Genomic DNA, 57671 nt, shown 5'->3' on the forward strand with positions numbered 1-57671 from the left:
AAATTCAGAGGTAAAAGATTAGTGTTTTTATTAATATTATCAACAATGATGATTCCTACAGAAATGCTTGTTATACCTTGGTATAAAATGGCTCAAAATCTAGGATGGATGGATACCTATTGGGGGATTGTTTTCCCTGGTTTAATGTCTGGGTTTGGAGTATTTTTAATGCGTCAATTTTTTAGTACAGTACCAGATGATTTAATAGATGCTGGACGAATTGATGGTTTAAATGAATTTAAAATATGGCATCAAGTAGCGATGCCTCTCGTAAAAGCAGCATTAGCAGCTCTTGCAATATTTAGTTTTGTTGGTAACTGGAATGCATTCTTATGGCCATTAATTGTTTCAAATGAAATATACAGATACACATTACCAGTAGGATTATCCTTCTTTAGTGGAGAATTTCAGACTGAATGGGAGATGGTTATGACTGGAGCTTCTGTAGCAACAATCCCAGTTTTAATTTTCTATTTAATATTCCAAAAACAAATTATCGCAGGAATAGCACTAACTGGAGTAAAAGGTTAATTAATTAATAAAATTTAGGAGGTTAATTATGATACAAGGAATACCAATTTTAGATTTTCATTGTCACTTTCCAGTAAAAGGAGATTATTTCCCTGATTATCCAAAAAGTGAAAAAGTAAATTTTAATAATAAAGAAATTAGAGACTATGGGGAGATTTGGAGAAAAGCTTTTAATTTCCCAATTCCAGAAGAATCAAAAGATGATTTAACTATGGCTAAATTATGGATTGACGATATGGACAAGAAAAATATAGAAAAGATATGTTGGGTAAGCGGAGGAGGAAACGAAAGATTATCCAAAGTAGTTTCTCTATACCCAGATAGATTTTATGGGATGGCTCATCATCATCCTGATTCACCAAATGCAGCTGAAGAATTAGAAAAATCATTCAAAGAATTCAATATGAAAGGATATAAACTATTAGGACCAAATGTTGAAACTTCCCTCTCTGATCCAAAATATTATCCACTTTGGGAAATCTGTCAAAAATACAATAAACCAGTGTTGATACATTTTGGACTACTCGGAGCATCAGGCGGACAACCTAATGGAATTAATATTTCTCCTATGAGTATTGCAGATGTTTCTAAAAAGTTTCCAAAAGTAAATTTTGTTGTTCCTCATTTTGGATGTACATATATGCAAGAATTATTACAACTATGTTGGACTAGAGATAATGTGTGGGTTGATACAAGTGGTTCAAATCAATGGATCAGATGGATGCCATATAAATTGTCACTAGAAGATGTAATGAGAAAATTCATTGAAACTGTTGGCCCAGAAAGAATTATCTTTGCAACTGATTCTAGCTGGATGCCAAGAGGTTTTGCCTATATATATTTGGAAGAACAACATAAAAATCTACGATTCTTAGGATTAAATGATTCTGATATACATAAAGTTCTTCATCTCAATGCCGAAAGATTACTAGAGGTTTAAAATGAATGATTGTCTTTGGATAGATAATATTATTAAACAAGAACTTTTTCCAACAATGGGATGTACTGACCCTGCAGCTATTGCCTTAGCAACTGCAGGGGCTACTGGGTTGGTAAAAATTGATAATCCAATTGATAGACTTAATAATATTGAATCAATACAAATTAAATTAGATTGTAATATTTATAAAAATGCTCATTCTGCAAGAATACCAAAATTAAAATTAGCTGGAATTAATTGGGCTATTTTATTAGGAGCTTATGTTTCAAATATAAATTATAGCTTAGAAATATTCGAAGAATTGAAAAATGAAGACATTAAAAAAGTTCAACCTTTTTATTACAAAGTCCCAATCACTATTGATATAAACTACAAGAAAAAAAATATTTTTATTAAACTTTTTATTCATTGGAAAGATGGTTCTACCACAGCAGCATTAATAGAAAATTATCATAATTCAATTAAAAAATTATGGAAAAATAATAGACTTGTCTTTAAGGATAATAAAGATATTCAAAAAGAAGAAAAGGATGATGAGAACTTTAGTATTACAAAAATATTAAAAAGTATTGATGATTTATCCACAGAAACTAAGCAATTACTTTCAAAAGCTATTGAGATAAATGAAAAAGCCGCTACTTTCATACCTGAAACAGATGAATTGGGTTTAGAAATCACAAAACATTTGGAAAGTACTGAGTTTAGTCAAGCAAAAATAAAAGTAATGAAAGGAACCTATAACCGTATGAAAGGTTATCCCATTGAAATTTATGCTTGTGGTGGTTCTGGAAATCATGGAATAACAATTGCAATTGGATTAAAAAATTCGTGGAATATTATAGAAAATGATAAATCATTATTACAAGGATTTGCTATAGCAATTGTCTTCTTACACTTTTTGAAAAAAGAAACGGGTGTATTAACACCAATTTGTGGTTGTGCCTTTTCATCAGCTCTTGCATTAGGATTTGCCTTAACCTGGGGCTGGGGAGGAAACAATAAAGAAATACTACAATGCTTAAATTTAATTTCTAATACAATTGGAGGAATAATTTGTGATGGTGCTAAACCTAGTTGTGCATATAAAACAGGACTAGGAGTAGAAATTGCTATAGAAAGTGCATATAGAGCTATTAAAGGGATAAGCATTCCTGAAGGGGATGGCATTGCATGTAATAACTTTGATGAGTTTTTTGATATGGCACATAAATTACATTTTGATGCAATGAAAAACTTTGATAGTGCACTAATACAATATATGAATAACAAATGAAAATTAATCATAACATCTTAGCTATAATAGCATGTCTTTTGTGGGGAAGTGCTTTTTATGCAGGCAAAATTTGTTTAGCATACTTGAACCCTATTTTTTTAGCAGTAATTCGCCTATTTTTTGCAAGTTTAATTTTATTATTTTTTATAAAATCTAATCCAATAAAAGTATTTTTAAGAGACCCAATAAATATCATAAAATTAAGCTTATTAAAAAGCACCCTAACCTTTTTATTATTCAATTTTGGATTAAACTTAGTTAATGGATCTACAGGTGCAATAATTATTGGATTATCCCCAGTTGTTTCCATGCTATTAGCTACAATATTCATCCCTGATGATAAATTATCTAGCAGGAAAATTTTTGGAATGATTTTAGGTATTTTAGCAATTGTTTTACTAACAATAAATACAAATTATGAAGAACAAGATGGCAAAAATCAAATATTTGGGGTATTATTATTAGTATTGAATATACTATGTGTGGGGTATGGTGACATTATAACAAAAAAAAGATTTAAATCATTTTATATGCCTGATATCAATTTCATACAAAACACAATTGGTTGCTTAATTTTATTTATAATAGCAGTTACTTTCAAAAAAACTGAATTTCATTTAGTCCTTGAAAGACCCACTATTTTAATTTGGATTTTATGGTTATCAATTATAACGTCAGTCTCAGTTAGTTTGTGGTTTGAAATTGTAAATAGAGAACATGTAAAACTTACGGATATTTCAATGTGGAAACTCTTGATTCCATTAGTCGGAGCTATTTCAAATTGGATTTTAGTAAAACAAGATAAACCGACTGTATTCTCAGTATTAGCTTTATTTGGTATCATGATATCCATATTAGTGTCCTTAAAATATGCTGAAGATGATAGGAGAAGTGTATGAAACGAAATTCAAACACAATTGATTTAAGAATAGAAAATACAAAGGCAATATATAATTTTTTAAGAATTAATGGAGATAGTACAAAATCTCAAATTGCAAACGGTGTTGGTTTAACTTTTGCTTCAGCATCTAACATCTGTGGAGTATTAGAAAACATGGGAGTTATTGGTAAAACAACAACTTCCTTTTCAACTGGTGGAAGAAAAGCTATATATTATAGATTTGTAAAAGATTATTCTTGTTCTTTTATCATTGATTTACATAATACTGAACACTGTCATTTAGGATTTGTTGACTTATTAAATAATATAATTATAAAAGATACATTTCAATTTGAAGAAAATGATAATCTTGAATCAATAATGGAAAAAATTAAAATATTCTATAATAAGTTAATTAAACAAATCTCTATTCCAGTATTAGGCATTTGTGTTGGAATTTCAGCTGTATATAAAAAAGATACAGGAACTAGTATATCTAGCTCAAATCCTGTTTTTGAAGGAATAAATATTTATGATACTTTCAAAGAAGCTTTCCCAAATAAACTTGTAGTTATTGAAAACGATGCAAACCTTGCTGCACTTTCACAATTAAATTATTATCAAGAAAGACATAATTCTCTGTTCATTTTTATTACAGAAGGCGTTGGTATGGGAATTATTATTAATGGGGAATTATTCTATGGAAATGATGGTTTTGCTGGAGAATTAGGGCATTTCAAAGTTTCAGAAGTAACTAAGAAATGTAAATGTGGTAGAATCGGTTGTTTACGATTAGTTGCTACATTAAAATCAATTGCTACAGACCTTGATGAACTTGATTTATTTAATAGTTTTTCCGAATCAATTGAATATGCAAAAATACTAGCAGATCGATATGAAGAAGGCGAAGAAAAAGTTTGTCAAAGAATTGATTTCCTAGCAAAAAAATTAGGAGAAGTTGTTGCAAGCTTAACTGATATTTTCAATCCTGACCAAATCCAAATTGGAGGCAATTTTGATAGATTATTCCCTCTAATTAACCCTATAATTCGACAAGAATTTAGAAAAATATCAAAACTCGCTAAAACCTCTACTACACGAATAGTTTGTATTAATAGTAGTGTTGGTGAATTGATGTTAAAAGGTGGTGGAGAAAGATTTTTCCATGCTTGGCTCAATAGTGGAGCAATGGATTTCAGTGAATAAAACACATTATTAAAATTATCTAAAAATAAATTATTAAAACTTTTATATTTATTGGAGTACTATCATGATTAACATTAGAATACATCATTTTTTTGATATAATTAGAGATTATGGCAGTGGTAAAATAATTCAACCTCACCCATATGGACATTCTTTGCATTTAATAAGTCAAAAAATTACTTCAGGAAAAATAAAAGAAATGCGTTTAGTTATTGAATGTGATGCTATTTGTGAAAATTGTAACAAATTAGTTGATAATCATTGTATTGATACTATATCACATAGAAAAGATTTCAAATCAAAAGAACAATTTAATAACTATCTTGATAATAGAATCATGGAAACTCTTGGATTAAAAAAAGGACAAACTATTACTTGTACTCAACTAATTAAATTATATAATCAATATCTAGATAACATTGATTATATTTATCTAGGAAATGATACAGAGCATACAAAAATTAGAGCAGCTAATGTTAAAAAAGGTATTAAGTTAATGCAATCAAAAAAGCTTTAATATTATAATATTTCGTAATTTTGAACCATTTTTTTTTGCATAATGCTCAACCATTTCAAACAATAGAATGATATATTATTAATTCATAACTCATTCAAAATAAACATACATTAGGGATAAAGAATAAACTATCAACAAATATAAAAAACGATAAACCATTATTCAATTATTAGAATATGATTTATCGCTAATTTAATTTACTACTTTTTATTTTAATTATTTATAGCATTTAACTTTATCTTCTGTATTAAATAGATCTATTTTGTGATACATAACTTCTTTCATTGCAGCAATACAAGGAGTATAAATATCTGCTGATTCTCTTAGAGATTCATTTTTTAATACTTCTCTACATTTTTTATAAAAAGCTGTTTTAATATCACTAGAAATATTAATTTTTTGTACGCCATTAGCAACAGCTTCTGCAATTTCTTTATCTGGATTATCACTACCACCATGTAAAACTAATGGAACATCTGTAATTAATCTGATTTCTTTTAATAAATCTATTCTTAGTTTTGGTTTCATATCTTTTGGATATAGTCCATGACCTGTTCCAATTGCTATAGCTAAAGTATCAACATCTGTTGCTTCAACAAATGCTTTTACATCTTCAGGTTTTGTATAAATAATATTATCTGTACTAGCTATACCATATTCACCAGTTCCACCAATTGTTCCAAGTTCTGCTTCAACACTTACATTTACTGCATGTGCTGCTTCAACAACTTTTTTAGTTACTTCAATGTTTTCTTCAAATGGTAATTCTGAAGAATCAATCATAACTGAAGTAAATCCAGCTCTAATAGCTCTCATAACCTGATTGAAAGATCCACCATGGTCTAGATGAATACAAACAGGGAAGGAAGCTTTTTGAGATTCATCAATAGCATATTTAATGAAACTATCTCCAACAAACTCTAATTCATCTGGATGAATAGCAATAATAACTGGAGCTTGTTTTTCTTCACAAGCTTCAATAATACCCTTTAAAATCATGCTACTGCTTGTATTAAAAGCAGGTACTGCAAATTTGTTTTCTTTTGCTACAGCTAAAAGATCTTTCATGTTCATTAACATAATATTTTCTCCTATATCCTAATTTTACTTTTTTAATAAAATCTATTTTAAATTTTGTTATCATAGATTTTTAACTATCATTAAATTTTTTACTTTTAGAAATTACATAAAGTTCTTAATCTATCTTCTACATAAGGTTGAAGTTTACTTTGAACAAATTCAGGCATATCTATTATTTTTACAGGGTCTTTATTTTCCCTATTTACTTCAATAAATTCTTCTACAGCCTTGAAATATAACTTTAAAAAATCTGTTCCAAGATTAAATTTGTTTATACCATTAGAAAATGCTATTTTTAATTGATCATCTGGAATTCCACTTCCACCATGTAATGCTAAAGCTGTTTCTGTAGCATTATTTATGGCAATCAATCTATCTATATCTAAATTTGGTGCAGTAACATACTCCCCATGCGCATTACCTATAGAAATTGCTAAACTATCAACTCCTGTTTCAGAACAAAATTTTACTGCCGATTCTACAGTCGTAAAATAATCTTCTAATTTGTTATCTGATGTACTAGCAGAACCTACATGACCAATTTCACCTTCAACACAAATACCTTTTGCATGAGCTACTTCAACAACTTTTTTTGTTAAAGCAATATTCTCTTCAATAGGTTTAATAGAACCATCAAACATAACTGAACCAAAACCAGCATCAATAGACTTCATTACAGATTCATAAGTAAAATCATGATCCATATGAACAGATATTGGTACTTCAACTTCATTTGCTAACTCTTTAACCATTTCAGCAAAAGTCTTTCTACCTGTAGTATGTTGAATTGTAATATGTTCTGGATATAACATAATCATAGCAGGTGTATTTGTTGCTTCTGCGGCATATACAACTGTCCTCGCCATTACGTAATCCATACAAATAAATCCAATTACTGCTGTATTTTTCTCTTTTGCTAGCTCTAATTGAGCTTTAACATTAACTAACATATTTTCCTCCAAAAATACTTTTATTTTTTAGGATTCTTAATTAAACCAATAAGTAATCCACCAGCAAAGAAATCACCCAACCCCACAATAGTTGGATTTTCTAAATAATCTAAATCAAAACTAGGAATACATCCCACTTTTCCATTTAAAGAACTTTCTAACTTATTACAAAATTTTGATGGTTCAATTTCTAACTTATGATTAAGAATTTCATCAAATTCTTTTTGTCCGAAATCATCACCATATTTGAATCTAGTAGAAGCCATTGCAATTCCATATTTTAAAGCAGGCTTTATAATATTTGAATTTTTACCATAAACTAAGGCCCAATATTTAGAGTGAACTATCAAATTATCAAAACCTGTTTTTTCGTAAACATATTTTATAGCGTCTGATACTTCTTCAACATTTAGAATATCTATTTTCTTATTGTAAACGTCTTGTAATTCCTCTTCATTCATACTTAACATATCTGCATATGGTTTTAATTCTTTATGAACAATTGCTTTAAAGTCATCTTTTACATAGTGACCATCTTCTAAAACAACCCAGGTTGAAGGCCTTATTTTTTCAGCATTAGTTTTAACTTTTTTTAAAACATTTTCTAATACTGATAATTCTAAAACTTCACTAAAACAAGACATCAATAGAGCTTCAGTATTATCAAGAGCTCCAGCTTGAATTGGTGGAATTTTCATATTTATGCTATCTAAATCATTTGAAATCATGATCCTATTTCTATTATTAGTGATAAACGAAATATCATTAACTTTAACTTCTAATCCTTTTGGATATTGTAAAATTACATGAGGATATACTTTTTCAGCACCAGAGGTTTCTAAATAATTACAAGTCACAAGATTTGGCATGCGTTCTTTAAAATATTTATTATAGTTACACATATATACACTATTTGGAATTTCTAATTTAGAAATAGCAATAGAAGCTCTAGTTGCTGTTCCTCCAATAGTAATCTCATAATCAAAATTATTGGCAAATTCATCACATAATGATGGATAACTTGGAATTACTTCTCCACCTCTTCCAATCTTCATGTAATATAAACAATTAATTATTAACTCTTTAATTGAAGATACAGAATTTATCAATTTAATATCTGAATCAATAATTTGATTCTTAATTATCAAGTTTTTAAAAATTTCATAATCCCAACTTAATTCATAATCTATACAAGTATGATATCCAGTTACAATTTTATTATGCATTAAATACATCTCCATTTTTTAGTTAATTAAATTTTTCAGCCTTCTTTTTAAAAGCTTGAAATATCAAGAAAATACCTAAAAGTACGATTCCAGGAACAAAACTAAAAATAAAAACTTCAAGTATCAAAGTATTTGACACTTCACCAATTTCACTAATATTTTGTAAAGCTAAGAAATAAAGCCCCACAATTACTGAATATAAAATAAATATTGAAGGTAAAATTATTCCAACATATTTGTTTTTTCTTGTGCAAAATAATATTTGTAAAAAAATCAACCAAATATAAAACAATGGATTAGATAAAACATATCTAATAATTTCACCAAAATTAAAATTCATCCTATATATCCTTTTTTACAAATCATTATTATTTTGCTCTTTAATTAACCCTTAACAGCTCCAGCAGAAACACCAGCGATAAAATATCTTTGGAAAAATACGAATAGAACTAATATTGGTAAACTTCCTAAGAAACTCATTGCCATCATTTGATTCCAGTCATAGCTGTGTTGTCCCATTAATAAGTTAATACCAACTGTTACAGTTCTCATCTCTATTGTTTTTGTAAGTACTAAAGCAAATAAATATTCGTTCCAAGATTTCATAAAAGTATACATACCAACAGATACTATTCCTGGTAATGATACTGGCACTAATATTCTCCAAAGAACTAACATTCTTGATCCACCATCAATCATGACAGCTTCATCTAATTCTTGAGGAATTGTGTTAAAATAACCTGTTAACAGCAAAATACAATATGGTAAAGTAAATACAAGATAAGTTAAAATAAGAGCCCAATATGTATTAAAGAGTTTCATTGTAACAATAAGACTAATATAAGGAATCATTAATACAATACCAGGTACTGCTTGTACACTTACAATAAATGTATTAAGAACTTCTTTACCTTTAAATTGGTATCTACTAAAAGCATATGCTGCCATTATTCCAACAACAAGAGTAACAATAACTACTACTATAGCAACAAAATAACTGTTAAAGAAAAATCTACTCTTTTCAGGATCACTTAAAACTTTTTGATAAGCATGAAAACTAAAACTCTCATCAATAAATTTTGGAGGCCACATAAACATATTTACATTTGACTTAAATGAAGAAAGTAGCATCCATAATACAGGAAATCCTGCGAAAAAAGCTCCTAAAAGAAGAAGAATTGATAATAATACTTTTGTTGATTTTTTTTTCTTTCCTATCATAATAACTATTACCTTTTCAAAGAATTTTGGTATCTTGCATATACAAATGCAACTACACTACATAGAATCAATACAATTACTGCAGCAGTGGAAGCTATTGCATATTCACTTCCATAGAATACCTTTTTGTAAATATAGACACTAAGAGTAGTAGTACTATTTACAGGACCACCTCCAGTTAACATCCATAAAACAGCAAAAACTTGTATTGTCCAAACAAAATCTAATAAAGCAATACTAATTAAGATTGGTTTTAATTGAGGAATTGTTATATGAACAAATAATCCCCATTTACCAGCTCCATCAATTGTAGCACTTTCAAATAACTCTCCAGGAATACCTTGAAGACCAGCTAGAATACTAATCATATAAAATGGATATCCTGACCAAATATTAATAACAGTAACTGTTAATAAAGCTCGACTTCTTAAACTAAGCCATTGAGTATCTTTAGTGGCGACATTAAGCATAGATAATAGATAATTTACGATTCCTTGAGGTTGGAGCATTAACTTCCACAATACAGCGACAACAGATGCTGTAAAAATCCAAGGCATGAAATAAATTACACGTACAATTGTTTTTGTTGTAGAATCAAAATAATCTGAGTTTATTAATAAAGCAAAACCCATCCCAATTACGAGGTGCCCTATAACACTTATGCTCACAAAAATAATAGTATGAACTATAGCATTCCAAAATTCGCTATCACTTAGAACTGTTACATAATTTTCAAGACCTACAAATTCTGGATTCCTAGTTACTACTGCATTATTCAAAAAAGAGTAACTAATTACCATTGCTATAGGGATTATCAATAAAACAGTTATTATGATTGCGGTTGGTGTTAAAAAAGCATAAGGTTCTATCTTTCTTTTCAATTGCTGATTTAAAATCAATTCAACCCTCCTAAACTTTTAACAAGTGCAAAATTTTATTCTGCACTTGTTAATTTAAAGTGATAATTAAAATTAATTATTATAAACGCTATCAATAGAATCTTGTACATCTTGTAAGTAATCTTCTACAGATACACTACCTTCCATGTAAGGAATTAAAGCATTAATAAAATCAACCATAATTACATTTGCTTTTTTCATTCCAGTAAATTCATTAATTGGGAATCCTTGTGCAAACATTCCATAAACATCTTGGAATACAGGGTCTGAAGCACTATAATCAGGATTTGCTAAAGAACTACCAGGGAAAGCTGATTGAGTTTCAGCTAGACCAGCATTAATTTCACTACCAAATAAGTATTCAACAAATGCTAAAGCTTCTTCTTTATGTTCACAAGATTCAGTGATACCTACAGCCCAACTAGCTACACACATACCACTCTTTCCAGTATAACCATCTCTTACAGGAACGCCTAAAGTTGCAATTTCCATATTAGGATTATCATCTCTCCAAGCTTGTAAAACAGCCATTGAGTTAATAATAAATGCTACTTCACCACTGATAAATTTAGAAGTCATATCTTGTTCTGTTAAAGCACTCATACCAGGAATTAAATAACCTCTTTCATATAATGCTTTATAGAATTCAGCAAATTCAATTAAATCTTTATTACCAGCAACTTTATATTCACCATTTTCATCTTTCATTGTAATATCTGATGCCCAAGCATAACCCATATATACATTTTGAATACCTGAAGGAGATGCTGTTGATAAATTTAGTGCAAATGGATAATAACCATGAGCAGCAATAGCATCACAAACATCTAAGAATTCAGACCATGTTTCAGGTAATTTATCTACACCAGAATCTTTTAATATATCCATATTAACAAACATAGGATATGCAAAGTTCAATACAGGTAGTGCATAAGCGCTTCCTTTAGCTCTCCATTGGTCTGTGAACAATGATTGATCAGTACCTTCGGCACTCATAAGGGTAGATAGATTAGTTAACACTCCTTGATCAGCAAAATCATATAACCAACTACCGTCAACACTAATAATGTCTGCAACTGTATTTGAAGAAATACCTGACATAATTGCTGTTTTTGTATCAGCAAATGGTGCACTTAAAAGTTTTACTCTAACACCAGTTTGTTCGTAGTATTCATCCACAATGTTTTGCATATATCCATCCGGAAGCTCAACAGCCCACCATTGTTGGAATTCAATAACTACTTCATCACTCTTTGATTCAGAAGAACCTGCAGCAAAAAGATTACTTGTTGCAAATAAAGAAACTAACAACACTACTAACACAGTTTTGAAAAATTTAAAATTTTTTTCCATTACTAAATCTCCTCTTTTGTTTATTTGTCTTAAGTTTACCTTACCTTTTCAATTTGTCAAGTTAAAAATGAAAATAAATGAATAATATTTATGTTCGTATTGTTTGTTATTTTTATTGACAGCTTAAGAACTTTAGCTTAATATATATATAGTTATTTGATAACTTAAATTAGGAGGGGCTCCTATGAGCGAAAAATATGCTAACCCACGACAAAAAGAAATATTGAAACTATTATTAACTAATAATAATATTCAAGTCGCTGAACTAGCCGACAAATTAAATGTGACTCAAGCGACGATAAGAAGAGATTTAACTAAGTTAGAATCATTAGGGAAACTATATAGAACTCATGGGGGAGCAATCCTAAAAGAACAAACTGTTTCATGGCTTTCAACAACACTTGAAGAAAGAATGAAATCAGATGTTAAAGAAAAAGAAGATATAGCTAAATCCATTTTACCTTATATAGAAGACTCTGAAACTATTATGATGGATGGTGGTAGCACAAATATGGCTATCGCGAAAGAATTAGCACAACATAAACAAAATTTATTAATTATTACTAATTGCCAAGCTATTGGTGATGTATTTATAAAAGATGAAGACTCAACAAACAATGTATATATTATTGGTGGAGAGTTATTATATGGTACTCAAAATACTGTAGGCCCAATAGCTGAAAGGAATCTAGACTTATTTAAAGCTGATAAATCAATAATTAGTATTACTGGAGTACTTATTGATGAAGGACTTTTTACAGCATCTCCACAAGAATCTGAAATCAAAAGGCTAATGATTAAAAACTCAAAAACTAACATCATTGTATTTGGGGTTTCAAAAATTGGTGTTCCAGCTTTAAGCAAATGCAATAATTTTGAAAATATTGATTTAATCATTACCAATAAAGATATAGAGCTAGAGCATCTAAATAAATTAAAAACTAAAGTTAACAAAATAAAACTTGCATAAAATAGTAATCATAAAAAATTATTATTTAAATTTTGATTATATTAAGGATTATATATAAACTATAAACAAATAAGGCGATTTAAATGTTAAGTTGTAAAGATAGACGAAAAGAAATAATAAATTTACTTAAAATAAATAATCAAATTTCAATTGATGAACTTGTTTCTCATTTTAATGTTACAGAACAAGCAATTTATAGAGATTTAAATTATTTAGAAAAAAACAATAAAATTAATAGAACCTCTAAAGGTGCAATTTCATCTCAATTAGATGAAATACAACGTTCATTAAATTTAAACTCTAAAGAAAGCCTTTTTATTAATGAAAAAGAATCTATTGCAAAATTCACATCAACATTAATCAATAATGGAGATAGTTTATATATTGCAGGAAGTAGCACAACCCTATTACTTGCAACAAATCTAATTGATAAAAAAAGATTAATTGTTTTAACAAATACTGATAGAATTGGTTCTATCATAAAAAAAGAAAAGAAAAACAGAGCTATACTAATTGGAGGACATTTATTAAAAAATACTCACACAACAGTCGGCAAATTAGCTGGATCTGTTATTTCTCAACATAAAGTTAATAAAACAATAATTGGCGTACATGCTATTGATATTAAAAATGGTAAATTTTATATAAATATAAAAGACGAAGTTCCTATTATGCAAGAAATGATAAAAGCTGGTAGCGAATTAATAATACTTGCTGATAGTTCTAAATTAAAGAATGATAAAAATTATTTTATTTGTGATTATACAATAAACAAAAAAATCACATTAGTTATTGACAATGGTATTTCTAAAGAAGACAAAACTATTTTAGAAAAATATAATATAAATGTGATAACGGTTTAATAAAAAAGTAATTAATAATTCAATACATACATATTTAAGACTTTTACTAAAAAACTCATATCATCTTTTGAATATCTTTGATCCAATTGAATAGAAAGAATATGTTCATAAATATATTTAGCATTTGGAAATTTGTTTATTGAATTTTTTAAAATTGGTGGTAAGGGCCAATAAGTTGTTGAATTAATCCCATTATTCAATAAATAACTTTTTAGCTTCTCTCTATTTTCAACATACAGGCTAAAATGACTCGGGCAATCATTTTCTTCTAAATCAAGATTAAAAACAGGTTTAAAATATGAAGAGTCATTTAAAGAAGAAGTTATTGTATTATAATTTTTAACTCTTTTATTTTTCATATTTTTAAAATCAAAATGATATAATAGGTTAATAGATAATTGATCGCTTATAAATTCACCAAAAGTTTTTCTAAATGAAAGCTCTGTATCCCAGAATGTTTTTAAAGCAATCTCATTATATTCTTCAGAACTTTCTAAAATAGCTTTTTTTCGATATTCCATAGCCTTTAATCTTCCATCTAGATGATTTTGATCAATACTTTTTAGATTCTTTTTAAAGTTGCCATTTCTTTTTAGAGCTATTCCACCAGAAGCAATTCCCATCCATTTTCTAAAACTACCTGCAACATAATCAGCATAAGGATTAATTGAATAAGGAGTAAATGTGGAATCTTGTAAAATTATAATGCCCCTATCCTTACATTTTTTTAAGAATTCTTGAGTCCTATGATGAAACCCATAATAACCACATATATTTACTAAGCCAATATGTTCTAAATCCTCATCTTTATAAATAGGTTGAAGATTTTCTTTATCAACATCATAAAACAGGCAATCCCAACCAGCTTTTAAATAACTTTCAACTACAGTCTCACAATTATATGCTGGTAAGTATGCCGTTTTATTTTTGATAGGAGATATGTCTAATAGGCAATAATAAATTGCACATCTTCCAGAAAGAAGAAATTTTAAATCACCTAAATAATTTTCTTTAAAAAAACTATTTTTCTTTTTTTCTTCCAATTCTTCTAATGGGAACATACCTCCGATTCGCATATTATCTCCTAGAAAGATTTTATCAAATCAAAATCTAATACTTTGATTATTTCTTTTACTAATTTAATTGCATTTCTATAATCACTATAGGATGAAATACCATAATGAGTATGAGCGTATCTAACAGGAATCCCAACAACAATACATGGTATTCCAGACTCTGATAGATGAATGCTTGCTCCATCTGTTCCTCCAGCTGATCTAACAGCTTCTTGAACAGGGATATTTAATTTTTCAGCTAAATCAAGTGAAAAACGTTGAAAACGAGGATTTGTGATCATTCTTGCATCAATATGTCTAAGCATAGGACCTTTATCCAATGCAGTTTGAATTTGATATGATTCTACAACTGTATCATCAGCAGGACAACCTTCAAAAGCAATAGCAATATCTGGCTTAACTCTTCTAGCAGTAACTACAGCCCCTCTTACACCCACTTCTTCTTGAGAAGCAATTGCTCCGATTAAATTAACATTTAAATCTTCATTTAATAATTCTTCAATTGTATCTACTACTGCAGAACAACCTAAACGATTATCAAAAGCTTTACCAATAATTCGATCATGTTTTTCATCATATATACATTCAACAGCTGGGATAACAGGAGCAGCAATTTTAATTCCATAATCTTCAATTACTTCTTCTTTGCTTGAAGCTCCAATATCTATAGCTAATTGAGAAACTTCTAAAGGTTTAGCTCTTTCTTCAGCACTTAAAAAATGTGGAGGTTTATTAGCAATAATACCATCAATATATTTTCCATCTTTATTTAAAACCTTTACTTTATGAGCTGGAATATTTGTAGTTACCCAACCACCAATATTAATAAAATCAATTAAACCATTAGGTCTAATATCTTTTACCATAAAACCTACTTCATCACTATGGGCATCAAGCATAACAGTGGCTTTAGATGAATCTTTTTTACCTGTTTCAATATATACATTATTTAAAGAATCTCTTTCACAACTAGCAAAAGGTTTAACTTCATTCTTAATAAGTTCAACTACTGCATCTTCAAAACCAGAAATGCCTGGGGCATTACTAAATTTGATAATTCTTTCAATATCTTTTAGTTTATTTTCCATTTATATTAAAGCTCCACTTTATTGAATTCATCCACAAAATCCAACATGAAATCAGTAAATGCATTTAACATATTATTTCCCCATTCTTCAGTTGCATATTTAGGATGGTCTGGGCCAATCCAACCATTATCAGTTACATTATTTGTTAATCTTGGGACAGTTACGGTAATTCCCTTATAATCAACAGTATTAAAACCAGCACCTTTAATTTCTGAGGTTAAATCTTTTAATACTAATGGTTCATCTATATAGGTTTTATCAATTAAATCAGGATTAACAGCCATAATTCCAGCAGTTTCTTCTCCACCACCATGGCCACCTTTCCACTTTTCATCCATTTGCCAAACATTTAACCACCAGTTTAAAATGGCCATTTTACAGCCTACACTATCTAGCTCATATCCAATTCTTTCTAAAGCTTTAATATTTCCACCATGTCCGTTAAGGATAACAAATTTCTTTGCACCATGATTTTTAAAGTTTTCAATAATTTTTTTGACTAATTTATAAAATAAATCTAATCCTAAATTTACAGTACCACTAAATTCATAAAGACTTTCACATGAACCATAAGGTATGGTAGGTGCAATCATTATTTTGTCATTTTTTTCTCTAAAAAGCTCAATAATTTTATTAGGTATTAGAAAATCTGTTCCCAATGGCATATGTTTTCCATGGCATTCAAGACTCCCAATAGGTATAATTATCATATCGTTTTCTTTAAAATATTCCTCGGACTTTACCCAAGTCATTTCCTCTAACAACATATTTATTCTCCTATATATAGAACATTTTTATTAATAGTGAATGACGTGATAATTCACGCCATTCAATTAAGGTTTAGTTTTCTACTACTACTGATTGAAGTTTATGATAACCAATTGGGTCAAGAACAAATCCTTCAACTTTATTTGAAGTACCAGCGTTGATAGCTGTATAAATAATTGGAGCATTGTTAGCTAAATCTTTAAGATAAATTGCTAAATTTTTGTATGCTTCAAGACGAACAGCAGAATCTGCATTTGTTCTACCAATTTCAACTAATTCATCAACTTTTGGATCATGAGTAAATGTTCTATTTCCTGCAGCACCTTGTTGTGATGAATGTTCAAGTGAATAGTAAGTATAGTCAGCATCTTTAGTTGATGTTACCCAACCAAAATATCCCATGTCATGTTCACCGGCTGTTGAGCGTGAAATAAATGTACCAAATTCCATTACTTCAACTTTACATGTAATTCCAACTTCTCTAAACATTTCACTAATTGCTTGACACATTTCAACTCTTGATTGGTTATTATTTACCCAAATTGAACAAGAGAATCCGTTTGGATAACCAGCTTCAGCTAATAATTGTTTTGCTTTTTCTGGATTGTATTCAATATCTCCAATGTCATAATATCCAAATACTTTTGGAGCAATAATACAGTTTGCAGGAGCACCTGTTCCACTGTTAATAGTATCAACTAATAATTGTCTATCAATAGCATAGTTTATAGCTTGTCTAACTTTTTGATTGTCAAATGGAGCTTTGTTCATATTCATTGAAATATAGAAACAAGTTAATGATGGAGCTTCTAATAAATTTAAATCATCACTTTCTTTAATTCTCTTTAAGTCTGTAGTAAGAATATCATAAGCAATATCTACTTCACCAGCTTCTAAAGCAATTGTTCTTTGTGCAGCTTCTGGAGTACATTTGAAAGTAATATATTTTGTTTTAGGTGCACCAGCATAATAATCATCATAAGCTTCTAATTTAGTATTATCTGATTGTGTCCAAGAAACAAATTTATAAGGACCTGAACCAACTGGTGCAGTTTTTAAAATATCTTCATTTGCTGAAACATAATCTTTAGGAACAATAGCAGCAAAAGGAACAGCCAAGTTTCTTAATGCTGGAGCATATGGAGCATCTAAAGTAACAGAAACAGTGTAATCATCTATAACTTTAACTTCATCAATAAAGTCAACAATATATGAAACTGATGCACTTGCAATTGCTCTATCTAACGAGAATTTTACATCTTCAGCTGTCAAATCTTCACCATTATGGAATTTAATTCCTTTTCTAATTGTAAAAACATATTCTGTATCAGATACTTGTTCCCATTTTTCTGCAATTTGTGGAACTACTTCTCCTGTAGCAGAATCAATATCTACAAGAGTATCATAAATATGATTTGTAACTGCAACAGCAGGTGTTTCTTTACCAATATGTGGGTCAAAAGATGTTACATCGGCACCAATAGCAACTACTAAGGTATCTTTTGGACCTGCAGCAACTTCTTCAGTTTGCCCTCCAGCAAATAAATACATAGTTACACTTGTAATTAAAACTAGCATTATTAAAATTTTTTTCATTTTTCTCTCCTTAGGAAAATTAATAATTTTTACAAACCACGAAGTGATTTGGTTCAACTTCAACAACTGGTATATCGCCATCCATACATGCTGGAATAGCTTTAATACACCTTTTACAGAATCTACATCCAGGTTCAGGATCAATTGGACTAGTAATTTCTCCCTTTAATATTATTCTCTCTGGATTAAAGTCTGGATCTGGAACAGGAATTGCAGATAATAGAGCTTTTGTATAAGGATGGATTGGATTAGAAAACAACAAATTAGCTGGAGCTTTTTCCACCATTTGACCTAAATACATAACCATAATTTCATCTGAAAGATGTCGAACTACAGATAAATCATGAGTAATAAAAAGATATGTAAATCCAAATTCATCTTGTAAATCCTGCATCAAATTTAAAACCTGTGCTTGAATAGAAACATCTAATGCAGATACTGGTTCATCACAAACTATAAACTTAGGATTTAAAGCAAGTACTCTTGCAATACCAACTCTTTGTCGTCTTCCGCCATCGAGTTCATGAGGAAAAGCATTCCTTAATCTTGAGGCTAAACCAACTAAATCCATTAGTTCTTCAATTTTATTTTCTAATTCAATAGAATTCTTCTTTACCATTTTTTGAATCAAAAGACTTTCTGCAATAGTTTGACCAATAGTCATCCTTGGATTTAAAGATGCAAATGGATCTTGGAAAATAATTTGCATATCTTTACGAACTTCTTTCATTTCTTTTTTTGAGTAATTATTAATTTCTTTACCATCAAAATAGATTTTACCTGAGGTTGGTTCATGAAGTCTTAAGATGGTTCTTCCTAAAGTAGATTTTCCACAACCGGATTCCCCTACTACTCCAAGAGTAGTACCTTCTTTTAATGAGAAATTAATATCGTCAACTGCATGAAGTACTCCATTTGGTGTATGGAAATACTTCTTTAAATTTTCAACTCTTAGTATTTCTTTTTTCTCCATTATCTATTCCCTTGCTCATATAAAAAGCATTTAACTTGATGCTCCCCTTCTCTTTGGATAGGATCTGGAGTTTCTGTTTTACATTTTTCTAAAGCGAACTTACATCTAGGACAAAAACTACAACCTTTAGGAAGATCAGTTGGGTCCGGCATAAGCCCTTCAATTGGTTTTAATCTTTTACTCTCTTTAACTAGGGAAGGAATTGAATCAAATAATCCTTTTGTATAAGGATGTAATGGATTTTTGAAAATTTCTCTCAAAGTACCAACTTCTAATATTTCCCCTGCATAAACGATTGCAACCTTATCACAATTTTGAACAACTACTCCCAAATCATGAGTAATTAAAATCATTGAAGTATTTAATTTTTTCTTCAACTCTCTAACCATCTCTAATACTTGAGCTTGAATAGTTACATCTAATGCTGTAGTTGGTTCATCAGCGATTAATAATAGAGGATTACAAGCTAGTGCAATTGCAATTATTACTCTTTGTTTCATTCCACCAGAAAATTGATGAGGATATTCGTTTGTTCTATCTGCAGAAATACCAACTAAATTAAGCATTTCAACAACTTTTTTATTTAATTCACTATCACTCATTTTTGGATTATGAGTTTCAATTACTTCTTTTATTTGATCTCCAATCTTCATAACAGGATTTAAAGATGTCATTGGATCTTGGAAAATCATAGAAATATCTTTACCTCTGATATCTCTAATTCTCTCTGGGGTACACTTTAATAAATCTTCCTCTCTAAAGAGAATTTTTCCATCTGTTATTTTTCCTGGAGGAGTTGGTATCAAGCTCATAATAGCTTTTGCTAAAGTAGTTTTACCTGCTCCTGTCTCTCCAACTAATCCAAAAGTTTCACTTTTTTTTAGTTTTAAAGAAACTCCATTTAAAGCATTTACTATTCCATCATCAGTTGAGTATTTAACCCATAAGTTTTCTATATCTAATAAGATTTCATTTTCCATAACATTACCTTAATTCTTTAATCGTGGATCAAGAGCATCTCTAAGACCATCACCTAAAAGGTTTAATGCCAAAATTGTTAACATTATTCCTAATCCTGGAATAACTGTTACATGCCAGCCTTCACGAATATAAGTTCTAGCATTTGAAAGCATAGAACCCCACTCTGGAGTTGGTGGTTGTATTCCAAGTCCTAAGAAAGATAATCCTGCTATTGATAAAATTGCACCTGCAACACCTAATGTTGCTTGAACGATTAATGGAGCTAATGAGTTTGGGATAATGTATTTAAAAATTATTCTTGCATCACTTGCACCTAGTGCTCTAGCAGCCTCTATATATTCCTTATCTTTAATTGTCAAAACGGAAGCTCTAACTGTTCTTGCAAAAGTAGGAATATAGCTAATCGATATAGCTAAAAGCACATTAGTAAGACTAGTACCAAGAGCAGCAACAATTGCTGTAGCTAAAAGCATTGAAGGAATAGCAAGTAAAACATCCATAAATCTCATGATAATATTATCTGCAACTATTCCATAGAAACCGGAAACCGCTCCAAATATACTTCCCACTATTACAGAAAATGCAATAGCAAAGGTTCCCATAAATAATGAATATCTTGTTCCCCATAGCATTCTAAGAAATATATCTCTACCAAATTCATCTAATCCAAAAATATGTTCAAGACTAGGTCCTTGTAATCTCATTCTTAGATTTTGTTTTATTACAAAGTCATTATAAATGGCATGATTTGTAAAAATATCAATAAAAATTGTACTTAATGCAATAACTACCAAAAGAAGTATGAAAATCAAACCAGTTACAGCCATTCTATCTTTTCTTAATCTTCTCCAGGTTTCAGCCCAAACAGTTCTCTGTTTTGTCTTTATAGAGCTCATGCCTTTCTCCTTTTTACTTGAGTTGCCTTGTCATACTGACTTTTTATTCTTGGATCAACAAAGGCATAAATAATATCTACAATTAAATTTACGAAAGAGAACATTACTGCAATAAAAATTGCTGTTCCTAAAACCAAAGGAATATCCTTTGAAACAATTGAATCAACCATTAATCTTCCAAGCCCTGGCCAGGAAAAAACAGTTTCTGTTAACATAGCCCCACCAAGAAGAATACCAAATTGAAGACCAACAGCAGTTATAATTGGGATTAACGCATTTTTTAACATATGGGTTCTTGTTACAGTTTTTTCAGTTATCCCCTTTGACCTTGCTGTATCAATATAATCTTGCCTTATAACTTCAAGCATTGAGGATCTTGTCATTCTAACTATAGTAGCTGCAGAACCTGTACCTAAGGTTATAGCAGGTAGCACTATACTTTTTAATAAAGGCCCAAACCCTTCGCCCATCCCCTGAGATGGAAACCAACCAAGTTTTAGGGCAAATAATAAAGATAGTAATAAACCTAGCCAAAAGTTTGGCATTGAAACGCCAATTAAAGATAAAACCATTGAAAAGTTGTCGCCAAAGGAATATTGCTTTTTAGCAGATAGAATTCCTACAGGAATACCAATAAGCAATGCAACAAAAATACCAGCAACTGCTAATATTGCAGTATTTGGGAATTTATCAATAACTTGATCCCAAACACTTAATTGAGTTTTATAAGAAATTCCCAAATCTCCATGCAACATATTCCAAATGTAATTTAGATATCTTACTACTAAGGGTTGGTCTAAACCTAACTCAACTCTTTTCATAGCCAAGGCTTCCGCACTTGCCTGATCTCCTAGAATAATTGCAGCAGGATCGCCAGGTGTTAAGTTCATGATGAAAAAAACAATAAAAGTAACTCCTAACAAAACAGGAATCATCATCATTAATCTTTTAAATATATACTTCCACATTTTTGCTCACCCTTTTTATATTTTTTTTAAGTAAATACATTAAAAAAATCATAAAATCATATATTTTTCCCCAAAAATATTATTTTAACCTATAAAATTATAGTAAACACAATATCTTTTTTATGCAAGACAAAAATTTAAAATATTTATTTTTTGTATAAATATAAATTATTTATTCATTATCTTAACTTTAATTTAGTTAATTTTAATCTATCCCAATATTTTTTTTAAAATAAATGAGGATTATACAAATTTAGTAAAATGTTCTAAAACTAATGATAAGTACTAAAAATTTAATAAATTGAATTTTCGCTATATTAAAGTAAACACTTTAATTTTTTTTATACTTTCTCATTTATATATAATTAAATTAAAGTGTTAGAGTTTATTATTTTAATTTACCCTTGACTAATAATGTTTTTTTAATAAATGATAATACTATGAACATACTAGAGAAAATTCAAACCAATTATGATTGTCATAAAACATCAAGAAAAAAAATAGCAGATTATATTTTAAATAATACTTTAGATACTGCTTTTCTTTCTTTAAAGGATTTTTCTGAGAAAGTTTCTACAACTGAAGTAACTGTTTTAAATTATTGTAAAGACTTGGGTTTTGTAGGTTTTAATGATTTTAGAAAAGCCCTACAAGAATTCATTATTACAAATTATTCTCCTAGTGAGAGAATATATGCAATACTTAAAGATAGCAAAGATCCATCAGAACATTATGAGAGAGTATCCTCTTCAGAATTAAAGTGTATAAAGAATTCTTACAGAATGAATGATTCAGATAAGTTAATTGAGGCACTTAATTTAATAGAGAAAGATACAACAATCTTTATTGCAGCACATGAAATTTCTAGTATTTGTGGTAATTATTTTTCATACAAATTTTCTTCTCAAGGTTATCAATGTAATATATTGGATTTAAATGATCCTTATTCTTCAATTGCAAAAATACAACGCTGTGAAAAGAAAGTCCTTTTAGCTATTACTATGAAACCATATAGCATACAAACACTAACTTTTTCAGCACTAGCAAAAAAAGACAATATTCCAGTTATTACTTTTACAGATAGTCAGAGTTCTCCAATAGTAGAAAATTCTAATATTACAATATTCTGTGATACTAAAATTCTAGAAATCACTAATTCCCCTACTTCTATTATTGCAATGATTAATCAACTTTCAGCTATAAATGATTTAAGAAATAAAATTGAAAAAGACAGTAATGAAAAGCCTGTAACCGATTTAATAAAAGAATTCAAAAATATTAAAAAAGAACTTGAATTAAAAAATCTCTCTACTTCATAAAAATTTTTATCAATAATTTATAAATTAATATCCCTAATATCTATTATGGAAAAATTCAATATTTTTAAAATTAATATAAGTATAACAATAATTACTTAAATAATATATTTGTTATATAAATATATTATCTATAGTATTTACAGAAAATTATATCTTTTATATCTTAACAAATAATTTTTTTTTGTTTATAAATAAGTGAAACAAAAGGAAATCAAAAATATAGTTAAATAAATATGAATATATTATTGTTGCTTAGAAACATTAATTTTATATAATTGTTATAACACTAATAATTATAGACATTCGATTCGTTATGTAATTTCAAATAATATTTATATCAAAGTAACTTATTAAAAAAGGAGTCTTCATAAAATGTCGTCATCTGAGACACAAAATGAAAAAAACGTTTATTCTCAATTAAATGAGTGGAGAAAAACACAAATTAATCGAACTGCATATATCGCTCTATTATGTGTAGCTGTTGGAATTATTGCTGGGATAGGATCTGTTGGATTTAGATATTTAATTAATTTTTTCTACAACTTATTCTTTCATTTTACAATATCCTTCAAGCCTGTTGGAGCTATTTCTAATATTTCTAAGTGGGGAAATTGGGTAATTATAGTACCAGCTGTAGGGCTAATGATAGCAAACTTTATAACTGAAAAATGGGCACCAGAGGCTAAAGGACACGGGGTACCAGAAGTCATGGAAGCTGTTGCAAATAATGGTGGAAAAATTAGACCTGTAGTTGCTCTAGTTAAGATATTTGCTTCAGCTATAACAATTGGAGGAGGCGGTTCTGTTGGTAGAGAAGGACCAATTGTACAAATTGGTTCTAGCTTCGGCTCCTCTCTAGGCCAATTATTTAAATTATCTGCTAGAGAAACTATAATATTAGTTGGAGCAGGAGCTGCTGGAGGAATTGGTGCAACTTTTAATGCACCAATTGGAGGCGTATTATTTGCTCTTGAATTAATATTACCTGAATATAGTATTATGACTATAATGCCAATTGTTATTAGTTCTATTGTTTCAACTTATATATCATCACTCTTTCTTGGCACTAGCCCAGCATTTATCATCCCAACTTATGCTATGATTTCATCATATGAATTAATTTTCCATATTATTTTAGGGATATTGGCAGGTTTTATTTCTGTTCTATTTATAAAAAGTGTATATGGATTTGAAGATTTTGTAGATAAAATAAAAATAAAGTCTTCCATAAAATCAATGATTGGAGGCCTTTTAATTGGCCTTATTGGATTAATATCTTTAAAACTTTTTGGTAACTATTTTATCTTTGGAGTTGGTTATGAATTCATGGATTTTGTTTTAGCAAATAAAGCTGAATCTTTAGCACTTTTATTTTTTATGCTTATATTAAAAATAGTAGCAAATTCTCTTACCTTAAGTTGTGGAGGTTCCGGGGGTATTTTCGCTCCATCACTTTTTTTAGGATCAGCATTAGGTGGTATTGTTGGAGTTATTGTAAATAATTTTATTCCTTTATCAACAGGCTCAATTGCTGCATATGCATTAGTTGGAATGGTCGGCGTTGTATCTGGTGTTACAGGCGGGGTAATAACAGCAATAATAATGTTGTTTGAGATGACTAGAAACTACGAGATTATGTTACCGGTTATGCTTTGTTCAGTAATATCATTTTTAATAGCTCAAATACTTATTCCAGATACAATGTATACAAAAAAATTATCTAGAAGAGGAATTCATATTGAATTTGATAAAAGAATATCAAGTTTTTCAACCTCTTCAGTTTTAGCAGTATCAAAAAAGAATTTTATTTATTGTGATCAAAATGATAAAATAACTGATGTTCTTGATTTGATGAAAACTAGTAATTTAAGTGTTCTACCTGTTATTGATAAAAATAAAAATGTAATTGGAAAAATTAGATATGAAAATCTATATAAATCAAATTATGAAATAGGTCAAACTATCGATGAATATATTGATAAAATAAATATTGTTATCACACAAAGTTGTAATAATTATGATGCACTTCGAAAAATGCAACAATTAAATTCATCAATTCTAATAATAGAAGATAAAAATAAAGATATCATTGGATTGGTTACAATGAGAAAATTATTAAATATTAGCTTAGATAAAAGATGTAATACATAAAAAATAATAATTGTAAGCTACATAAAATTAGATTATAAATAATTTTTGTAGCTTGCAACTTTATTAAAACAATTTATATTGAAGTCTTCCTCTATTTTTTATGAAATAGAGGATACAGGGATTTATATAAATTTCTATAAATATAATAATTTTTTTCATATATATCATAGTTCTCTGAATTAGTATAAGAAACTAATTTTTGCTCAGTAAAATGTTCAATTACATTTTCATTTAATATTCCAATTCCCATTCCGGCCAAAAATGCAGCACCTAAACAGGAGCCTGGATTATATTTGATATAATATACATCTTTTTGAAAGACATCAGCCATGATCTGTCTCCATAGAGGACTGGTTGAGCCACCATTAGTAATAAAGATTCTATCAACTGATAATCCTTTATTTTTCAAAACTTCTTGGTGATGTAAGAAAGCAAAAGCTATAGACTCTAACATAGCTCTATAAATATGAATTTTTGTATGCGATAGAGTTAGTCCATATATAACACCACGGGCTTTAGCATCAAATATTGGTGTTTTTTCTCCTATAAAATAAGGAAGTACAACAACCCCATCACTACCTGCTGGTAATAACGCAGCTTTTTCATCCAATTCTTTAAAATCTTCATTTGCAAATTCATTTTTAAACCACTTTAATAATGAGCCACTAGAAGCAGTACAACCGTTTAAAACAAAAGGACAATTCTTTGATGGGAAATAGTCAAGAAATAACTTATCCTCATAAGTTAATTTATCAACTGGGAATAAAACATCACCAGCACCACCTAGTTTTAAAACAAGATCTCCGAGTTTTGTAGCGCCTGTAGCAAAAGCTGAAACTACATGATCTGCAGAACCCGCTACTACAGGAATTCCAATTTTTAAACCTGTTTTAATATTTAATATTTCAGTAGTAGTTCCAGTAACTTTTTTTGAATCAACTACCTCTGAAAGCATTTCTTTTTTTATATCATAATAATCTAGAATCGAATCTTCCCAGCAATTATTTTTTACATTCCATAAACCACTTTCAAGAGCCCAATTTAATTCAATATTCAAATTTCCACATAATAAATATCTAATATAATCATAAGAGCCAACAATATATTTTGTTTTTTTAGATTCCTTTGGGAATTTATCAATAAACCATTGCCATTTATATCCTATATGTTGACTATTTACATGAGAACCAGTTTTTAAAAAATAGGAAGAACTTTCTTCCCCTTCAAAAAAATTAGTGGCTTTATTTAAAAAATCTTCTGCACGTAAATCATTTTGTTGTATTGAATTATATAATGGATTTTTATCTTTATCTAATGCAATAAAAGTAGGAACCATACCAGTAACTGAAATAGCTTCTATAGACTTTCCATAATCTTCATTAACCTCTTTAAGCATGGAATAAAGGTTTTCTTTCCAGATTAAAGGATCCTCTTCAGCCCAAAGAGGTTTTGGGCTTAATAAATTATGAGAAGTCGTATAGACCTTTAGTATTTCTGATTTATCTAGACTAAGAACATCCAAAACTATTATTTTAATAGCTGTTGTTCCAATATCAATTCCTACTACCAATTTAGACATCTTATAGCATTCTCCTTATCAATTCTTTTGTAGCATTTTCTGCTTGATTGGAGCAATATTCTAAATCTAATGTTGTAAGTTCTTTGTTTCTCATAAGCCATTTACCTTCAACCATAGAATCTGTAACAGATAATCCTGATACAGAATATACAAGTTGAGTATATAAATCTTGACCACAAAAAGGAACGAAACCAATATCTCTTGTATCTAGAGCTATCAAATCAGCTTTTTTGCCAATATCTAAAGTTCCAATATCATCTCTTCCTAAAGCCTTAGCTGCTTCGGTTGTGGCCATATGTACTATTTCTTTTGGTGTTATAACTGATGCATCTTGTTCTCTATGAATTATCAATTTACCAGCAGTACCAAGTTCACCAAACATATCATAACTATTGCTGCTACATACATTATCAGTACCCAAAGCTACAGTTAAACCAGCATTACGCATTTCAATAACAGGAGCTGCAGGGAAACCACTTCTCATTGCTGAGGATGGTGCCATTATTGGATGGAAAGGATATTTAGATAAAATTTTCATATCATCACTATTAACAGTAATTGAATGTGCAGCATGAATTGGTATTTCTAAAATACCCAACTCTTCCATTTTATTAACAGCACGAGTATTAAAATGTTCTAAACAATAATCATTTTCTTCATTACTTGTTGCAAAATGAATATGAAAACCTGAATCATATTTTTTTGCCATTGCAATTTCTGCTTTTATTAATTCTAAAGAATTATCTACAAAAAAAGCATGAGGGCCAACCCAACCTGTTATTAAATTATGACTTGCACTTTTTTCTATGAATTCCTCACAACTTTTTAATTCTTGTGCTCTTCTGATAGGATCACCAAGTTCAACTATTCCATATGCTATAACAGCGCGCATGCCACTTTTATCAACTTCATCATAAATATTTTGGCTATAAAAATATTGATCAACAAAGGTTGTAGTTCCTGTTCTTATCATTTCTGCACAAGAGAGAGGGACTGTCATTGAAGCAAGTTTTGCATCCGCATAATATTCATATCTTCTTAACGTATTAATAAACCCATCCATAGTAAAAAGGCTAACACCCTCACACATACCTCGTGTTAAAATCATAGGAGTATGTGCATGGCTATTAATTAAACCAGGCATTACAAGTGAATTTTTCATATCGCAAACTTCATCAAATTTATCATTTTCAAATGAAGTATCATTTAATTCACCAATTTGAGTAATTATACCATCTTTAATGATTATATATCCATTTTCAATAATTCTATCATTACTATCTAAACACATTATGTATTTAGCTTTAATTAATTTTTTCATATCTACCTCGATTTTTAACTATTTATTAAAATAAGAATTTTTTCTTTTTTTCACGCATTGCTTTATATGAAACTATTGCTAAAATAGCTAGTGTTAATAGATATGGCAATATTTGAATTAAGAATGGTGGTATAGTAGTTACATTTTGAAGTCTTAAAGCTAAAGCTTCAGCAAATCCAAAGAATAACCCTGCAAAAAAGGATCCTCCAGGAGCATTAAAACCAAATAGTGCAGCAGCATTACCTAGCCAACCTCTTCCTGCAGCCATATCTCTTGTAAATAAAGTTAGGTGTCCAATTGATAAAAAAGAACCAGCTAAACCAGCTAACAATCCACTTGTTATAAGTGCTATATACTGAACTTTTTTTACATTAATACCTACAGCTTTAGCTGCTTTAGGATTTTCTCCAACAGCATTAACATGAAGACCAAACTTTGTTTTATTAATAAGAATTACTAAAACTATTGTTATTATCCAGCTTAGATAAACTATAATATTATAATTTGAAAGCAAATCACCAATAATAGGAATTTTATTAATAAGAGGTAATGAAATAGAATTCAATTGTTTAATTGAGGGGTCACTCCATGTACCACTTTTATTGAATATAGCTCTCATTAAATAAACAGTAATATCTACTGCTAGCATATTTAATGCAATTGATAACAAAACTAAATCAATATTATATTTAGTGTGCACAAAAGCTAATAAAGCACCAATTAGAGCGCCAAATAACATAGCAGCAAGTACACCAAAATAAGTAGCAAGCATAGGATTGTTTATACCAATTGTTGTAAAATTTCTAAATAAATATGTTGCAACTATAGCAACAAATGCACAGGTAGTTGTCATCCCATCTAAAGCAAGGTTTAATACACCAGCTTTGTTACAAAGAGCAGCCCCTATAGCAATTAATATAATAGGAGTAGCTAAACGTATTGCACTTGTCATCAAAGTTATTGAAAAGATAGCTTTAATTAATTCCATTATACTTCCTCCTTTACACTGCTATAAAATAATTTATCTACTAATTTTTCTACTTTAGGAAGATATATCTTTTGACAAGCTACAAATATAATTATAAGAGCTATCAAAACCCCGCCTAATTCTCTTGGAACATGTAAATCTATTTGCAATCCTATTTGAGCACCCTGCCTAATACCAGCAAGAAGAATAGCAACTATAGAAACACCAAATGGATGTGATGCACCTAGCATTGCAATACTTAATCCATCAAAACCAATTCCTGAAGAGAAACCTGTCATAATTCTATGATAATTACCTAAAACTTCCATACCACCAGCTAAGGCTGCAACAGAACCACTAAAACACAATGTTCTTATTATTACTTTGGTGCTATTAATACCACCATATTGTGCAAATGTAGGATTTTGACCAACCATACGAATTTCGTAACCTCTACTAGATTTAAAAATATAGAAATAAACTATAACTACAAAAATCATTGAAACAATAAAAGATATTCCCCATCTAGATCCATTTACAAATTGAGGTAACCAATAAGCTTTATTAATTACAGCTGATTGTGCCTTTTGACCAGAATCTGCACGAAGTGGGAATGCTACTAAATACTCAAGTACTAATGAGAAAATTTCATTAATCATAATTGAAGATATAATTTCGTTAACACCAAGTTTAGCTTTCATAGCTCCTGGGATATAACCAATTACATATCCAAAAAGCATTGAACAAACTAATATCAAAGGAATAGCTATAATAGCAGGTAAAGTTAAACTTGCTCCAAGCCAAGCAGCAACAATTGCACCACCAATATATTGAGACTCTTGAGCAATACAGAAAACACCTACTCTGAAAGAAATCATAGCAGCTAAACCTGTTAATATTAAAGGAGTAGCTTGTCCTAGAGTTGTCCATATTGGCCATACTTTTCCACTTGTTCCAAACCCAGAAACTATTAATGTACGAAAAGCAGCTAATGGAGATTGCCCACTTAAAGCTATTAATAAGGAGGAAATTAAAGCACCTAATAAAATAGCTATTAAAGAAGTAATAAATGTTACTATTATTGCTTTATTTTTTAATATTTTCATATTTTGCCACCTGCCATTAGTATTCCAATATTATGTTCATTAATATCAGAACCTATTAATTCTCCTTGTAGATTGCCACCACACATTACTCCGATTTTATCACTCAAAGTCATAAGCTCTTCAATTTCAACACTTATTAATAAAATTGCTACATTTTGTTTTCTACATTCAAGAACTGTATGGTAAACGAATTCAATACTTCCAACATCTAAACCACGAGTTGGCTGATCAATAATTAGTAATTTAGGATTTTGAGAGATTTCTCTACCTAAAACTATTTTTTGCATATTACCACCTGACAACTTTTTAACTATTCCTTTTGGACTAGCCCCAGCAACATGGTAATCATTAATTATTGATTTACTTAAATTATTAATTTTTTCACTATTTATTAAATGATGAGAATTAAATTCTGGTTTATTTTGTAATCCTATAAGAACATTTTCTTCTACGTTAGCTAAAATATTTAAGCCACCATTAATACGGTCTTGTGGAACATGTCCAATACCTAAATCTTTTCTTTCTTTAATACTTTGTTTATTTAAATTTTGCCCTAAATAAATTATTTCACCTTTAGAGAAATGTCCTAGCCCAACGATACCTGCAACCAAAGATTCTTGGCCATTACCACTGACTCCGGCTATTCCATAAATTTCCCCAGCTCTTACATCAAATGATACATTATGCAGAACTTCACTTCCCATAATATTATTCATACAAACATTTTTTAAGCTTAAAACAGTATCTTTAAAGTTAGGTTCTTCCTTATCGATTTTTAAAAGAACCTTACGTCCTACCATCATATCGGCTAAACTGTTCATATCAGTATCTTTGGCAAGAGTTTGTCCAACTACACGACCTTTTCTCATTACCACTATATTGTCAGAAACTTCTAAAACTTCTTGTAATTTATGTGAAATAAATATTATTGTAGTTCCCATTTTAGCTAATTTTTTCAAAGTTTCTAAAAATGGTTTAACTTCTGTTGGAGTTAATACTGCTGTTGGTTCATCTAATATAAGGGTTGAAATATCTCGCGCTAACATCTTTAGAATTTCGACTCTTTGCATTAAACCAACATCAAGTGTTTCAACAATTCTATCAGGATCAATTGGAAGGGAATATTTTTTAGCTAAATCTAATACATATTTTCTATTTGCGTTTTTATTAGTAAAAAATTTAGATTCGATACCAAGCAATATATTCTGTTCAACAGTATAAGATTTTACCAACATAAAATGTTGATGAACCATACCTATGCCATGTGATATTGCATGTTTAGGAGATGAAAAATGGGTTTCCTTATTATTAATAATAATTTTCCCATCATCGGCAGTTTCAAGACCAAATAATATATTCATCAAAGTTGATTTACCTGCACCATTCTCTCCACAGATAGCATTAATCTTTCCCTTTTTGATAGCAAAAGAAACATTATTACAGGCTTGAACATTACTTGAATCATAATATTTATTAATATTTTCAAAAACAATAGCGTTTTCTTCCATAAATAATCCTTTATATTAAAATTACTGGATACTTTAAAAGTATCCAGCATTAATTAATTACTTTAGAGAATCCCATAAAGGTTCTGTTAATGCATCATATACATCAAATTCTCCTGCTAGTATTTTTGTTTTATAAGATTTAACTAGATCTTCAATTTCTGGTAATTCTGCTACCATATCTTTAGGTCCATTATCTTTAAATGTAGTACTACCAATATCCCAAGATAAACCTGTAGCAGCATCTTCCATACCTAAAGTTCTAAATCCACCTTTGTATGTTCCATTTACATAATCTTCAATAAGGCTATATGTTGAATTATCTACTCTCTTAATAACACTAGTTATAATTGTTCCAGGATAATAATCGTCTTGGTTTGTATCTACACCAATAGCAAATTTTCCTGTTTCATGAGCTGCCTCTAATACTCCTTCACCACTCAAACCAGCAACAGAATATATAATATCACAACCTTGGTTATACAAAGATATTGCACTTTCTTTACCTAAAGTTGGATTAGAAAAATCAAAACCTAAATAGTTAACATAAACTGTTGCATCAGGATTTACAGCTAAAACACCTTGTTTAAATCCATAGAAGAATTGGTTAATACCAGGAGCGTCTCCACCACATACACTAGCTACTTTATTAGTTTTAGTTAATTTTCCAGCTACAACACCAGCTAAGAAACTTGATTCATTAACATTAATCAATAGAGAAGCAAGGTTATCTGGAAGTTGATCAGCATATAATTCACTTGGGGAGCCAAACATTTGTTCTGGATATTCATTTGCTAAATCAAGCATCATTTGAGTGTCTAAGCCAACACCTAATATTAAATCATAGCCTTTATTAATAGCACTTCTCATAGCTGTTTCATGCTCATTAACACCAGCAGTTTCAATTATATCAGCCTTAACAGGCAATTCTTTATTTGCTCTAATTACACCTTCATTAGCACTATCACAGAATGATCTATCACCTAATGGACTAGGTAATACAATAGCAACAGTAGTTAATTGTTCTTCAGCTTTACTACTTTCTGAAGACCCTTGAGCAACTAAACTATTAACAACAATTAATGAAACCATTAAAACACTTATTATTCGTTTTATCATTTTAATTTTAACCTTTTACCTTTTTATTGGACTGTTCTTGCAACATCCATGAATCTTAATACTTTTTCTTTATCTACAAGAGAAAAGAAATCTCCACTTTTAAAAGCTGAACCAATAACACATCCACTAGCAACTGAAAGTTGTTCTTTTACATTAGAGATATTAACTCCAGTGTTAGCAAAAACTGGTACACCTTCTACAGCATCTACTGTTTCTTTTAATAGATTAATATTTGTTTCAACACCTGCAGTTTGTCCTGAAACACAAATGGCATCTGGCCTACAATTGAATACAGTAGTTTTAGCAACATCTGATAACTTTCTATTACCCAAATAACTACTAGCCTCTGGATAAATGTTATACAATAACTTTACGTTTTTCCCTCCTATCTCATTTCTCTTACGAATTGTTTCTCCGCAATCAGTATCCCATAATCCAAAATCACTTGCGTACACACCACTAAATATTTCCCTTACAAATAAGGCATCTGTAGCAACTGCTAGTTCACATGAAGCACTCGCATCCCATAATACATTTACTCCAAAAGGAATTTTTATTTCTTTTTTTAATTCTCCAATAATACGAGCCATAGTAATAGCAGTGATTGGTTTTACTTTTGTAAGATAAGGAAGACTATATTCATTAGAGAACATAACAGCATTTACGCCACCTTCTTGTAATGCATTTAAATTCTTGTAAGCATTTTCTAAAATGTATGAAACTCCTTTATCTTGATCATACATAGGGTCTCCTGGCATTGCATCTAAATGACACATAGCAATTACTGGTTTTTCTACCTTAAAAACTTCTTTTATCCAATTTGAATTCACTTAATTACCTTTTTCCTTTGAGTAAATAAATTTTACTCCAGCTGTTATTAATTTATTTTGATATTCTTCTTCTAAATCTTTATTAGTAATAAGAATATCTACATCTTCTAACTTACAGATGCGACTGCATGTTTTCTTACCTAATTTAAGTTTATCAGCCAATACCAATATTTCATCCGAACAATTAATCATTGCTTTTTTAACTTCAACATCTTCGAAACTATAATCAGAACAGCCAAAATCTATATCAACACCACCTACACCAATAAAAGATTGATCAAGATGAATTTCATCAAAAAATTTTACTGTTTTACTTCCAATTATCGATCCTTCACTTTTTCGCAAAGTTCCAGGAGGAACAATGAGATTAAGTGTTTCTGACTCCATACAAAGATTCATTATTCTTAAACTGTTTGTGACGATAGTTAATTTTCGATTCATTAAATGTCTAACTAATTCAAGACAAGTTGAACCACAATCAACTCCTATTATTGTATTATCAATAACAAAATCAGATGCCAAATTTGCTATATAATTCTTTTCTTCTCTCGCTTTTTGTTCTCGGTCATTGTATGAAGGTTCTGCAGTAGATAATTCTTTTGAAACAACACCTCCGAATACTCTTTTTACTTGATTATCTTTTTCTAATTGAGTTAAATCTCTTCTAATTGTCATTTCGCTAACATCGAAAATTTGTGATAATTTTGTAACAGAAATAAATGAGCTACTAGCAAGTAATTTAATTATTTCATTATGCCTATTGTTCATACGACTTCCTTCTTTTTAGTTGTTTATGTTCAAACATTTTTAATTTTTTATGAGTGTAAATCAACAAAAATCATTTGTCAATGTTTATTTACGCGCAATAAATAAAATATGCAAGTTTTGTATAAATATGTATAAATTATTTATATTTAATAAATTATTATATATACATAAATATATACTATATAATATTTATTTAAAACTAAGCAAAATTATTATTTTTTGTTTGTATTCCTAAAAATATCTATCTTTCATCATTTTTTCTAAAACCATAATTCTGTTTAAATACAAACATTTTGCTATATTTTTTATTATTAAAAAAACAGAAAATTTTTTTCTAAAAAATTTATTTTTTTTAAAATCAAAGAATAGACTATTCTAAATTATGAACTATTTTTTTATATTGCTCATAACAATATTTTTAAAACTATATGAACTTTAAAAGTGAACAATCAAATAAAAACTAATTACATAGCTAGAAATGTAAGAGGCTATAGTAAAAAAAACTATAAAAATATTAAAATTTTATAAATAAAATTTTAATATAAGAATATAAAAAATTCGTTATTGACTTAATTAATTAGTTTGACAATAATATGTAATAAGAATTTGAGCTAAAAATTTTTACGTTTCATAGGTTTAAATTTTAATCATTTTATAAAAGCTAAATTATAGAAATAAATTATTACATAAAATAAGTAGAATTAATTCTATATTTGTCACATTTGACAGCAACAGATTGTTTAACTTTTTTTTCTTCAATATCTCTATCACTAAAGTAGCCACCACATTCTTTTTTAGTCTTACCTCTAAGATTACATACACAATCTCTATAATTATGATTTCTATATTTACATATATAACAACTTTTAACTAAAATATTATTATCAATGCATTTTTGAATAAGTTCAATAAAGCTTGGACTTCTGCCAAAACACGAATTTGGATAAAAAAAAGCAAAATCTCCTACTTTATATTTCTTAATCGATTTATTATTTAGTGATAAAACTAATCCATTTTTCATTACAACAAAATAACGAATATTTTTACAGGTTTTTGATAAATCAACATCTCTATAATGCTCTTTAAAATTATAACTTGATATTCGATATTTATTTGAATCAAAATCAAAAAAATTTAATTTTCCTAAATTTATTGCATCTTTTTCATCATAAACTTCAAATTCAATAATTCTATTTTTAGAAAATATTTTAGGATTATCACAACCATGTGTTACTTTTATTTCAAAAAAAATAGGATTAATTTTTTCAGAACCACAGAGACAAACATCAGGTATAAAACCATTAACTTTTTTCTCTAAACAGACTTCTGAATAATAATTAAATAAATCAATTTTTTTTGTATTAATTAATTTTATACAATTAGAATCATCAAGGTAATTATTTTGTCTAGAAACAGTGCACCTTTTATAATAATGGACATATAAATACAAAGGAATTTTTTTCTCTAGTTTATTTTTCAAATTATTATACAATGAAAGTTTAGCCAAATTATGAATATAAGTTTCAAAATTACATGCACAACCCTTAAAATGTGCAAAATGGTGAACTTTTATTTCCCCAAGTTTTGGAAAGAGTTTCATATTACAAGAAATACACCTATAATCATTGTGCCTATTTCTTTCATTAATGCTATCAATATTCACAATTTCTTTTTTATCATAATCAAATGCATATTGATACTTTATCCCATTTTTTTCTTTATTTATATTAAGCATATCATCCATAATACTTTTTTTAATCAACAAATAATGCTTTTTAATATAATTCTTGTACTTTAGAATTACAATTCGGACATTTTTTCCCTGCTAATATACAATCATAACAAAAGTATTCATTACAGGCTGAGCAAAAATAAGTTTTTTCTTTAATCTTTTTTCCACATTTTGAACAAAATGTTTTTTTATATTCTTCATATTTTTCTGGGAAATTTTGTTTAGATATAAATTCTAAATTTTTATTAATATTTTCTAAAAGATGAATATTAATATTAATCTTATAATACCAACATAAAAAATTTCTAATTATTAAAAAAATAATAAAAGGTACAATTATTACTATTAACAAAAATACAAAAATATCAAATTGAGTTACATACATACAAAACCCCTTAGATTTCTAATAATAATTATTCTTATAATACAACAATTTTACTAAACTGTATATTTCTTATTTAATATTTTTACTTAATATGGAATATTTTTTTATAAAACTTCATATTGTTAATATTATTAAAAATCTTTTTACTTCACCTTAGAAACTTAACTATGGCTCACATTAATAATTTTGGAATAAATACACAGGTCCTATATTGATTAACTAAAAACTGATTATTTAATGATAAAAATATTACCTTTTTAAAAATGATATTATTTCTTTTTGAGATAAATTATTTATAAGCAAAAAGTCATCATATATGTTTTCTATAATATCTTTTTCAGGTTTTATCAGTCCTATCTCAATAGAATCAATTTTATATTTCCCAAAATACTTTTGAATGGTGGCTTCTTTAATTTCTGTTAATTCTTTAAATATTTTATTTAATACTGTTGCATCTTGATATTTTTTTGAAATAAATATCAAACAATCTTTCTTTCTAATATCTACTAAACAAATTCTAGTTTTATTCGTTTTATAAAGTTGTATTTCACTTTGAGAAATATAAAACCCCTTTAAGGAAGAAATATTTTTTACTTCAAGATTTACAAGGTTTTTATCTATAGTTTTTATATCAAATTCATGAGACTTTTTATTTGAAGATGCAACTTCGTTCTCTATATTAATATTATTTAAAAAATTGTGAACAATTATTTCAGCTTTCTCACCTGATTTAATCTTATTTTCACCAATAGAGGAAGTCCCTCCACTAGTTTTTTTACCATATTTATATCTACTTCTATAAGTATATTTAATAGGTTTCTCTTCAAGTTTTTCTTTTAAATTTTTTCTTGTATTATGTTCTTTTTTTCTTTGTAAAATAATGTAACGCTCATCTTTATCATAAGACTCTAAATTATATATACCTTTATATTGTTGAGTGTTTTTCCTAACTGTTTCAAAAAAATAAATATCTATATTTTTATTAACAATTGCATCAAAATACCTATTATTCCAATTTGTAAAATTATATTTTATTCTAGAACAATCTTCTTCCAAATATTCATTTAATATTTGGGTTCCTTCCTTTGAAAATTTACCTCTAACTACTACTGATTCAATATTATTTTTTTCATCTTTTATACTCAAAAATCCTGCTGATCTAGTATCATAAATACCAGCTAAAAAAACTAAGTCAAAAGTTGAATATAAATTATCTATGATTAAATCATTAGGAATACTTATATTATATAACTCTTTTTTAAATATTTGTTCAAACTCTAAAATAATATCTTCAAAAGGAATTAACTCAAACTTATGCATAATTTCTGCAGTTTTATTATTTTTACTTGATACAGCATGTTTTAAATATTTATAAACATCTCCAGTTTTTTTGAAATATAAGAGATATGTATTTGCTGATTTAGTTTGATTGTATAAATGCTTAATTTCTTCTTCAATCTCTTTTGAAATTCCTACAAATCCATTTTCTTCATAATTTAGATAAAATCTTTTTACTGGCGTTATAGTTTTTTCAATTACATATTGTGCTGATTCAATCATTTTTCCCCTCTTATTTTTATTATTAACATATATCAAATATATATAATATTAAATATTATTGTTAGAAACAAAACTTATAAATAAAAAAATAGCAAAATAAAAAGTATTAATAAATTATCTATAATAGTATTTAATACTTTTTATAAAAGAAAAGGTTTTCTTTTCAAAATTTAAATTAAATTTTTGATACATATATCTTTATTTTATAAGATTTTTAATCATTGGATTACAAAATCATTGATAAGAAATTTAATTTTTAGAATAGCAATTTTTCATACGAAGATTAACATTTTCAGTACATGAAAAAAAATAATATACCTATTATTATTTCTACTTATAATCAGAATTGTATGATAGCAAAAATTTCATATATTACAATATTATGGGATACAAGGAATCTAAAATTTCCCTACTTCTATATTACTATGATTAATTAACTGGCATAAATAAATGATTTAAGAAATTTAAAAATAAATCTTTATACTTCTTAAAAAAATAATTTCAATTATTTTTTAATCCATTCTTTTTTATTTCATAAAAATTACTTCGAAATAAATCAAAATTATATTTATACTTTTCATACTTAGGCAAATTATAAAGTTTTTCTATTCTTTTATAAATAAAATCAATGGGGATATGTATATCTATATCTTGATAATCAAAATATTTTTCTTCATACTTATTTATTGAATTGCCCATGCTATACCCTTTTTTTGTTAATACATAATGATTAAAAAACTTAATAAATAAATTGTCATAAGTTTTTACTTTTACTATAAAATCATAATATTTTTCTGAATTTCCCCAAGCTTTCCATTTAAGCAATATGAAATTCATTGTATTATCATCTAATAGGAATTCACTATATCCATCAATCTTATTTACCATTTGTCTTTTTAACATAGATAATTGATCTTCATTAACAACTTTAATTAAATCCTTTCGATTTTCTAACTCATCAATAAAATAAGTCAAACAGAAAATTGAGTCCGATTTGTTAATAATATTTTTCATAAGATAATAATTTTTTTCAAAATTTTTTGTCCTACTAAATAAACTATGAATCAAAACAAATAATTTTATATATATAGGTTGTTGCAATAAATTAGTTTTATATTCTTTCTTTTTTATATCTGATAAAGAATTAAAAAAAGCCAAAATAAGTATTTCCAAATTAGAGTTGTGATATAAATCATTAATTATTGACTGATCTTGCAACCTTGATAGCAAAGAATTAAATTTATTTTGATGTTTTAAAGTTTCAAAATATTTTATAAGAGAGTTATAAGAATTACTTAATTCAATTAATTTTTTCAACTCAAATTCACATAGCATATTATCATTTCCACCAGGGACAAAATTAAAATATGCTTTAAAAAATAAATAATTTGATATTCGCAATTGGCTATTATCAGAAGTATCACTATAATATGATATTGATTTTATTTTTCGTATATACGGGAATAACAACTTTAATAACTCAAGCAATTCTATTCTGTTATTTATCGGAATATCTTCCAAACTCTTATTAAAAAGAGCTAATGCATCTTTATCTTCTTCATTTTGATCATAAGAATTAAAATAAGCCCCAAGAAATAATGATTCATTATTTTTAATAAAATTGTAATATTCAAATTCAAACAATCTAATTGTTTCAATTCCTAATAAATCAATTGGATTCAATTCTAGAACTCCTTTATTATTACTCATGTTCAAATAAAATTCAAAACTATTAATTAAACGTTTAGAATTTCTAATAGTTTTTATAAAAGGCAAAATCCCATTTATAATAATATCTTGATGTTTTAACAATTTTTCTTTATTTAATTGACTAGGGTTAACTAATTCTAAACTTTTTAACGATTTCTCAAATGAACTTAAAAAATATTGATCTAATAAATCTCTCTGTATTTCAGGTAAACAAAAATCAACTTGGATAATTTTATTCAAATATTTATCACCATTAATACCTTCTTGAACGCAAAGACTTTTTGATACAATATCTCTATCATAAGCTAATAAAAAAATCGTATTTTGGAAATCTATATTATTTCGAACCATTTTAAACAATTCTTGAATTTCTTCTTTATCCAATCGATCAATATCATCAATTATTATAATATATTTATTTTTTGAGTTTTTTATTTCTTCAGAAATTTTATTTTTCATTTCCATTGGAGATTTTACTAATAACTCTGATTCTATACTCTTTATTTTTGAACATATTGCTAATTTAATTTTTACTATTGGTAATAGAATATTGATAAAAATGAATATTATTGCAATTATCCAAAAAATTATTTTACTACTATTTAAATTTATAAACATACTATTTAATACCATCAAAACAATTAATGTATTACTAAAAATAGCGTTAATTTGATTTATTTCTGGTATATAACTTAGACTTTTCTTATATTTAATTATTTCTTTATAAAGAGTAACTTTATTTTTACCTTTTACTTGCAAAGCAAATTCATCTAAAAAGTTATCTAAAAGGTTTCCTTGATTTGAATAAGACCATGGATTAAAATTTATTATTGTATAAGGAATTTCATTAACAGAATTTTCTTTTATTTCTTGTTTTATCATATTCAATACAGATGTTTTTCCACTTCCCCAAGTTCCACAAATTGAAATAACAAGAGGTTCTTTTTTCTCCCAATTAATTAAAGCTTTTGTTACATCCTTTACAAATCTATTCCTTCCTAAAATATCATTTTCAAAATTCTCTATTGGCTTATCATTATTAAACATAGAATATCCTTAATTATTTTTATAATATTATATAATGAATAAAAGTAATTTACAAAAAAACTTTTTACAATGATTTAAAGAAAAATATTCTGTTTATAAAAAAAGTTTTAAACGTGAATATATTCACCCTTTTTTATTCACTTTCAACTATAGTGACTAAATTTTCTCAACACATAGTCATATTATCCATAGTAAATTCATCATAGTTGAACTAAACAAAAATTTTTACTTTGAGAAGTATAAGTTTATCCCTAATAAAAGTAACAAAAAAAGTTATTCTCTATGTAATATAGAAAATAACCCTTAATTTTACTAATAAATATAAACGTTTACTACTTCATCTTTTCTAATAATGTTTTAACCAAATTTAAATCTCTTTTTCTTTCAACTATAGGTGTTTTATCTTTTTCATAAGCTATTAAATTCTCTTCAAATGAAGTTTTACGATCCTCATTTATATACAAGACGCCTAATGGGAACTTTTCAGTTTCTAAAGCTTTTCTAAAAGCTTCAACTTGATTAGTTGGATCATAATCATCATCTAAATAATAAGTATTTTCTTTATACCATTTAAAACTATTAATCTTATTAAAAGAAACACATGGTTGAAAAATATCAACAATAGCATAACCTTTATGCTGTATAGCTTTTTTGATTATTTCTTTTGTTTTTTCTTTATCTCCACTAAAAGCTCTAGCTACAAATGATGCACCAAGAGATATTGCAACAGCCATTGGATTAAAAGGTTCATTTGTTACACCAAATATTTGAAGAGTTGTTTTCATACCCTTTTGTGTTGTTGGGGAAGCTTGACCTTTTGTAAGCCCATAAATCATATTATTGTGAACTATATTAGTTATATTTACATTTCTTCTAATCGTATGAATCAAATGATTACCACCTTCTCCATACATGTCTCCCTCTCCACTTTCAGCAACTACTGTTAGATTTGGATTAGAAGATTTGATTGCAGTTGCTACAGGTAAAGCTCGTCCGTGAAGACCATTAAAAAAATTAGTATCAATATATTGTGGCATTTTGGCAGCTTGTCCAATTCCAGATACCATAACTATATTTTCTTTTTCTAGTGAAAGTTCATCTAGAGCAGTTTTAATTGTATCTAATATTGAAAAATTCCCACAGCCAGGACACCAAGCTATATCTTGGCCTTGTATTGTAAATTTATTGTTCATTGTTTTCTCCTGCTAATTCATTGATCTTATTGATCAATTCTTCTAGATAAAAATGCATTCCATCGTATTTTAATATCTTATTCTTAATTTCAATCCCAGTATCAAGTTTTAAAAGCTTAGAAAATTGTGCAGTTGCATTATTTTCAATAATGATAATATTTTTTGCTTTCTCTAAATATGGTTTTGCTTTGCTACTAATAGGATAAACTTGTTCAAAATGAAGATATGAAATCTTTTTATTATCAACTTCTTCTAAAGCTTCTTTTATAACATTATAAGTTGAGCCCCAGCCTATAACTAAAGTTTCATAATCTTTAGAACCAGTAAATATTGGATCAATTGCTGCTTCTTTTATTAGATTTAATTTCTTAAGTCTCTTATCTGTCATAGCAACTCGAACAGATCTTTCTTCAGTTATTCTACCCTCTTCATCATGTTCATCACTATCAACACGAACTAAGCCTTTTCCAAAACCAGGGATACCTCTTTTTGAAATGCCATTATCACTAATCTCATATCGCTTATAATCTTTTTCAGTTTTTATAATATGTTTTTCTATTTTAACATCAAGATTTAAATTACTAGTGTTATAGAAAGTATCCAAAAAATACTGATCAGATAAAATAATAACAGGAGACTGATATTTATCAGCAAGATTAAAAGCTTCAGCTGTTATTTTTATTGCATTTTCAATATTACTTGGTGCTAAAATAATTCTTGGGAATTCACCATGACCTGAATATAATGCAACTTCAAGATCCCCTTGCTCAGTTCTAGTAGGTAAACCAGTTCCAGGACCAGGTCTTTGTGCTAAATGAATTACTGTTGGGGTTTCTAATACACCGGAAAGACTAATACCTTCGCCCATAAGAGCAAAACCACCACCTGAAGTTGTAACAAGGGCTCTAGCTCCAGCATACCAAGCTCCAATTGACATATTTACAGCTGATATTTCATCTTCAGCTTGTTCTACTACTATTTCCATTTCCTTAGAATGTTCAGATAAGAATGTTAATACACCGGTACCAGGAGACATTGGATATGAAGAAATAAAATTACAACCACCCATTAATGCTCCAAAACCAATTGCATCATTTCCATTTAAGAAATAATCATTTTCTATTTTAGAATCAGGTTCAATATCAATTCTAACTATAGAATTATCATACAAATATTTTCCTAATTCATACCCTTTTTTTGCAGCAGCAATATTATCATTTATAATATTTTCACTCTTAGTTTTAAATTTATTTTTTATATATTCATTTAAAAATTCTAAATCATTATTAAAAAGAGCCAAAATAGCACCACAAGCAACAATATTTTCATAAATTTTATTTCCAATTTCTTTTGCTGTTTTTGCAAAAGGAATGGACACTATTTCATATTTATCATCTTTAAATAATTCTTTATCACCTAAAATTATAGTATCTTCACTCAATCTATCAGAAACATGATCTATAGCTTGATCATCTAATGGAATAAGAATATCAATCTTATTTCTCATGGATTTAACATTTTTATCAGAGACTCTTATTGTTGTTGAGTTACTTCCCCCTCTAACTCTAGACATATATTCTTTTGTTGAAAAAACATTGTATCCACTCTTTTTTAAAACATGAACTAAAACTAATTCTATAGTTTTTATACCCTGCCCTGCTTGGCCGCATAAAACAATAGAAACATCTTTTGAAAATAAATTTTCCTTTTTATTCATAAACACCTCTCAGAATGAAGAAATCATTCTAGACCTTTTGCAAAATTAGAAATTTTTATTATCTAATTAATTTCTAATTCTCTATTTAATAGGATTGATCCTAATACAGTAATTAATAAATTTTATTAATACTCTCTTTTATGTGTTAGATTCACTAGAGTAAAGAACTTTATGATATTTGAAAGAGTGATTTTATAATCACAGAATAGATATGTAGTAAATTTTTGAATCTAACAATTTTTTCTTGTATTAATTCTAATATTAAAAAATAGATAATATAATTATGGAGTGAGAACAGATATATAAGTAAAACACAAAAATCATTTATAAAAGTTTTTATCTATTTTTGTCCTTAAATACCTAAAGTAATAAAAAACAATTTTATCTCATAATTAAATAAAAAATATTATTACTTTCCATAAAAAATAACACCCCTCTATTTACATTATTTTTTATGCTTAAAGTATTTATATCTTTAATAATACACCTTTTTAGAGTTTTTCTCTATCTAAAAATATAATTTATACATTTTACTAACATTTTTTAATTAAGTTAACTACAATTATTTTTAATATACTTTATTAATCATTAACTTAATTTATCTATAATAATAATTGGATTATTCACTGCTCATATATTTTATATTACTTTCCAAATTTAGACTAAAAATTTACTTATAATAAAGCTAACAATGAAAGAATCTTTTATCCTATGATTCTAGAAATCACTAAACTCCTGACTCCTATTAGTATAATGATTAATCAACAATCAACTATTAAGGAGTTAACAACTTAGTTCGAGTTTTAAATTTTTTAGAGACTAAACGCTTTTCCCAGATTTATAATGCTAATAATTAAGTTGTATAATAGAAATTAATGATATATTATAAAAAATAATGTTAAAAAAAAACAATTAAAAATAATAATTTTAGGAGAATCATACAAATTAAAAGGTTAATAACCTTTTAATGAATAAAAAACTCAAAAATTGAAAAACAAATTATCCCCCCTCGCACATATATGGCTTTAGAAGAAGCTAAACAAATATACCCAAAAGAAGAGCTTAATTTATGGGAAGAAAATCAAAATATATTAAAAGATCTGGAAAATGAATTACAGAATATAGCAATTAAAGAAGAAGAAAAAGCATATACTGAGAAAATAAATTTTGATGGATTTTACCCTTATTACACTCAACAATCTTTAAAAATATTATTCATAGGTAAAGAAGCATTAAATATAAATGGTCAAGATTATATTCAAACAATGTATGAAGGAATTTTAGCAAACGATACAAGAGGACAAGGTAAGTATACTGTAAATCAAGATAAATTTCATGCAAGAATGCTATATTTAACATACGGATTAAACAATGAGAATTGTAGTTATAATTCCATGCCATATGCTTCGTGGATAGGACAAAATAATTTTTCTAAAAAAAAAGGAATAAGTTATGCACTAATAAATTATTCAAAATTTGATAATCCATCTGAGACTTCATTTGTATCCGATATAAAAAGAATGAAAAAATATAGAAAAATGATAAGCAAATGTACAAAGAACTACTATCAAAAACAAATATCTCTTTTAGATCCTGATTTAATAATTAAAATGAATTTATCAGATACTTTTGGCTCCAATCTATTTGAAACAAGTCCAATAAAATGGGAACAATCTACAAATGAAAATATAGCTATTGGAAATATTGAAATTGATAATAAAAAATATTTATTAATAGAAACTTGGCATTTTTCTGCGGGCAAAAGCTTTAATAACTGTTATTATGAACCAATAAAAAAGATAGTAGAAAATAAAACTATTAAGCATATTTATAAATAATCATTAAAAATTTTGATAAGTTTGTATAAATATTTTTAAAAATATTTTTTATTGCTTTGCAAAATAAATCGTGATATATTTTTTTAATGAGAAAAAAATTTAGTCATTATTTTATTGTTATTAATTTATTATTTATTTCTACATTGGGGTTAATTAGTTGCTCAACTTTAAATACACCTATTAGCGATTTTTATAAGCCATTCTTATCAGAAGAAGATTTATCTACTATCGAGAAAGAAGCTTTTCTTGAAGAATCTGAAGAACCTATTATTTATTATACAGATGATATTATTTCTGAATTCAACTTTTTAGAATCAAATTATTTTTTCTGCATTGGAAAATCAAATTTTAATGGAGCTTCAATAGGTCAAAAAGAAATTGAAAGTGAGCTTAAAGGAATTGCTATTTCAAAAGGCGCAAAAATTGTAATATATGATAAGAATTACACTAATACAATAAATAACATATACTCAAATAGTTATGGAGTATATTCTTCAAATATTAAACGTTATGATTACGATGTATATTATTTCATTAATACACCTAATGTAATCATAAAAGCAAATCCCTTAGGATTTATTGCAATAGATTTATCACAAAATCAAAGAGAACAATATAAACGTAACACAGGTATATTAATCACAACGATATGGGAGAAAACCCCCGCATTTTATGCAAACTTAGCTTTGAATGATATTATTGTTGGTATAAATGGGACTGAAATATTTGATACAGATTCTTATTATAAAATAATAGCACAAATTGATGAAAACTCTCCAATTTTAGTTAAATATATAAGAAATGGGATTTTAAAAACAACTACTATATCTTTTTAGAAATAAGGCTATTATTAGTAGTTGCTGAACCATGTTTTTTTATAGGATAAATTAAAAAAAAGCATATCCTCTATAAACTTTTTGCAATTTTATTGAAAAAGTTTGATTATCTTTCAACACTTAAACAACTAATCTAAGACGGAATAAAAAAAAGAAAATTTATAATCTAGATTAGATTCTTCGACAAAACACTTGCCCCACAGACGAATTTAATTCCCTTTTCTTAAATAAATGAAATAATATTTTATCTTCTCAATATATTAATTTTCAGAAATCTGTATTTTATTTATCTCATCAACCAATTTTGTAAAAAAATCTTTAAAAGCCTTTATAATATCATTTTCAGCATCAATGTCTTCATCTAATTCAAATTTATAATTGTTATCAACATGAAAATCTAATAATTCTAAAATTGATTCTGCATAAATATAATTATCTACTATTTCAACTATATTTCCATTTTTTAAATTTTCCAACTTATAAATTTTATCACTCTTTTTCATTTTTATAATTACATTCATATACTTTTAACCTTTTCTCAATAGCATTCATTCCACCATCCATAGTTTCAGCAATAGTATTTAAAATATTTACATCCTCATCTTCATATTCTAAAGCACCCGATACTACTTTTATTTCATCATTTATTTTCTTTAAACAAATTACATTATCAGCATCTAAATTTACAACAAGCAAAGGATTATGTGTTACAATAATCATTTGCTCTCTACTTCTATTTTCATTTAATAATTTAATAATTGAATCACCAATCTTTTTATTAGAAATATTATCTTCAGGTTGATCCAACAAAAGAACATCAATATCATTTTCTTGGCAAATAAATTTTATATATGCTAACGACAATTCTCCTAAAGTATTACCAATTTTTTCTTTTGCTGAAATTTCTTGTATATATCTATATGAATCAGTTGTATAATCATTTATAAATTTATTAATATTTACATTATATACTTTTTGTATATTACTTTTATCTGAACAATTCTTAACCGCTTCTGAAAAAATTTTCATTGTATTTATTTCTAATAATTGATCTTTAGCTTGGTAATTTTTCACAAACAAATATTTATAAAAATCTTCTATACAAAAATTATCATCATATAATGCAACATTTTGAAATTCGAAACCATTCAATGAGTTTGTTTTTATATTACTCATATTTTTAGGAATTATAGGAAAACTTCTATCCTCTAAATTCTTTCTTAAATAATCAGTTATTTTTTTATTAAACATAAAAATATCAGAATTATATTGAATAAGAGCCTGAGATTTAGTCCCTTCTTTACTTTTAATTATAGAATTATAATCATCTATTTTATTATAAATAATATTTCTTAATTTTATTTCATACTCTTTTTCATAATATTTTTTATTTATATACTCTAACATTTCTTGTAATTTAATTTCTATTTCATCTATTGAAGTATAGAATTTAACTAAATTATTGGATTGTTTAATTGTTCTAATTTTTTCAATTAATAATTTAAGATTTACGCTATCATTATTATAAAAATTGTCTATTTCAGTAAAATTACTAGTAACGGTTTTTGCATGAATATAGTAAGTTGTAATATTTCCAAAATCTTGAATTTCAATTTTGGCTGACTTTAATTTATCATATGATGATTTTAAATCAATATTTTTATTTATAATATTATAAATACGATTTGCAAAATTAGTATACTTACTTATAAAATCTGTATGATCTAATTCTTCAAAATTTGCTTTTTCACGCAATAATTTTTTATCATGATAAGAATTAATTATTTTGTTTTGATTAATATATTTTATACTACAAGAATCATTTTTTTTAACTTTAATATCATTATCAGCCTTTATTTTTTTTTCAAATTTCTGCAAATTGGAATTATCATAAATTATATCAAGAAATGTAGATTTTCCAGATCCATTTTCACCAATTATTACATTTATACCTTTTGTCAAATTAATTACTTTTTTATTAATTTCTATAGATTCAATAAAAGTACTCTGTGATGAGGTATATCTATTAAATCTTGTATCTGGAGAAGAAAAAGCCATTAATAAACCTTTGAATGTAGGTAAAATTTGCGCCTCTGAATACCAAGAGTCTCGGGCTTTTCTAGTCTTATCGTGCTGTGGATAACATTCCCAAGTATGACAATCACTACCAGACACAAGACCTATATGCTTCTCAAGATTTTTTAAGTTATTTAATAAAATTCCTTCAACTTTATTTTTTTGAAATTCTAATGCACTAATATAACCATACCGAATTAACTCTTCAGGATTTTCACAACTATCTGATAACGACCGAGTTCTCCCACAACTAGTATTGTATAAATCTGATTGTTGATTTGCAATTAAAAGAACATCTAATTTAATTTCTGATAGTAAAATATTAAATTCATTTTTTGAATAATATTCTTTTATACCTACTTTTTTATTTCTATTAATTTCATTCTCAATTTTTTTATAATTTAAAATATCATTATTTGTATTAAAAATCGTAATAATATGACAGGGTATTTTATCTTCTTCAATTAGTACATCAAACTCAACTCCGGAAACTATAGAAATTGGCACATAATGTTCTTCAATATATTTATCAACAGCTAAATATAATTCAACATCAAATCTATTATGATCTGTTATCGAAAATAATTTAATATCATTTTGAATTAATTTATCAAACAAAACATATAAATTATTTTCCGTTGAATCATCAACAATACCATCACTCTCTTTATATTTACTCGCATAAGAATGTATATGTAAATCAAATTTTATCAAGCTATTTTCCCTATATACTATTTTAAGTTAGTTATTTAATATTAATTATAGCATGAATTTTTAATTTCACAATAACAGATATAGTTATAAAACTTAACTAAATAAAAATTATTAATTGAAATATCTAATGCACCTCCATGGATTATTTTTTTAATATATTTGGTTGTAATAAATGTTGCAAAGAATATAATTGCATTCTGTATTATAAAATTAGGTTTTAGTTTTTTTGTTTATTTTACTCTTATTTTCTAAATTTATATGATTTTACAATTTTTATTATTACTGTTTTTTGTGTTTTGTTAATTATTCAAAACAAAGAGGAATAAAATCATGAATAATAGCTTTAAGCATTTAACTTCTAATAAAAGACACTGAATATATGGCTTACTAGCAAAAAATCTTTTTAACAATTTGCTAAAGGAATTAATAGAGTCCCTTCTACTATATCTAGAGATTTAAAATTTCATATGCAGCTTAAAATAGTTTGGACCTAATATAGTCATTTCTTAAATGATTGAAAATTTAGAAAACTTTTACTAAAAACTATGAGTAAGACAACTTAAATTGTCCAAGAAAACATATAATAATTGTAGTAATTGTATTTATACATGTAAAGATCATGTAAAAGACGAATGACCTAAGGTTTTAGAAAATAAATATCGTAGCTTTATTTTCAAGAATTAAATTCACATATAGAAAACATTTATAAAATGGCAACCGAGAACCATGTGTATTTATTTAATATTATTAGAGTGATTAAAGAATCATATATTGAAAAAAAATACACAGAATTTCCATCAAATCAATACTAAAATTAGATTAGTATTGAGAGAGAATAAATAATTTATATGAAAACAAAAAGAACAAGTGACAATTTTAAAAAATTTTCTTTTACATCATGTAAACATTCTTTATTTAATTGACTCGATTACCCTTTAATGGTGTATTGACAATAACACGATTACTAGTAAAAGAGGAGCAAAACTATCTTTATATAACAATAACTAATCTACCTCAAAACTTCTTACCAAAAGTAACTCAAAGGTCCTTAAATTTAACACTAAGTGTTATTTGTTTTGAATAAAAATAAATAAAGTTGTATAATAATGAATATTAAACATAAAAAAGAAAATTAGTTCTTAATATTATGTAAATTAAAAATAGAAACTAAATACACTAGAGGCTTATGAATATACAAAACGATATTTTTAGGAAAATACATCCAAATCAATTTTCTGATTCGCAAGTAGAACGTATTGGCAAATTAGAAAAAAATTCAAAATAGTTGTAAAATTCATGCAATGGAACCCAATAATAATGATATATAAATAATTTTTGGAATAAAATAAAAATATCAACTATATACATATTTTGCCCTCCTGTAATTATTAAAGATTAACCAATTGTAACCGAAGATGGAAAACATTATCAAAGAATTAACATAATAAATGGAAAAAATGTTAATGGATAATATTTATAAAAGTGATAATTTTAATATTTAAGCTATTAAATATAAGAGGGAATATGAAAGTTAGTATTGAAAATTTTAAATCTATCGAAAAATTAGATAACTTAGAGATAAAACCTATAAGCATTTTAACTGGCGCAAATAGCATAGGTAAAACATCATTTATTCAATTCATATTAATGATTAAACAAACACTTGAATCAGATTTCGATGAATCTCAAACAAATTTAAAATTAAATAAACCTTATGTTGATCTTGGAAAATTTGATAATATAATTACCGATAATAATGTTCAACGAAAATTAATGTTTAAGTTTTCTTTCGAAGCTAAAGAACTAAATCTTTATACAAAAAGAGAGCTTAAACGATTTAAATATGTAGCCGATTATAGAGTTGAAATTTTTTATTCGTTAAAAAAAATAAACAAAAAAATAATAATAGACACTTGTAGAATATCATTAAAACAAACTAAAAAAGAAGATTATTTAATAATTAAACTTTCTGATTCAGTAAATTATGAGTGCCATTGTAATAACAGTGATATTTTTTTTAGAAATAATAGTTTTGAGCAAAATATTAATTTTGATAAGAATGATATAAAAATCAAGGGGCAAATCAAATTTAATAATCTTAAACCTCATTCACTTTATACAAATAATAATTATTTACAAAAATCAATGTTTCATTTTATTATGTTTTCGCGCTTAACAAATAGTATTTTTAATGAATTAAAGTTTTATTTTAATAAGATTTCATATATTGGACCTCTAAGAGATGAACCTCATAAATATTATTTTAGTGATGATGAAATTGGCAAATCAATTGGTTTAAAAGGTGAATTCGCTGTACAAATATTACAAAGAGAAGCAAAAGATAAGCATAAGGTAAATAAATTCATAGAAACAGATTATGAAAAAATTGATACTTTAAAATTTAAAGAAACTAACATTCAACTTATTAATTCTGTACGATATTGGATTTGTAATATATTTGGAATGGCAAAAAGTATTCGTACAAACAGTTTCGATGGGAATGCAATGACTAAAATTTTTATGTTAACAGAAAATGATAAAAAAATTCCAATAACCCATGTAGGTTTTGGAATTTGTCAAGTTTTACCAATTGTAATACAAGGTTTAAGAATGGCAGAAGGTGAAATGTTAATTTTAGAACAACCTGAAATCCATTTACATCCTAATGTACAAGCAAAACTATTTGATTTTTTATATAGCTTATCAAAGCAAAATAAATTTATTATAATTGAAACCCATAGCGATCATTTAATAACACGAATGAGAAGAAGAATAGTTGAAGATTTAAATGATGAAATTTCTAAAAATGTGAATTTAATCTTTGTTGAACAAAACCATTCTAAAGGTGAATTTAAACAGATTGAAATTAATAATATGGGGAATTTCAATGAATGGCCTAAAGACTTTATGAATCAAATTGACTCAGAATATAAAAAAATAATTAAGGCTCAAATTAATAAGAGAAAAAAAAATGACTAATATTTTATTTGATCCATCATGGCTTATATTTAATAGAGAATATTTAAAAAATAATATTCATGATTGCATGGAAAGAATTGAAGAGTTTACAATTTTTATTAGAGAAGCAATTAAACATAAATGCCAATTATTATATTTTGATGAATTAGTATCATCTGTTATAAATTATTATAATAATATTGAAGATTATAAAGATATTGAAATTCAATTGTTTCAATTCTATTCTGAAATAGCGGATTATGAATTATCCTTATCTTTAATAAATAAAGGTAAACAAAATATCAAAGAAATAGATTTGTTTGAAAATTCGAATATTAATAATGAGTTATATCATGGTAGTATTTCTTCAAAAGACTATTGGAATAAAATATTAAATAATATATGGTTTTCTAATGATGCTATTGTATTATTTTCATGTTCAAGTTTTCATAATGATGAAATACAAATATATGAATCTAAATTATATAGAGAATTAAAGATATGTACTAAAGTATCAGAATTAACATATTGTATTAGCACTCCATTAAAAAAATTTGAAATGAATCCTAAACATAATAAATCAAAATGTGAACAATTTTTAATGAGTTTACTACATGTAAATACTATAGAGGAATTATATTTGAATAAGAATTTAGGTAAGATAATCTCCCAAAATGCTTGTGCATCTCCATTAATTGAAACTGAGTCAGAATGTGATAACTTATTAAATGAAGCTATTGGAATAAAAGGTGAGGATAAATTTACTTATATTTATTACAATAAAAAAGGAATAAGAAGAAATGTTATTTTTCGTTCAACTATAAAGGATAGTCATTTATATCATGCATATAATGAATTTGATGATTCTAAAATCGAATCAAAAGTGGTTAAATATTTTGAAGAAAAAAAACAATATAATTAGGAGTTTCCTGATTATATTTTAACTAAGAAAACTATATATGCTATTTTTTAGCAAATAAATTGTAGTGCAAATATAATTTAATATTATAATAACATTTTAAATCATGTTGAAATTATATTCCTAGGTTAATACTTAATTTATTAATTTTGAAATCTACACTTTTCCCCTTCAGAAAGGTCGACTATTATACGATTAAACTATAGGGATTAAAAAAATAAAGAGAAACATCTTAATATAAAAAAAATAAATTCTATATATCTCCTTTATAAATAAGAAATTAGAATAATTAATTGCAAGGATCATAATAGATTGTCAAGAAATGCATTGGTACACCAATTCCAATACAAATACACGTTTAATAGGCTCTAGGGTGTATAAAAAATTGAATAAGTTAAAATTTTTACAATTCACCTGTTTATTATTGAAAAGCTATACATTATATTAATAAGGAAACTACTGTTGTTTTTTTCAAAAAGTGGAATTAAAAAAAAATTGAGGTAATAATATGCAAAATAAAGTAGAAATTAATACGATGGTGAATTCTTTTAATTGTCAAACAATTCTTCCTGTTGAAATAACAGGATCTTTTTTAACTGATATTAGCCGTTTTACCAAAGACTATTTTACATATTTAGCAAATACTAAATCAAAAGATATTATTTTTAAAAGGTTTGAATTATTTGATGAACCTTTTCGAACTCTAGAAGATTTAGGTGTTTATTATGATAATTCAAGAGAAAGAATTAGACAAATCCAAAATCACCATTTAAATACAATGATAAAAATTCTATCTGGAGATAATATAAATAAAAATAAAAAAGAATATAAAATAAATGATGGGCTTCTTCAAAACTTTATTACATTTAAAAAACTTATTTTAGAAGAAACATTATTAAATGAATCAAAAATTTATGATATTTGCCAAATTAAAAATATAATAATTCATTCTAAACAAGAAAAAAATATTTTATTCTTTCTTCTTATACTAATTGGATGTAAAAAATATCAATATGATAATATAGAATATTTCATAGTTAATAATAAAATAAATTATCAAACTCAAAATTATACTTGCAAGCAAATGTATCAATTATTATTAACAAAAATCGATCCAATAAATTTATTTGATTTAGTTGTTTATATAAAAAGAAAAAACAAAAAAGTAGATATTACCTATATTAAAAATGCTATAAATTTATTAACAGATATAGAAAAAATTACTACTAAGGATTCTACGTTCTATCAATTAAAATTTACAAAGTTAAAATCTTTAAGTGATTGGGCATATAGGATTTTATTAGAAAACCAAGAAATAATGAATTATAAAACATTTTGGAGAGAAATAAATCATAGATTAGTAAAAGAAGATATGACTTTAAAAAGTTGTACAAATTCCCTTAAAAACCAATTAGTCTCAGATGATAAATTTACTCCGGTAGGAAAGACGGGTAATTGGGGATTAACAATTTGGAAGTTTAATGCATCAACAATTATTGAACTAATTATAAAAGCATTACATTATTATAATAGGCCTAGCACTATTAAAGAAATAAATGAATATATTACTAATTTACGTCCTCAAATAAAAATTTCTTCAATTTATTCTATCATTTCTTATAATAAAGATAAATTCATAATAACAAAAAGTAAAACTATTGTATTAACAGAGTGGGGAAATAATTATCAACAATCGGATTTTGAGAAACAAGCAACAAGACAAAGCTCTATGAATGATTTTTGCAAAACTTTATATAAAATAAATATTAAATACCCCAATAAAGAATTTACAATATATGAATTAAAAAAAATTTTAGAAAATTATGATATTAATTATTCTACAGCTTACTGTAATACCAAATTTAATAAATGCCCAATGCTTAAGAAAACAATTAAAAAGGAAAATCGTTATAAATCTTATTTTTCTATTGATGCAAACTATAAGATAAAAGAAATGAAACGAAATAATAAATTAGAAATTCTAAAAAATAAAATCATTCAATTTATAAATTCTTCTAAAAGTCCTACTTTAAAACTTAATGATGTAATAAAACATCTTTCAAAATCTGGAGAAATAAAAACTAATATTTATTCGGTTATTTCTAAAAATCCTAATATTTTTTATAAATATAAAATTGAAAATACTTATTTTATAGAATTAAAAAACAAGCAAACTTTAGAAGCAATAAAAGAAGACAAAAAAAACGAAATTTTGAAAATAAAAAATGGAGAAAATAATCTTGTTGAATTTAAATCAACTTTACGTTGGGACATTAATAAAGGACAAATAAACAAAACCATGGAATTTATGGTAATAAAAGCTATTTCAGCATTTCTAAATTCACAAGGAGGAACTCTATACATAGGTATTTCTGATGATGGAACTATTATTGGGTTAGAAAAAGATTATTCAACTTTTAAGAAAAAAAATCGAGATGGGTTTTTACTCTATTTTAATGATTTATTGATAAAATACTTTTCAAAAACTATTTTTACATATATTGAACATAATATTGAAGAAGAATCTGGAAAGGACTATGCAATAATTAAAATCAAAAAATCACCGAAACCAATATTTATTACAGAAAATAAAGAAAAATTATTTTTTATAAGATTTTCTGCATCTGTACAGAAATTAGAAATTGATGAAGCTTCAACTTACATATTATCAAATTGGAAATAATAAATTATTTGCCCCTAAACAAATCAACAAAAACTATATCCTCATTCTTGAAGTGAACTTTTATCTCTTTTTTTGAAAACACTTCAACTATATCAACAATGGATATAAATAACTTGTGAAAAAACTCTGTTATTAATTTATCCTAGGTTTTGATAGTTTCTATAAATCTCCCAATCTGTAATTTTATTGCGTACTTATCAGCTATAATAGCTTGTGTCTTTTCAAGTTTTTCTTAAAGGGCAAACTACTTTGCTGATAAATTATTGGATAGTCTATACTTATTCAACAAAAAAAATAAGGACATGTAAGTATATTAAATAAATGAAGTTAAAACATAAGTATAAGAAGAAAAATGATAATGAAAAGCTTTATAAGAATGGCAAACCAAGAGCAAAGCTACTAAGAGAATATAAATCATCTTCATCAACTTTAGTAAAAAAGGTATTGATAGATTATTCGTAAACACAAATTGATACCTAGATAATTTCATTTTATGCTTAAACTTTAATTGTGATTAGTTCTCACACAACATTGCTCTTGCATCAATTACGACCTGCTCATCAAAACCCATATATTCCAAAAGACGAATTGCATTTCTTGTCTTTGATGGTCCTTTCTTCAACAGATAGTCAAAGACAACTTCTTCTTTTTCAAAATGTTCACTGAAATGGTAGTTATCATATATTTCTTCCAATATTTCTGTCAATTCTATATCATGCGATGCGACAAGGCACATACTTTGTGTCTTATGCAAAAATCGTAACACTGCAGTCGAAGCAGCAATACGCTCGGGGGTATTTGTTCCTCGTAAGATCTCATCAATAAAGCAAACACACCTTTGCTTCTTGCATTCATCCATAATTCTTCGAAGGGAACGAATTTCTGCCATGAAATAGCTCTCACCAATTTCAATGTTGTCACGTAAAGCCATGGATGAAATCACAAATGCCCGCCCGAGTGAATATTTCTTAGCACAACATATGAATAATGATTGGGCAAGAATGTGATTAACAGCAATCATCTTGATGCATGTTGACTTTCCTGAGGCATTTGAACCAGTTAGGATACTGTCATTTTTAAGCACAACAGAATTTGGAACCGGATTACTCACCAACGGATGGTATCCATTTTCGATTACGATGAAATTCTCTTCATCAAAATGGGGTTTGCAATACCATGGGATACTCGCACAAAAAGACGCTGAACTTACAGCCATATCAAGTTCTCCGATAATCTTATACAGCATTTGAAGTTCTTGGTTATGCGCAATCATTAAGCCCACAGTGCGATTGTAGCGAATCAAATCCATGAGAAACACTGCTTTTAATACTAAAAATGGTACCTCAACTTCAGCAGCAAAAGAGTTCATGCTACCCGGGAGAA

The 57671-nt window shown here is 27.0% G+C and carries 48 protein-coding genes (2 of these 48 running past the window's edge); 16 read left to right on the forward strand and 32 right to left on the reverse strand.

Annotation, left to right across the window (positions count from 1 at the left end; all coding sequences use genetic code 11):
- The 6 genes from ACZ5RS_RS14015 to ACZ5RS_RS14040 form a co-directional block, all read left to right on the forward strand.
- Positions 1-531: the 3' portion of a carbohydrate ABC transporter permease gene (locus ACZ5RS_RS14015; RefSeq protein ID WP_464636483.1), read on the forward strand. 288 nt of this gene lie to the left of the window's left edge; 531 of the gene's 819 nt are visible here — the last part of the coding sequence; its start codon lies off the left edge, out of view; the stop codon is at positions 529-531.
- 28 nt (positions 532-559) lie between these two features.
- Positions 560-1471 carry an amidohydrolase family protein gene (locus ACZ5RS_RS14020; protein ID WP_464636484.1) on the forward strand — a complete coding sequence of 304 codons (912 nt, stop codon included), beginning with the start codon at positions 560-562 and terminating at the stop codon, positions 1469-1471.
- Position 1472: 1 nt separating this feature from the next.
- Entirely contained in the window at positions 1473-2744 is a 1272-nt protein-coding gene (locus ACZ5RS_RS14025) for an L-serine ammonia-lyase, iron-sulfur-dependent, subunit alpha (protein ID WP_464636485.1), read from the forward strand.
- Entirely contained in the window at positions 2741-3643 is a 903-nt protein-coding gene (locus tag ACZ5RS_RS14030; RefSeq protein ID WP_464636487.1) for a DMT family transporter, read from the forward strand. Before ACZ5RS_RS14025 ends, ACZ5RS_RS14030 begins: the two co-directional genes overlap by 4 nt.
- Positions 3640-4830, forward strand: a complete 1191-nt coding sequence (locus ACZ5RS_RS14035; RefSeq protein ID WP_464636489.1) for an ROK family protein — start codon at positions 3640-3642, stop codon at positions 4828-4830. Before ACZ5RS_RS14030 ends, ACZ5RS_RS14035 begins: the two co-directional genes overlap by 4 nt.
- Before the next feature lie 64 nt (positions 4831-4894).
- On the forward strand, positions 4895-5347 hold the full coding sequence (locus tag ACZ5RS_RS14040) for a DUF1284 domain-containing protein (protein WP_464636490.1): 453 nt from the start codon (positions 4895-4897) through the stop codon (positions 5345-5347).
- Positions 5348-5563: 216 nt separating this feature from the next.
- On the opposite strand, the gene ACZ5RS_RS14045 is transcribed toward ACZ5RS_RS14040, so the two are convergent.
- The 7 genes from ACZ5RS_RS14045 to ACZ5RS_RS14075 all read right to left on the reverse strand — a co-directional run bounded on the left by ACZ5RS_RS14045 (position 5564) and on the right by ACZ5RS_RS14075 (position 12076).
- Entirely contained in the window at positions 5564-6427 is an 864-nt protein-coding gene (locus ACZ5RS_RS14045; protein ID WP_464636492.1) for a ketose-bisphosphate aldolase, read from the reverse strand.
- Positions 6428-6522: 95 nt separating this feature from the next.
- Positions 6523-7377 (reverse strand): class II fructose-bisphosphate aldolase, encoded by an 855-nt coding sequence (locus tag ACZ5RS_RS14050; RefSeq protein WP_464636494.1) that lies wholly within the window; start codon positions 7375-7377, stop codon positions 6523-6525.
- A gap of 20 nt (positions 7378-7397) precedes the next feature.
- Complete coding sequence (locus ACZ5RS_RS14055) at positions 7398-8603, reverse strand: ADP-dependent glucokinase/phosphofructokinase (RefSeq protein WP_464636495.1); 1206 nt, start codon at positions 8601-8603, stop codon at positions 7398-7400.
- 22 nt (positions 8604-8625) lie between these two features.
- Positions 8626-8943 (reverse strand): hypothetical protein, encoded by a 318-nt coding sequence (locus ACZ5RS_RS14060; RefSeq protein ID WP_464636497.1) that lies wholly within the window; start codon positions 8941-8943, stop codon positions 8626-8628.
- Between the two features lie 44 nt (positions 8944-8987).
- Positions 8988-9824 carry a carbohydrate ABC transporter permease gene (locus ACZ5RS_RS14065; RefSeq protein ID WP_464636499.1) on the reverse strand — a complete coding sequence of 279 codons (837 nt, stop codon included), beginning with the start codon at positions 9822-9824 and terminating at the stop codon, positions 8988-8990.
- Between the two features lie 8 nt (positions 9825-9832).
- On the reverse strand, positions 9833-10723 hold the full coding sequence (locus ACZ5RS_RS14070) for a carbohydrate ABC transporter permease (protein ID WP_464636500.1): 891 nt from the start codon (positions 10721-10723) through the stop codon (positions 9833-9835).
- 72 nt (positions 10724-10795) lie between these two features.
- Entirely contained in the window at positions 10796-12076 is a 1281-nt protein-coding gene (locus ACZ5RS_RS14075; protein ID WP_464636502.1) for an ABC transporter substrate-binding protein, read from the reverse strand.
- Positions 12077-12260: 184 nt separating this feature from the next.
- Between ACZ5RS_RS14075 and ACZ5RS_RS14080 the strand changes: the two genes are divergently transcribed.
- Positions 12261-13046, forward strand: a complete 786-nt coding sequence (locus ACZ5RS_RS14080; RefSeq protein ID WP_464636504.1) for a DeoR/GlpR family DNA-binding transcription regulator — start codon at positions 12261-12263, stop codon at positions 13044-13046.
- An 83-nt stretch (positions 13047-13129) separates the two neighbouring features.
- Positions 13130-13909 carry a DeoR/GlpR family DNA-binding transcription regulator gene (locus ACZ5RS_RS14085; protein ID WP_464636505.1) on the forward strand — a complete coding sequence of 260 codons (780 nt, stop codon included), beginning with the start codon at positions 13130-13132 and terminating at the stop codon, positions 13907-13909.
- A gap of 11 nt (positions 13910-13920) precedes the next feature.
- Here ACZ5RS_RS14085 and ACZ5RS_RS14090 read toward each other — a convergent pair whose 3' ends face one another.
- The 8 genes from ACZ5RS_RS14090 to ACZ5RS_RS14125 form a co-directional block, all read right to left on the reverse strand.
- Positions 13921-14985, reverse strand: coding sequence for a PLP-dependent aminotransferase family protein (locus ACZ5RS_RS14090; RefSeq protein ID WP_464636506.1), 1065 nt, complete (start codon positions 14983-14985; stop codon positions 13921-13923).
- Positions 14986-14993: 8 nt separating this feature from the next.
- Positions 14994-16073 (reverse strand): M42 family metallopeptidase, encoded by a 1080-nt coding sequence (locus tag ACZ5RS_RS14095; protein ID WP_464636508.1) that lies wholly within the window; start codon positions 16071-16073, stop codon positions 14994-14996.
- A gap of 5 nt (positions 16074-16078) precedes the next feature.
- Positions 16079-16840 (reverse strand): creatininase family protein, encoded by a 762-nt coding sequence (locus ACZ5RS_RS14100; protein ID WP_464636510.1) that lies wholly within the window; start codon positions 16838-16840, stop codon positions 16079-16081.
- 73 nt (positions 16841-16913) lie between these two features.
- The gene (locus tag ACZ5RS_RS14105) at positions 16914-18437 is read right to left on the reverse strand and encodes an ABC transporter substrate-binding protein (protein ID WP_464636511.1); all 1524 of its coding nucleotides are present in this window, start codon (positions 18435-18437) and stop codon (positions 16914-16916) included.
- 19 nt (positions 18438-18456) lie between these two features.
- Entirely contained in the window at positions 18457-19410 is a 954-nt protein-coding gene (locus ACZ5RS_RS14110; protein WP_464636513.1) for an ABC transporter ATP-binding protein, read from the reverse strand.
- On the reverse strand, positions 19410-20390 hold the full coding sequence (locus ACZ5RS_RS14115; protein WP_464636515.1) for an ABC transporter ATP-binding protein: 981 nt from the start codon (positions 20388-20390) through the stop codon (positions 19410-19412). The genes ACZ5RS_RS14110 and ACZ5RS_RS14115 overlap by 1 nt, the downstream gene beginning before the upstream one ends.
- Before the next feature lie 9 nt (positions 20391-20399).
- Positions 20400-21287, reverse strand: a complete 888-nt coding sequence (locus ACZ5RS_RS14120; RefSeq protein ID WP_464636516.1) for an ABC transporter permease — start codon at positions 21285-21287, stop codon at positions 20400-20402.
- Positions 21284-22255 (reverse strand): ABC transporter permease, encoded by a 972-nt coding sequence (locus ACZ5RS_RS14125; RefSeq protein ID WP_464636518.1) that lies wholly within the window; start codon positions 22253-22255, stop codon positions 21284-21286. Before ACZ5RS_RS14125 ends, ACZ5RS_RS14120 begins: the two co-directional genes overlap by 4 nt.
- 440 nt (positions 22256-22695) lie before the next feature.
- On the opposite strand from ACZ5RS_RS14125, the gene ACZ5RS_RS14130 reads away from it, so the two are divergent.
- Together ACZ5RS_RS14130 and ACZ5RS_RS14135 are read left to right on the forward strand one after the other, a co-directional pair.
- Positions 22696-23574, forward strand: a complete 879-nt coding sequence (locus ACZ5RS_RS14130; RefSeq protein ID WP_464636520.1) for a MurR/RpiR family transcriptional regulator — start codon at positions 22696-22698, stop codon at positions 23572-23574.
- Positions 23575-23946: 372 nt separating this feature from the next.
- Complete coding sequence (locus ACZ5RS_RS14135; RefSeq protein WP_464636521.1) at positions 23947-25725, forward strand: chloride channel protein; 1779 nt, start codon at positions 23947-23949, stop codon at positions 25723-25725.
- 91 nt (positions 25726-25816) lie between these two features.
- On the opposite strand, the gene ACZ5RS_RS14140 is transcribed toward ACZ5RS_RS14135, so the two are convergent.
- From ACZ5RS_RS14140 to ACZ5RS_RS14205, 14 genes are all read right to left on the reverse strand, one after another.
- Positions 25817-27304 carry an FGGY-family carbohydrate kinase gene (locus ACZ5RS_RS14140; protein WP_464636523.1) on the reverse strand — a complete coding sequence of 496 codons (1488 nt, stop codon included), beginning with the start codon at positions 27302-27304 and terminating at the stop codon, positions 25817-25819.
- 1 nt (position 27305) lies between these two features.
- Positions 27306-28625, reverse strand: a complete 1320-nt coding sequence (locus ACZ5RS_RS14145) for an amidohydrolase family protein (RefSeq protein ID WP_464636525.1) — start codon at positions 28623-28625, stop codon at positions 27306-27308.
- A 25-nt stretch (positions 28626-28650) separates the two neighbouring features.
- The gene (locus ACZ5RS_RS14150) at positions 28651-29613 is read right to left on the reverse strand and encodes an ABC transporter permease (protein WP_464636527.1); all 963 of its coding nucleotides are present in this window, start codon (positions 29611-29613) and stop codon (positions 28651-28653) included.
- Complete coding sequence (locus tag ACZ5RS_RS14155) at positions 29613-30698, reverse strand: ABC transporter permease (protein WP_464636528.1); 1086 nt, start codon at positions 30696-30698, stop codon at positions 29613-29615. Before ACZ5RS_RS14155 ends, ACZ5RS_RS14150 begins: the two co-directional genes overlap by 1 nt.
- Positions 30695-32206, reverse strand: coding sequence for an ABC transporter ATP-binding protein (locus ACZ5RS_RS14160; RefSeq protein WP_464636530.1), 1512 nt, complete (start codon positions 32204-32206; stop codon positions 30695-30697). The genes ACZ5RS_RS14155 and ACZ5RS_RS14160 overlap by 4 nt, the downstream gene beginning before the upstream one ends.
- Before the next feature lie 57 nt (positions 32207-32263).
- Positions 32264-33322, reverse strand: coding sequence for a BMP family ABC transporter substrate-binding protein (locus ACZ5RS_RS14165; protein WP_464636532.1), 1059 nt, complete (start codon positions 33320-33322; stop codon positions 32264-32266).
- Between the two features lie 23 nt (positions 33323-33345).
- Complete coding sequence (locus tag ACZ5RS_RS14170) at positions 33346-34152, reverse strand: BtpA/SgcQ family protein (RefSeq protein WP_464636533.1); 807 nt, start codon at positions 34150-34152, stop codon at positions 33346-33348.
- Complete coding sequence (locus ACZ5RS_RS14175) at positions 34153-34920, reverse strand: DeoR/GlpR family DNA-binding transcription regulator (RefSeq protein ID WP_464636535.1); 768 nt, start codon at positions 34918-34920, stop codon at positions 34153-34155. It abuts the gene before it with no gap.
- Between the two features lie 682 nt (positions 34921-35602).
- Entirely contained in the window at positions 35603-36664 is a 1062-nt protein-coding gene (locus ACZ5RS_RS14180; RefSeq protein WP_464636537.1) for a competence protein CoiA family protein, read from the reverse strand.
- Between the two features lie 31 nt (positions 36665-36695).
- Positions 36696-37037: a hypothetical protein gene (locus ACZ5RS_RS14185; RefSeq protein ID WP_464636538.1), complete on the reverse strand. Its 342-nt coding sequence runs from the start codon at positions 37035-37037 to the stop codon at positions 36696-36698.
- Positions 37038-37286: 249 nt separating this feature from the next.
- Positions 37287-38597 (reverse strand): hypothetical protein, encoded by a 1311-nt coding sequence (locus ACZ5RS_RS14190; protein ID WP_464636540.1) that lies wholly within the window; start codon positions 38595-38597, stop codon positions 37287-37289.
- A gap of 501 nt (positions 38598-39098) precedes the next feature.
- Entirely contained in the window at positions 39099-41354 is a 2256-nt protein-coding gene (locus tag ACZ5RS_RS14195) for a KAP family P-loop NTPase fold protein (RefSeq protein ID WP_464636542.1), read from the reverse strand.
- Positions 41355-41686: 332 nt separating this feature from the next.
- Entirely contained in the window at positions 41687-42547 is an 861-nt protein-coding gene (locus ACZ5RS_RS14200; RefSeq protein WP_464636543.1) for a thiamine pyrophosphate-dependent enzyme, read from the reverse strand.
- Positions 42537-44264 (reverse strand): 2-oxoacid:acceptor oxidoreductase subunit alpha, encoded by a 1728-nt coding sequence (locus tag ACZ5RS_RS14205; RefSeq protein WP_464636545.1) that lies wholly within the window; start codon positions 44262-44264, stop codon positions 42537-42539. Before ACZ5RS_RS14205 ends, ACZ5RS_RS14200 begins: the two co-directional genes overlap by 11 nt.
- A gap of 1019 nt (positions 44265-45283) precedes the next feature.
- Here ACZ5RS_RS14205 and ACZ5RS_RS14210 point away from each other — a divergent pair.
- Positions 45284-46102, forward strand: a complete 819-nt coding sequence (locus tag ACZ5RS_RS14210; RefSeq protein WP_464636547.1) for a hypothetical protein — start codon at positions 45284-45286, stop codon at positions 46100-46102.
- An 86-nt stretch (positions 46103-46188) separates the two neighbouring features.
- Positions 46189-46938 carry a PDZ domain-containing protein gene (locus ACZ5RS_RS14215; RefSeq protein WP_464636548.1) on the forward strand — a complete coding sequence of 250 codons (750 nt, stop codon included), beginning with the start codon at positions 46189-46191 and terminating at the stop codon, positions 46936-46938.
- Between the two features lie 260 nt (positions 46939-47198).
- On the opposite strand, the gene ACZ5RS_RS14220 is transcribed toward ACZ5RS_RS14215, so the two are convergent.
- Both ACZ5RS_RS14220 and ACZ5RS_RS14225 read right to left on the reverse strand, forming a co-directional pair.
- A complete protein-coding gene (locus ACZ5RS_RS14220) occupies positions 47199-47441 on the reverse strand; it encodes a hypothetical protein (protein WP_464636550.1) in 243 nt (80 codons plus the stop codon).
- Entirely contained in the window at positions 47428-49728 is a 2301-nt protein-coding gene (locus tag ACZ5RS_RS14225) for an AAA family ATPase (protein WP_464636552.1), read from the reverse strand. The genes ACZ5RS_RS14220 and ACZ5RS_RS14225 overlap by 14 nt, the downstream gene beginning before the upstream one ends.
- 1524 nt (positions 49729-51252) lie before the next feature.
- Between ACZ5RS_RS14225 and ACZ5RS_RS14230 the strand changes: the two genes are divergently transcribed.
- From ACZ5RS_RS14230 to ACZ5RS_RS14245, 4 genes are all read left to right on the forward strand, one after another.
- Positions 51253-52707 carry a DUF3696 domain-containing protein gene (locus ACZ5RS_RS14230; RefSeq protein ID WP_464636553.1) on the forward strand — a complete coding sequence of 485 codons (1455 nt, stop codon included), beginning with the start codon at positions 51253-51255 and terminating at the stop codon, positions 52705-52707.
- A complete protein-coding gene (locus ACZ5RS_RS14235; RefSeq protein ID WP_464636555.1) occupies positions 52700-53608 on the forward strand; it encodes a hypothetical protein in 909 nt (302 codons plus the stop codon). The genes ACZ5RS_RS14230 and ACZ5RS_RS14235 overlap by 8 nt, the downstream gene beginning before the upstream one ends.
- A gap of 505 nt (positions 53609-54113) precedes the next feature.
- A complete protein-coding gene (locus tag ACZ5RS_RS14240) occupies positions 54114-56288 on the forward strand; it encodes an AlbA family DNA-binding domain-containing protein (protein ID WP_464636557.1) in 2175 nt (724 codons plus the stop codon).
- 321 nt (positions 56289-56609) lie between these two features.
- The gene (locus ACZ5RS_RS14245) at positions 56610-56750 is read left to right on the forward strand and encodes a hypothetical protein (protein WP_464636558.1); all 141 of its coding nucleotides are present in this window, start codon (positions 56610-56612) and stop codon (positions 56748-56750) included.
- Between the two features lie 52 nt (positions 56751-56802).
- Here the strand turns inward: ACZ5RS_RS14245 and ACZ5RS_RS14250 are convergent, their stop codons facing one another.
- Positions 56803-57671, reverse strand: the 3' portion of a protein-coding gene (locus tag ACZ5RS_RS14250; RefSeq protein WP_464636560.1) for a MutS-related protein. Its footprint extends 772 nt past the window's final position; only the last 869 of its 1641 coding nucleotides appear in the window; its start codon lies beyond the right edge, outside the window; the stop codon is at positions 56803-56805.

The sequence above is a fragment of the Pleomorphochaeta caudata genome (assembly GCF_055395745.1).

Excerpts from the sequence above, each read along its gene's own strand:
- ACZ5RS_RS14020 (WP_464636484.1), top strand. The coding sequence starts at position 560 with ATGATACAAGGAATACCAATTTTAGATTTTCATTGTCACTTTCCAGTA.
- ACZ5RS_RS14025 (WP_464636485.1), top strand. The coding sequence starts at position 1,473 with ATGAATGATTGTCTTTGGATAGATAATATTATTAAACAAGAACTTTTT.
- ACZ5RS_RS14030 (WP_464636487.1), top strand. The coding sequence starts at position 2,741 with ATGAAAATTAATCATAACATCTTAGCTATAATAGCATGTCTTTTGTGG.
- ACZ5RS_RS14035 (WP_464636489.1), top strand. The coding sequence starts at position 3,640 with ATGAAACGAAATTCAAACACAATTGATTTAAGAATAGAAAATACAAAG.
- ACZ5RS_RS14040 (WP_464636490.1), top strand. The coding sequence starts at position 4,895 with ATGATTAACATTAGAATACATCATTTTTTTGATATAATTAGAGATTAT.
- ACZ5RS_RS14045 (WP_464636492.1), bottom strand. The coding sequence starts at position 6,427 with ATGTTAATGAACATGAAAGATCTTTTAGCTGTAGCAAAAGAAAACAAA.
- ACZ5RS_RS14050 (WP_464636494.1), bottom strand. The coding sequence starts at position 7,377 with ATGTTAGTTAATGTTAAAGCTCAATTAGAGCTAGCAAAAGAGAAAAAT.
- ACZ5RS_RS14055 (WP_464636495.1), bottom strand. The coding sequence starts at position 8,603 with ATGCATAATAAAATTGTAACTGGATATCATACTTGTATAGATTATGAA.
- ACZ5RS_RS14060 (WP_464636497.1), bottom strand. The coding sequence starts at position 8,943 with ATGAATTTTAATTTTGGTGAAATTATTAGATATGTTTTATCTAATCCA.
- ACZ5RS_RS14065 (WP_464636499.1), bottom strand. The coding sequence starts at position 9,824 with ATGATAGGAAAGAAAAAAAAATCAACAAAAGTATTATTATCAATTCTT.
- ACZ5RS_RS14075 (WP_464636502.1), bottom strand. The coding sequence starts at position 12,076 with ATGGAAAAAAATTTTAAATTTTTCAAAACTGTGTTAGTAGTGTTGTTA.
- ACZ5RS_RS14080 (WP_464636504.1), top strand. The coding sequence starts at position 12,261 with ATGAGCGAAAAATATGCTAACCCACGACAAAAAGAAATATTGAAACTA.
- ACZ5RS_RS14085 (WP_464636505.1), top strand. The coding sequence starts at position 13,130 with ATGTTAAGTTGTAAAGATAGACGAAAAGAAATAATAAATTTACTTAAA.
- ACZ5RS_RS14090 (WP_464636506.1), bottom strand. The coding sequence starts at position 14,985 with ATGCGAATCGGAGGTATGTTCCCATTAGAAGAATTGGAAGAAAAAAAG.
- ACZ5RS_RS14095 (WP_464636508.1), bottom strand. The coding sequence starts at position 16,073 with ATGGAAAATAAACTAAAAGATATTGAAAGAATTATCAAATTTAGTAAT.
- ACZ5RS_RS14100 (WP_464636510.1), bottom strand. The coding sequence starts at position 16,840 with ATGTTGTTAGAGGAAATGACTTGGGTAAAGTCCGAGGAATATTTTAAA.
- ACZ5RS_RS14105 (WP_464636511.1), bottom strand. The coding sequence starts at position 18,437 with ATGAAAAAAATTTTAATAATGCTAGTTTTAATTACAAGTGTAACTATG.
- ACZ5RS_RS14110 (WP_464636513.1), bottom strand. The coding sequence starts at position 19,410 with ATGGAGAAAAAAGAAATACTAAGAGTTGAAAATTTAAAGAAGTATTTC.
- ACZ5RS_RS14115 (WP_464636515.1), bottom strand. The coding sequence starts at position 20,390 with ATGGAAAATGAAATCTTATTAGATATAGAAAACTTATGGGTTAAATAC.
- ACZ5RS_RS14120 (WP_464636516.1), bottom strand. The coding sequence starts at position 21,287 with ATGAGCTCTATAAAGACAAAACAGAGAACTGTTTGGGCTGAAACCTGG.
- ACZ5RS_RS14125 (WP_464636518.1), bottom strand. The coding sequence starts at position 22,255 with ATGTGGAAGTATATATTTAAAAGATTAATGATGATGATTCCTGTTTTG.
- ACZ5RS_RS14130 (WP_464636520.1), top strand. The coding sequence starts at position 22,696 with ATGAACATACTAGAGAAAATTCAAACCAATTATGATTGTCATAAAACA.
- ACZ5RS_RS14135 (WP_464636521.1), top strand. The coding sequence starts at position 23,947 with ATGTCGTCATCTGAGACACAAAATGAAAAAAACGTTTATTCTCAATTA.
- ACZ5RS_RS14140 (WP_464636523.1), bottom strand. The coding sequence starts at position 27,304 with ATGTCTAAATTGGTAGTAGGAATTGATATTGGAACAACAGCTATTAAA.
- ACZ5RS_RS14145 (WP_464636525.1), bottom strand. The coding sequence starts at position 28,625 with ATGAAAAAATTAATTAAAGCTAAATACATAATGTGTTTAGATAGTAAT.
- ACZ5RS_RS14150 (WP_464636527.1), bottom strand. The coding sequence starts at position 29,613 with ATGGAATTAATTAAAGCTATCTTTTCAATAACTTTGATGACAAGTGCA.
- ACZ5RS_RS14155 (WP_464636528.1), bottom strand. The coding sequence starts at position 30,698 with ATGAAAATATTAAAAAATAAAGCAATAATAGTAACATTTATTACTTCT.
- ACZ5RS_RS14160 (WP_464636530.1), bottom strand. The coding sequence starts at position 32,206 with ATGGAAGAAAACGCTATTGTTTTTGAAAATATTAATAAATATTATGAT.
- ACZ5RS_RS14165 (WP_464636532.1), bottom strand. The coding sequence starts at position 33,322 with ATGATAAAACGAATAATAAGTGTTTTAATGGTTTCATTAATTGTTGTT.
- ACZ5RS_RS14175 (WP_464636535.1), bottom strand. The coding sequence starts at position 34,920 with ATGAACAATAGGCATAATGAAATAATTAAATTACTTGCTAGTAGCTCA.
- ACZ5RS_RS14180 (WP_464636537.1), bottom strand. The coding sequence starts at position 36,664 with ATGGATGATATGCTTAATATAAATAAAGAAAAAAATGGGATAAAGTAT.
- ACZ5RS_RS14185 (WP_464636538.1), bottom strand. The coding sequence starts at position 37,037 with ATGTATGTAACTCAATTTGATATTTTTGTATTTTTGTTAATAGTAATA.
- ACZ5RS_RS14190 (WP_464636540.1), bottom strand. The coding sequence starts at position 38,597 with ATGATTGAATCAGCACAATATGTAATTGAAAAAACTATAACGCCAGTA.
- ACZ5RS_RS14195 (WP_464636542.1), bottom strand. The coding sequence starts at position 41,354 with ATGTTTAATAATGATAAGCCAATAGAGAATTTTGAAAATGATATTTTA.
- ACZ5RS_RS14200 (WP_464636543.1), bottom strand. The coding sequence starts at position 42,547 with ATGAACAATAAATTTACAATACAAGGCCAAGATATAGCTTGGTGTCCT.
- ACZ5RS_RS14205 (WP_464636545.1), bottom strand. The coding sequence starts at position 44,264 with ATGAATAAAAAGGAAAATTTATTTTCAAAAGATGTTTCTATTGTTTTA.
- ACZ5RS_RS14210 (WP_464636547.1), top strand. The coding sequence starts at position 45,284 with ATGGCTTTAGAAGAAGCTAAACAAATATACCCAAAAGAAGAGCTTAAT.
- ACZ5RS_RS14215 (WP_464636548.1), top strand. The coding sequence starts at position 46,189 with ATGAGAAAAAAATTTAGTCATTATTTTATTGTTATTAATTTATTATTT.
- ACZ5RS_RS14220 (WP_464636550.1), bottom strand. The coding sequence starts at position 47,441 with ATGAAAAAGAGTGATAAAATTTATAAGTTGGAAAATTTAAAAAATGGA.
- ACZ5RS_RS14230 (WP_464636553.1), top strand. The coding sequence starts at position 51,253 with ATGAAAGTTAGTATTGAAAATTTTAAATCTATCGAAAAATTAGATAAC.
- ACZ5RS_RS14235 (WP_464636555.1), top strand. The coding sequence starts at position 52,700 with ATGACTAATATTTTATTTGATCCATCATGGCTTATATTTAATAGAGAA.
- ACZ5RS_RS14240 (WP_464636557.1), top strand. The coding sequence starts at position 54,114 with ATGCAAAATAAAGTAGAAATTAATACGATGGTGAATTCTTTTAATTGT.
- ACZ5RS_RS14245 (WP_464636558.1), top strand. The coding sequence starts at position 56,610 with ATGAAGTTAAAACATAAGTATAAGAAGAAAAATGATAATGAAAAGCTT.